This is a genomic window from Burkholderia sp. GbtcB21, from assembly GCF_019091065.1.
GTDB lineage: Bacteria > Pseudomonadota > Gammaproteobacteria > Burkholderiales > Burkholderiaceae > Burkholderia > Burkholderia pyrrocinia_C.
The window spans coordinates 398,572-454,429 of the sequence record NZ_JAGXKA010000003.1; the positions used below are offsets into that span (position 1 = coordinate 398,572).

Below are 55,858 nucleotides of genomic sequence, written 5' to 3' on the forward strand. Positions count from 1 at the left end.
TTCGGCCGGCCGAGCATGGCGGATTCCGTTCAGCCAGCGCCGAGGAATTGAGCAGGCAGCTCCAGGTTTATCGCGGCTATCCGGTCTATCTGTTCGATGGTCCCCACTATGTGTCGGACGACCTCATGCGCGAACTCAAAAACCGGACGGCCAAGCCGCACCCGGTCGGACCTGGCGGTACGGAGCGCTGAGTCTGCTTCACCCCGGTAAACAGCGGCGGGCAAGGGGCGCGCGCGCCGAAACAATCGGCCGGACTGGATCGCCGCGACAACCCCATTTGATGACCAAACCGCAAGACCTAGTGCATAGATATCGTTTGCCGCGGCCTTAATGACTATCGACAATCGTGGCTCGAATTCGCCGCCGTGGCGCCAGAAGCGCCCCGGCGGCAGGCACCTGGCGGCTATCCCGGCCGTCCGCGCCATCCTGCTCACGACGACATGTACGCGTTCACGCCCTCATTCCAGAATCCCTCCGGCTCGCCGATCCGCGAGTTGTTCAAGTACCTGTCCGAACCGGGCATGATTTCGTTCGCTGGCGGCTATCCGGCCAGCGACCTGTTCGACGTCGACGGCCTGAACAAGGCCGCCGAACGCGCATACGCGCAGCCCGTGCGCTGCCTGCAATACGGCCCGACCGACGGCCTCGCCGAGTTGAAGCAGCAACTGATCGCGTTGATGGCGCGTCGCGGCGTCGCGTGCACGCCGGCCGAACTGCTCGTCACGACCGGCTCGCAGCAGGGCCTCGACCTGCTGCTGCGCGTGATGGTGTCGCCCGGCGACGTCGTGCTGACCGAACAGCCGGCTTACCCGGCAACGCTGCAGGCGCTGCGTCTGCAGCAGGCGCGCATCGTGACGATTCCGGTCGATGGCGAAGGTGTCGACGTCGATCGTCTCGGCGAACAACTCGCGTCCGGCGCGATCGCGCAGCCGAAACTGCTCTATACCGTCCCGACCTTCGCGAACCCGACGGGCGCGACGCTCACGCGCGAACGCCGGCTGAAGCTGCTGCGTCTCGCGGTGCAATACCGTTTCCTGATCGTCGAAGACGATCCGTATGGCGACCTGCGCTTCGCGGGCGAAGCCGTGCCGTCGATGCTCGCGCTCGCCGGCGAAGTGGACGGCGCGCGCGACTGGATCGTGCATTTCGCGAGCCTGTCGAAGATCGTCGCGCCCGGGCTGCGCGTGGGCTGGACGATCGCGCCGGCCGAAATCGCGCGGCGCTGCGTGATCGCGAAGCAGACGGTCGATCTGTGCAGCTCGCCGTGGACGCAGGCGGCCGCCGCTGAATACCTGTCCGACGGCGCGCTCGAACGCCATCTGCCGCGCATCACGGCCGCGTACCAGCGCAAATGCGACGCGATGTGCGACGCGCTGCGCGACGGTTTCGGCGATGCGATCGAATTCCATCGCCCCGAAGGTGGGATGTTCGTGTGGGCGCGGATCGGCGCGGTGTCGTCGGACGTGCTGCTGCAACACGCAATTACAAACAAGATCGTGTTCGTACCCGGCAACGCGTTCTTCGCGGACAACGTCGACGCGGCATCGCTGCGCCTGTCGTTCGCCGCGCCGGACGTCGACGCGATCCGGGAAGGCGTCGCGCGCCTCGTGCGCGCGTATGGTGCGGCGCTGGCCGCGTGAGGAGACGTGAACGTGACTATCACCGTCAACGACACAATATCGATGGGCGCGGCGCCAGGTGCTGGCGATAACCGACCGGCAAAGCATCGCTCGTCGCAGATCAGTGCGGGACCGCAGTATGTGGCCGACGTGCTGGGCCGGTTCGGTGCGGAGCCGACGACCGATGCCGGCGATGCGGCGCCGGTCGTGCTCGGCTACAACTGAACGGCACGCAGGCGGCGGCCGCATCGCACGCGAGCCGTCACCGGAGCAAACGGTTAAGCTTGCGCGATCGAAACACGTGCGATCGCCGCTGCCCGTCATGTCCGACTCAACTTCCGAATCGCTCGCGCAAACGTACGACCGCCTGTGGTCCTGCCTCGAATCCGGCGTCGGCGTGCAGCGCTCGCCGTTCACGATGCTGCAGGCGGCAACGCTCGGCCTCGATGGCGCGCCGAAGGTGCGTACGATCGTGCTGCGCCAGGCGAGCCGCGCCGATCGCATGCTGTCGTTTCATACCGATGTGCGTTCGGAGAAGGTCGCGGAGCTGCGCCGCGATCCGCGCATCTCGATCGTCGCGAGCGATCTCGATGCGCTCGTGCAGATTCGCGCGGAAGGCGTTGCGTCGATCTGCGACGACGAAGCGCAGCGGCGCGCGATCTGGCAATCGAGCCGTCCGCATACGCTGCTGCTGTATCGCGCACCGTTGCCACCCGGCACGCCGGTCGAGTCGCCTGAAGCAGCGCATGTTTCGGCGAGGCAAGACACCGCGCCTTCCGGCGACGGCTATGAAAACTTCTGCGTGATCCACATGACCGTCACGCGCATCGACTGGCTCGAACTCGCACGCGCGGGCCATCGCCGAGCGGTATTCGATCTGCAAGAAAGCGGCTGCGAAGGCCGCTGGATCGTCCCCTGATCCGGACGAAGGCCGGTCAAGGCCGCTCGTCCGCCGCCGCCTGCCCGATCATCCAGTCGCGCATCATCACGATCGCATCGTCGTCGCGGCGCTCGGCCGGATACACGAGATAGAACCCCACCGACAGCGGAAACGCGAAATCGAACGGCTTGCACAGCCGGCCTGCCGCGATATCGCGCTCGACCAAGGGATCGGTTGCGAGCGCGATGCCCTGGCCGGCAACGGCCGCATCGATCGCGAGCGACGTCTGGTTGAAGCGCAGCCCCTTGTGCGGATCGATATCGACCGGCTCGGGCATCGCTTCGATGAACTCGGGCCACAGGTCGTGTGCGTCGTGCAGCAGCACGTGGCCCGCGAGCGCACGCGGCGACGCGGGCGCGGCCAGCAGCGCGGGGCTGCACACGGCGCATACATCGAGCGGAAACAGCGCATGCGCGGCGAGATGCTTGCCGAACGGCGGCTTGCCGTAGCGGATCGCGAGATCGACGCCATCGTGGCGGAACGTCGCGAGCTGCTGGTCGGCGATCACGCGCACGTCGTAGTCGGGATGCGCGTCGGTGAACCGCGCGAGCCGCGGGATCAGCCACTTCGACGCGAACGACGGCGTCGTGCTGATCGTCAGCGCCGCGCGCCGCTTCACGAGCTTGTCGGTTGCATCGGCGATCGCGTGCAGCGCGCGCTGCACGTCGGAGAAATACGCGGCGCCGTCGTGCGTCAGCGCGAGGCCGCGCGGCAGGCGCTCGAACAGCTTCAGGCCGAGCACGTCCTCGAGGTGGCGCACCTGTTGCGCGACCGCGCCTTGCGTGACGCCGATCTCGTCGGCCGCGGCGCGGAAATTGAGGTGCCGCGCGGACACTTCGAATGCACGAAGCGCATTCAGCGGCGGCAGGCGGGAAGGGCGGGGCGGCATTGTCAGGCTGTAGAAAAACTATCGTCTGGAGGCAGAAATACTGGTTCGACAGTCGTCTGCGATGCGCCTACATTACCACCATGGCGCGCCGAATGGCGGCTGCGCGGCGGCAGGTTTCGAGCGAGGGAGCAGATCGTGACTGTAGAAAAAGTGGCGTTGATCACGGCAGCAGGCAAGGGCATGGGCGCGGCGATCGCGCGCGAACTGGCGGCGACGGGTTACCGCGTCGCGCTGATGTCGCCGTCGGGCAGCGCGGTGGCGCTCGGCGAGGAGCTGGGCGGGTTCGGCATCCAGGGCTCGGTCACCGAAGAAGCCGATATCGACCGGCTCGTGCAGGAGACGGTCGCGCGCTACGGCCGGATCGACGCGGTCGTGAACAACACCGGGCATCCGCCGAAGGGCGAACTGCTGGAGATCACCGACGACAACTGGCACGCGGGGCTCGACCTGATCCTGCTGAACGTGGTGCGCGTGATGCGCCGCGTGACGCCGATTTTCCAGAAACAGGGCGGCGGCGCGGTGGTCAACATCTCGAGCTTCGCGGCGGACGCGCCCGAGCAGCCGATGCCGGTGTCGTCGGCGCTGCGTGCGGCGCTGAGCGCGTGGACGCGTCTTTACGCGGAACGCTACGCGGCCGAGAACATCCGGATGAACGCGGTGCTGCCGGGCTTCATCGACAGCTGGCCGGAAACGCCGGAGATCGTCGCGCGCATTCCGGCCGGCCGCTTCGGCAAGACCGGCGAGATCGCGAAGACGGTTGCGTTCCTGCTGTCCGACGGCGCGGGCTACATCACCGGGCAGAACATTCGCGTCGACGGCGCGATCGTCAACGCGCTCTGAGCGTCATGCGGGCGAGCGGCGGCGCGGGCCGCTCGCCGCGCCGCAAATACAAACGCGTACAAATCAGACAAATCACGGATACATCAGACCTTTCAAATGGGCGACGCCGCGTGACCGGGGCGCACCGGATTGAAAGCCAGGGCGCGAGCGGGCGCGCGGCATGTTCACTTTCCACTTCACGAAAGGAGATGCCGAACGATGTCTTCCACACCGTTTTCCCCGATGCGTCGCCACCTGCTGGCCACTTCCGTGGCCGCCGGGGTATCGGCGATGCTACCCACCGCGCTGCATGCCGCGACCGGCGGCAGCGGCATACGCCCGTTCACCGCGCACATTCCCGATGAAGCCGTGGCCGACCTGCGCCGCCGCATTGCGGCGACGCGCTGGCCGGGCCGCGAGACCGTCGCCGACGAATCGCAGGGCGTGCGGCTCGCGCGCATGCAGGCGCTGCTGCGCTACTGGGGCACCGACTACGACTGGCGCAAGGGCGAGGCGCGCCTGAACGGTTTCCCGATGTTCATCACGGAAATCGACGGGCTCGACATTCATTTCATCCACGTGCGCTCGCGGCACGCGAACGCGATGCCGATGATCATGACGCACGGCTGGCCCGGTTCGATCTTCGAGCTGCTGAAGGCGATCGGCCCGCTGACCGACCCGACCGCGCACGGCGCGAGCGCGGACGACGCGTTTCATGTGGTCGTGCCGTCGCTGCCGGGTTTCGGTTTTTCCGGCCGGCCGACGCAGACGGGCTGGGGTTCCGACCACATCGCGCGCGCGTGGGGCGAGCTGATGGCGCGGCTCGGCTATACGCGCTTCGTGTCGCAGGGCGGCGACTGCGGCTCGGTGATCTCGCACCGGATGGCGATGCAGCGCGTGCAGGGCCTGGCCGGGATTCACGTGAACATGCCGGCGACGGTGCCGCCGGATATCGCGACGCTGCTCGCGACCGATTCGCCCGCGCCGGCTTCGCTGTCGCCGAAGGAGAAGGCCGCGTACGAGAAGCTCGCGACGTTCTATCGCGACAACTGCGGCTACTCGGCGATGATGGTCACGCGTCCGCAGACGGTCGGTTATGCGCTCGCCGATTCGCCGTCCGGTCAGGCCGCGTGGATGTACGACAAGATCTCGCAGTGGACGTACAGCGGCGGCGTGCCCGAACGCTCGATCCCGCGCGACGAGATTCTCGACGACATCTCGCTGTACTGGCTGACGAACACCGCGACGTCGGCCGCGCAGATCTACTGGGAGGATCACTCGAACAACTTCAATGCGGTGGATATTTCGCTGCCGGCCGCGATCACGGTGTTTCCGGGCGAGATCTACCAGGCGCCGCGCAGCTGGGCCGAGCGCAGCTATCACAACCTGATCTACTTCAACGAAGTCGACAAGGGCGGGCATTTCGCGGCATGGGAGGAGCCGGAATTGTTCGCACGCGAAGTGCGTGCCGGGTTCCGGCCGCTGCGTCGCGGGTAAGCGTGGGTTGAGCGGCGACCGCGGGCCGGTTGCACTTCGGCCCGCGGTCGCTTCGTTTCTACGCAATCGCCTGCAACGCCTGCGCAAACCGCTTGTCCGCCAGATACGCGACGTTGAACCGGCAATACGCAGACGGACGATCGGCTTGCGGCGAGAACACGGCGCCCGGTGCGAGGATCACGCCGCGCTCCAGCATCGCCTGCGCGAGCTGCATCGAATCGGGCCAGCTGGGCAGCGCGGCCCACAGATACAGGCTCTGCTCGCACGGCCGGTAGACTTGCGCGCCGAGACGATCGAGCGCAGCGAGCGCAGTGCCGGTCGCACGCCGCAGCTTCTCCTGAAGATGATTCGTATGCCTGAGAAAGTGGCCGTCGCTGACGATCGCGTCGAGCGTGCGTTCGCAGTATTCGGAGCTGCTGACGTGGGTCAGCATCTTCACGTCGGCGAGATCGCTCGCGAGCGCCGCGTTGCACGCGAGGAAGCCGACGCGCAGCGCGGCCGACACCGATTTCGAGAAGCTGCCGATATAGATGGTCCGGCGCAGCTGGTCGAGCGTCGCGATGCGCGTGAGCGAGCGCGGCCGCAAGTCGGCCAGCGCGTCGTCCTCGACGACGATCAGGTCGTGCGCGTCGGCGAGCTGCAGGATGCGGTGCGCCTTGGCCGCGCTCGTATCGGTCGCCGTCGGGTTGTGGCCGACCGACTGCGTGAAGAACAGCTTCGGCCGGTACGCGGCGATGTGTTCGGCCAGCTTCGCGACGTCGGGGCCGTCGATCTCGCGCGGCACGCCGACGATGTTCGCGCCGCTCAGCTTCAGCTTGCCGAACAGCGGGTAGTAGCCGGGATCGTCGACGAGCACGGTGTCGCCGGGGCGCACGAAGTAGCGCAGCACGAGGTCCATCGCCTGGTTCGCGCCGTGCGTGAGCACGATCTGCGCGGGCGGCGCCTCGATTTCGTAGCCGGCGAGCTTCTGCTGCAGCGACTGGCGCAGCGGCAGGTAGCCGAAGCGGCTGCCGTAGCGGAACAGCGATGCGGCACTCGTGCGCATGATGCGCTGCTGGTACTGGTTCAGCCGGGTTTCCTCGAGCCACTCGATCGGCGGAAACCCTTCGCCGAGATTGAGCACATCGGGCTTCACGTGCAATTGCTCGCGCATCAGCCACACGATGTCCATCGCGCGGTCGAGCGAACTCGGCTCGTCGACCTCGGGCGTGGCCGCCGCGCGCCGCGTGACGAAGAAGCCCGAGCCGCGGCGCGGCTCGATCAGGCCGTCGGCCGCGAGCATCTCGAACGCGCTGATCACGGTGTTCTTCGAACAGCCGGACGCCTCGGCGTATTCCCTGATCGAAGGCAGCTTCGCGCCGGCCGGCAACACGCCTTCCTCGATCTGTCTGGCGAGATTGTCCGCCATCGCGCCAGACAGGCTGGCTTTCGCACGCTGTTTCATCGCAATGTTCCGTCGGGCCGGCCCACTGTCATGGGTACGGATAGGTGGCTGTCTGCTTCGTCTGTACCTTTTCAATGGGTACAGCGTGACTATTATTCGGCTATCCGCTGCCTGCCGCAAGCGCGGACGGAGACACAGCGCCACCCCCAAACAGAACGACATCATGCCCATCGATTCCGCCTTGCCGAACTTCCGCTCGCTCACGCCCGAGCAACGCCTGTCCTACCTGTCCCGTACCGCCGGGCTCGACGATGTCGAGCACGCGCTGCTCGCGAAGCCCGGCGCACTGCCGCTCGATACGGCAAACGGGATGATCGAGAACGTGATCGGCACGTTCGAGCTGCCGATGGCGGTGGCCGGCTACTTCCGGATCAACGGCCGCGACGTGATCGTGCCGATGGCCGTCGAGGAGCCGTCGATCGTTGCGGCCGCATCGTATATGGCGAAGCTTTCCCGCACGGCCGGCGGCTTCCGCACGTCGAGCAGCGGGCCGCTGATGCGCGCACAGGTACAGGTGATCGGCGTCGGCGACCCGTACGGCGCGCGGCTCGCGATCCTGCGGCACGCGGCCGAGCTGATCGAACTCGCGAACAGCCGCGACAAGGTGCTCGTCGGCCTCGGCGGCGGCTGCCGCGACATCGAGGTCCACGTGTTCCCCGATACGCCGCGCGGCGCGATGGTGGTCGCTCACCTGATCGTCGACGTACGCGACGCAATGGGCGCGAATACGGTCAACACGATGGCCGAAACCGTCGCGACGCGCATCGAGGCGATTACCGGCGGCCAGGTACGGTTGCGGATACTGTCCAACCTCGCGGATCTGCGGCTGGCACGCGCGGAGGTACGGTACGCGGCCGACACGCTCGCGACCGACGACTATCCGGGCGAGGCGGTGATCGATCGCGTGATCGATGCGTACGTGTTCGCGGCGACCGACCCGTACCGCGCGGCGACGCACAACAAGGGCATCATGAACGGCATCGATCCGGTCGTGGTCGCGACCGGCAACGACTGGCGCGCGGTCGAAGCCGGCGCGCACGCGTACGCGAGCCGCAGCGGCCGCTATACGTCGCTGACGACGTGGGAGAAGGCCGCCAACGGCGACCTCGTCGGCACGATCGAGATGCCGATGCCGGTGGGGCTCGTCGGCGGCGCGACGAAGACGCATCCGCTCGCGCGTCTCGCGCTGAAGATCATGAACGTGACCTCCGCGCAGGAACTCGGCGAAATTGCGGTCGCGGTCGGGCTTGCGCAGAATCTCGGTGCGCTGCGCGCGCTCGCGACCGAAGGCATCCAGCGCGGCCACATGGCGCTGCATGCACGGAACATCGCCGTTGCGGCCGGCGCGACCGGTGCGGAGATCGACCGGGTCGCGCAGCAGATGGTCGCGGCGAAAGACGTGCGCGCGGATTTCGCGGTCGAGCTGCTGGCGGGCGGCAGCGGCGGCTGATGCGGCTGAAGCGCGGTACGCGCGCCGTATGTGGCGTGCGTGGCGTGCCGCGCCGGCGCGGCCGGCGACATATCAATCAAGGAGGAGACACATGGAACAGACCGGTTCAAGCGCCGTCGCACCCGCGCCGCATCGCGTGCGGCCGTTCGCGGGCGCCGATGCGTCGGCCGCGACGCTCGTCGAGGTGTGGGGCGACACCGTAGCCACGAAGCACCTCGCGTGGTCGGTCCTGCTCGGCATCTCGATCAGCCTCGGCGCGTTCGAGACCGGCCGGCTCGTGCTCGCGTCGTTCGTGCACGACGTGGCGATCGCGCGGGCATACGCGATGCTGATCGGCCTCGGCGGCTGCCTGCTGGCGGGCACGATCTGCGCGGTGCTGTTCAAGCCGAAGCGCACGGTGATCGAACATGCGGCGGGCGGCGCCGAACGCGACGAAGCGCTCCGGCAGCTTGCCGAAGCATCGGGCGGGCTCGGGTCGGCGAGCGACCTGTCGGCCAGCGCACGCGCCGAGATGGAGGAGCTCGGCCTGCTCGACCTGTTTGCGTCATACGATGCGTCGCCCGATCGCGCACGCGCGGGAGGTCGCTGATGGATGCGCTGCTGCATGCATTGCCGGCCGCGTTCGCGATGGGACTGCTCGGCGCGATCGTGTTCTCCGGCATCGGGCTGATTTCCGGTACCGACGAAACGACGACGATCGCGCCGCTCACGCTGCTCGTCGCGCTGCTCGGCGTGCCGCCCGCCGGCGTGTTCACGTTCTTCCTCGCGGGCGCGGTGGCCAAGCACATCACGCATTCGATCCCGACCGCGCTGCTCGGCATTCCCGGCGACACGATGGCCGCGCCGCTGCTGCAGCAGGCAACGCTGCTGCGCGCGCTCGGCGTGCCGCACATCGCGCTGCGCAAGATGATCTCCGGCGCGATCGTCGCCGCGTTCGTCGCGCTGCCGCTCGCCGTGCTGTTTGCGTCGCTGCTCGCGCCGTTCGGCGCGGCGATCGCGAAGGCCGCGCCGTGGGTGTTCCTCGCGGCGGCCGTCGGCATCGCGTATTTCTCCGCCGGGCGCTGGGCGTCGGTGCTGCTGCTGGTGCCGTTCGTGATGCTGGTGGTCGGGCTGCAGGCGCTGACGGGCCATTACGGCGTGAAGCTGAGCGTCAGCTACTTCCTCGGGATCGCGATCGGGCCGCTGGTTGCCGACCTGTTCTCGATCCTGTCGCCGGCCGAGCGGCGGCGCATGCGGCGCGACGGGCCGTCGACGTTCGTGCTCGCGCCTGACGTGAAAAGCTGGCGCGGCTATTTCCCGAATCCGCTGAAGGTGCTCGACCGCGAGCAGGTCGCGTGGACGGTCGGGACGGCCGCGGTGTCGAGCGCGACGTTCGTGTTCAGCCCGGTCGCGATGACGGTGCTGATGGGCGAGATCGTCGGTGCGCGCGTGCGTCATGCGTACCAGCGCCTGACGACCGTGATCGCCGCGCGTAACGGCGTGACCGAGGCGACCTACATCGCCGAGGCGCTGATCCCGCTGATCGCGTTCGGTTTGCCGCTGAGCCCGGTCGCGGCCGGCCCGGCCGCGCCGTTGTTCAATGCGCCGACGCGCTTCACGGTCGACGCGGCGAGCGGGCAGATCCACAACCTCCATACGCTGATGAGCTGGCCCGAGTTCCTTGGCTACGGGCTGCTGTCGATCCTGCTGGCCGCGCTGATCGCGTATCCGCTCGCGATGCACCACGCGCACCGCGCGGCATCGTTCGTCGCGAGAAAGCTGAGCCACGAAGCGATCATCGCGACCTTCGCGGGGTTGATCGTCGTGATCGGCGTATGGGAAGGGCAGTTGCTGGGGCTCGCCGTGATCGTGACGATAGGCCTGTTCGGCGGGATGCTGTCGCGCCTGTTCGCGTTCAACACGGGCGTGCAGTTCATGGGGTACTACGTCGCGGTGCTCAGCGTGCCCGCGATCGCCAAGCTGTTCTGACCCACCGGCGCACGGGGGCCGCGTGTGCCGCGCGGCCCGCCGAAAGCGTCGTTTCTCGGGCGATTTTTGAATCGCTGTGTGTCGTGTTCGCACACAGATACGTTGGGATACAAAGCCTCCGGATGGTTCGGATATAAAACCGGTGAAGCGATTCACACGGCTGCGCGGTGTCATGCGCTGCTGCTGCGAACGGCGATACCGGAGTGCCCGCACGTGCCGCGGGCCCCTTCCTTAGCGATCGACAATGGAGAACGAGTCATGCCTGATACCGTGAACACCCGCCGCCGCCTGATCCTGGGTACGGCGCTTGCGGGCCTGAGCCTCGCCGACCTCGGGTTCGGCAACCTGGCGCGCGCGCAGTCGGCGCCCGATGAATCGGCCGCGAAGGGGGCGGCAGGCGTTGCGTCGCTGGGCACGATCCACCAGATCGATGCGGGCGTGCTCAACGTCGGGTATGCGGACCTCGGGCCGAAGAAGGGCCCCGTCGTGTTCCTGCTGCACGGCTGGCCGTACGACATCTACAGCTACGCGGAAGTCGCGCCGCTGCTGGTCGCGGCCGGCTATCGCGTGATCGTGCCGTACCTGCGCGGTTACGGGTCGACGACGTTCCGCTCGGCCGACACGGTGCGCAACGGCCAGCAGGCGGTGACGGCCGTCGACATCGTCGCGTTGATGGATGCGCTGAAGATCGACCGCGCGGTGTTCGGCGGTTACGACTGGGGCGCGCGCACGGCCGACGTCATCGCGGCGCTGTGGCCGCAGCGCGTGAAGGCGTTGGTGTCGGTGAGCGGCTACCTGATCGGCAGCCAGGAGGCGAACCGCAAGCCATTGCCGCCGCAGGCGGAACTGCAGTGGTGGTATCAGTTCTATTTCACGACCGAGCGCGGCGAGCTCGGTTACGCGGCGAACCGCGATGCGTTCAACAAGCTGATCTGGCAGCTCGCGTCCCCGAAGTGGCAGTTCTCCGACGAAACCTATGCGCGCACGGCCGCATCGTTCCAGAACCCCGATCACGTGGCCGTCGTGATCCACAACTATCGCTGGCGCCTCGGGCTCGCGAAGGGCGAAGCGCAATACGACGACATCGAGCGGCGTCTCGCCGCCGGGCCGGCAATCACCGTGCCGACGATCACGATGGAAGGCGACGCGAACGGCGCGCCGCATCCGGACCCGGCCGCGTACGCGAAGAAGTTCACGGGCAAGTACCAGCACCGGACGATCAACGGCGGCGTCGGCCACAACCTGCCGCAGGAAGCGCCACAGGCGTTTGCCGACGCGATCCTGCAAGTGGAGCATCTGTGATGACGGCACGCAGTGGCATCCTGCGTCGCGGCACGGGCCGCGCGCTCGTCGCGGGCGCGTTGCTGGCCGGCTCGCTGTCGGCCAGCGGCACGGCCGCGTTCGCGGAACAGCCGAAACCGGCAGCGTCGCCGATCTACGGCGTGACGATCCCGCCCGGCTACCGGAAGTGGGAAATGGTCGCGCCGGCCGAAGAGGCCGCGCCGCTCGACGAGCTGCGCGTGGTGCTCGGCAACCCCGTCGCGATCCGTGCGCTCGAACAGGCGACGCTGCCGTTTCCGGACGGCACGATCCTCGTGAAGCTCGCATACAAGCGCAAGCAGTCCGACGAGTTCGCGTCGGCGACGGTGCCGGGCCAGGCGACGACGGTGCAGGTGATGGTGAAGGACTCGCGTCGTTATGCGTCGACGGGCGGCTGGGGCTTCGGGCGCTTCATCAACGGTGTGCCGGCCGATATCGGTCAGCATCAGACGTGCTTCGCGTGTCACCAGGCGCTTGTGAAGAATCGTGACTACGTGTTCACGCGGCTTGCGCCGTGACGTGACACGAAGCGACGGGTTTGACGAAAAGGCGTGCCGCGAGGCACGCCTTTTCTCGTGGTGCGTGTGTGTCGGGGACCACTTCGGCAGGCGGGTTTGTATCGCACTGTATCTGCGGCCGTTCCGGAAAAACTGGCATGCAGAAAGCACCGGTTTCGGAAACATGCCGGATACGTGGGCGGGTTCTACTGTCGACATGCAGGAAGCGTTCGATGCCAGACGTTTGCATCGGATGCCAAGTGATCGACACCCCAACTTCCGTCCAGGAGAACACTCATGAAAGCCGCCCGAATCCTCGCTGTTGCCGTCCTCGCCGCCATCCCCGCATTGTCGTTCGCCGATACCGGCCACGGCCTGACGCGTGCCGACGTGCGCGCCGAACTCATCCGGCTGGAACAAGCCGGCTACAACCCGGCCCGCAGCGATCCGCATTACCCGGAAGATGTCGCCGCCGCGCTGCAGGTCGCGCGTTCCGACCAGAACGGCCCGTCGAAGTCGCAGGACGACAACATGGCCGATGCGTCGACGCCCGCCAGCCATCGCGACGCGGCACCGGCGCGCGCCGCGCGGAACGCGGCCGACGACCTGTACGCACATTCGTGATCCGTTGCCGCGCCTGCCGCATGCAGGCGCGGCCGCCACTGCAGCACTTCACTTCATGTCGCAACACAACAGAGAAAGGAGCATGACGATGGCCGGTTCGATGAAACGGGTTCTGGTATCCGCCGCGGTGATCGGCGGACTGTTCGGTGCGGTCGCGGCGCAGGCCGCGCCGAAGGACGACCTGAAGGGCACGAATGTCGTGCTCGTGCACGGTGCGTTTGCCGACGGGTCGAGCTGGAACCGCGTGATTCCGCTGCTCGAGGCGCGCGGGCTGCACGTGGTGTCGGTGCAGAATCCGCTGAGCTCGCTCGCCGACGATGCGGCCGCGACGAAGCGCACGATCGACGAGCAGAAGGGGCCGGTCGTGCTGGTCGGCCATTCGTGGGCCGGCGTCGTGATCAGCGATGCGGGTAACGACGACAAGGTGAAGTCGCTCGTCTACGTCGCGGCATTCGCGCCCGACAACGGCCAGTCGATTGCCGACGTCACGCAAGGGCTGCCGGCACCGGCATGGGCCGGTGAACTGCGCAAGGACGCAGGCGGCTTCGCGCGGCTGTCGGACAAGGCGATCGCGCAGGATTTCGCGCCGGACCTGCCGCCCGCGCAGCAGCGCATCGTTGCGGCGACGCAGGGGCCGTGGTACGGCGGTTGCATTTCGGAGAAAGTCGCGCAGGCCGCGTGGCATGCAAAGCCGTCGACATTCGTCGTCGCGACGCAGGACCGGATGATCGATTCGAAGCTGCAGGAAGCGATGGCGAAGCGGATCGGCGCGACGGTCACGCGCGTGAACGGCAGCCATGTCGCGATGCTGAGCCAGCCGAAGGCCGTGGCCGACGCGATCATCGCGGCCGCGGAACGTGCAAAGCACGACGCACAGTAAGCGGATGAGGCGCCACGTTATCGCTGAAGCGTGGCGCCGCGAGTGATTGTGATGTCCTTCCACAAGGAGAAGTGATGACGCATCTCTGGCAACTGTCGGCAACCGCACTCGCGAAACTTGTGCGGCAACGAGAAGTGTCCGCGCGCGAAGTGGCGGACGCCGTGCTCGATCGTTTCGACGCGGTGAATCCGGCGATCAACGCGGTGATCGAACACCGGCCCGACGACGTGCGGCGGCAGGCCGACGAAGTCGACCGAGCGATCGCACGCGGCGACGATCCGGGCCCGCTCGCAGGCGTGCCCGTGACCGTGAAGATCAACATCGACCAGGCGGATTTCGCGACGACCAACGGCACGCGCCTGCAGGAGAACCTGATCGCGCGCGCCGACAGCCCGGTGGTCGGCAACATCAGGAAGGCCGGCGCGATCCTGCTCGGCCGCACCAATTCGCCGACGTTCGCGTTGCGCTGGTTCACGTCGAATCTCGTACACGGCCACACGCGCAATCCGCGCAATCCGTCGCTGACGCCGGGCGGGTCGAGCGGCGGCGCGGCAGCGGCCGTTGCCGCCGGGATCGGCCCGCTCGCACTCGGCACCGACATCGGTGGTTCGGTCCGTTACCCGGCCTATGCGTGCGGCGTGCACGGAATCCGGCCGTCGCTCGGGCGCGTGCCGGCGTTCAACGCGTCGTCGCCCGAACGTGCGATCGGCGCGCAACTGATGTCATCGGCGGGGCCGATCGCACGCACGATCGACGATCTCGCGCTCGCGCTGCGTGTGTTTGCCGCGCCGGACCCGCGCGATCCGTGGCACGTACACGTGCCGTTCGACGGGCGCGAAGTGCCGAAGCGTGCGGCGCTGTGCGTGCGCCCGGGCGGCTTGCAGGTCGTGCCCGAAGTCGAGGCCGCGTTGCGCGATGCCGCGCGCCGGCTCGTCGATGCGGGCTGGACCGTCGACGAGATCGACGATACGCCGCCGATGCGCGAGGCCGCGCTGCTGCAGGAACAGCTTTGGCTCGGCGACGGTTTCGATGCATTGTCGAACGCGGCCGCGAACGACGGCGATCCGGGTGCGGCCGCGGTGATCGCCGCGGTGCGCGGCAAGGTGCGCGACCTGCCGGCCGACGTGATCGGCCGCGCGCTGGTCCGGCGCACCACGCTGACACGGCAGTGGCGGCTGTTTCTCGACGCGTATGCGGTCGTGCTGCTGCCCGTTTCGTCGGAACTGCCGTTCCCCGACGATCTCGACCGGCAGGGACCGGACGGGTTCGAGCGTGTGTGGGAGGCGCAGCTCACGCTGCGCGCACTGCCCGCGATGGGGCTGCCGGGGCTGGCGGTGACGACGGCGCTCGTGGATGGCGTGCCGGTAGGCGTGCAGGTGGTCGCCGCGCATCATCGCGAGGATCTGTGTTTGCTCGCGGGGCGCGACATCGAAGCGCGCGGCGTACCGGTCGCGCCGGTCGATCCGGTGCAGTGATGGACTGACGGGCAAGCGAGTGCATCGGCGATGCCGTTCGGCATCACGCCGATGCGTGTCGCCTGCCGGTTGCATCCCTTCGAATCATCCACGCATGCGCGGCGCCGCATGCGCTCCATTTCGGATTCCATGACAACGCGCTGCACGCCGCGTTGCTCGCTTCCCGCCGTTCCTTTCAAAGCCCTTCGATGCATGACATCGAACGGTCATCGTCCCGCATTTCCCGCACGAATCCGAATCCGCGCCGATAGCGCGCGTCTGCTATTGCATTTCGCGCGCCGCTGATTAGGAAATGAATTTTTATTGGTTCTGCTTGCCCGGCCGCACTCGCATAGTGGCGCTGACGGCTATAGACAGCACGCAAGCTGCAACGGCCGCATTCCCGGTGTTTTTTGATCATACGAATCTGCGAAAACGAGGAAGTGTCATGACGGTTGCATTGGAAGAACGAACCGCTGCGCAGCAGGCGCTCGAAGACGCCCGTGCGGCGGCCGCGGCGGCCGGCACGCCCTACGCGGGCGGCGTCGCACCGCAAGCTGCATGGGCACTGTTCTCGGCCGGCGACGCGTTGCTGGTGGACGTGCGCACCGCCGAAGAACGGAAATTCGTCGGCCACGTGCCGGAGTCGCTGCATGTGCCGTGGGCGACCGGCACGAGCCTGACGCGCAACCCGCGTTTCGTGCGCGAACTGGAAGCGAAGACCGGCAAGGACGCGGTGGTGCTGCTCCTGTGCCGCAGCGGCAACCGTTCCGCACAAGCGGCCGAAGCCGCGACGAAGGGCGGCTTCACGCAGGTATTCAACGTGCTCGAAGGGTTCGAGGGCGACCTCGACGAAGGGCAGCATCGCGGCGGCCGCAACGGCTGGCGCTTTCGCGGCCTGCCGTGGGCGCAGGATTGATTCACGGCCGACAAGGGGAGAAGTCAGCATGGCCGCATTCGATATCGACGACATCGTTCAATCGCTGCAGACCGTTCGCCGCGCATGGCGCGAGAAGCAGCGTCGCTCGCTAGAACCGGGCGGGCGCGACCTGCCGGCACGCGAGGCGCTCGCGCAGATCGTCGGCGCGCTGAAGGGCGTGCTGTTCCCGATGCGGCTCGGGCCGCCCGACCTGCGCCAGGAGAGCGAGAACTTCCATGTGGCCCACGCGCTCGACGCGGCGCTGAACGCGCTGCTCGCGCAGGTGACGCTCGAATTGCGCTACGCGGCGCGGCAGCGCAACGCCGACGGGCCGCTCGACAACGTCGAAGGAGTCGCTTCGACGGCGGTGCAGGCGTTCGCCGCGCGGCTGCCCGAGATTCGCCGGCTGCTCGACAGCGACGTGCTCGCTGCCTTTCACGGCGATCCGGCGGCCGGCAGCGTCGACGAAGTGCTGCTGTGCTACCCGGGCATCCTCGCGATGATCCACCACCGGCTCGCGCATGAGTTGTACGGGCTCGGCCTGCCGCTGCTCGCACGGATCATCGCCGAGCAGGCGCATGCGGAAACGGGCATCGACATTCATCCGGGCGCGCGCATCGGCGCGGGTTTCTTCATCGACCACGGCACGGGTGTCGTGATCGGCGAGACGGCAATCATCGGCGAGCGCGTACGCGTGTACCAGGCCGTCACGCTCGGCGCGAAGCGCTTTCCGCGCGATGCGGCCGGCCATCTGGAGAAAGGGCTTGCACGCCATCCGATCGTCGAGGACGACGTGGTGATCTACGCGGGTGCGACGATCCTCGGCCGCGTGACGATCGGGCGCGGCGCGGTGATCGGCGGCAACGTGTGGCTCACGCAGGACGTGCCGGCCGGCGCGAACGTCACGCAGGCCGTGCTGCGCAGCGAAGCGAACGCCGCGCCGCGCGCGGCGGCGCGTGTCGCCTAGGAGGCGCGATGAGCGACCTCATTCATCACTTCGGCGCCAACGTGCGCAGGCTGCGCGAAGCGCGCACGTGGTCGCAGGAGCAGCTCGCCGAGCATGCGGGGCTGAACCGCTCGTATGTCGGTGAGATCGAGCGCGGCGAGGCGATCGCGTCGATCGTCACGGCCGACAAGATCGCGCGCGCGTTCGACGTGTCGATCTCGATGCTGCTGCCGGGCGCGTACGTCACCTGAGGCCGCCCCGTTTCCCTTTCGGTTGCACGACATGACGGCTATAGCATGTTGAGCCGGCAGGTGCGTGCTTCCGATAATCACCCAGCGTCATAAGCAATCCCGTTTTCCATCTTAAGAACCCGGAGCCACACATGTCGACCGTTGCAAGCGGCACGGCCGCGCTGAGCGATCACGCCGCCCGCCAACTAGCGAACGCTACCAAGACCGTCCCCCAGCTTTCCACGATCACGCCGCGCTGGCTGACCCATCTGCTGCAGTGGGTGCCGGTCGAGGCCGGCATCTACCGCCTGAACCAGGTGAAGAACCCGGAAGCCGTGCGTGCCGCATGCACGCAGCTCGAGGACGAAAGCGTGCTGCCGCAGACCTTCGTGCCCTACGAAGAGCAACCGCGCGAATACTTCCTGAACGCGGTGAGCACGGTGCTCGACGTGCATACGCGGATCTCCGATCTTTACAGCAGTCCTCACGACCAGATCAAGGAACAGCTGCGCCTGACGATCGAGACGATCAAGGAGCTGCAGGAAAGCCAGCTGATCAACAACCCCGACTACGGGCTGCTGGCAAACGTGACCGACGAACAGCGGATCTTCCCGCTGACGGGCGCGCCGACGCCGGACGATCTCGACGAGCTGCTGACCAAGGTGTGGAAGGAGCCCGCGTTCTTCCTCACGCACCCGCTCGCGATCGCCGCGTTCGGCCGCGAATGCACGCGGCGCGGCGTGCCGCCGCCGACGGTCAGCCTGTTCGGCTCGCAGTTCCTCACGTGGCGCGGCATTCCGCTGATCCCGTCGGACAAGGTGCCGGTCGCGGACGGCAAGACCAAGATCCTGCTGCTGCGCGTCGGCGACAAGCGGCAGGGCGTCGTCGGCCTCTATCAGCCGGGCGTCGCGGGCGAGCAGGGGCCGGGCCTGTCGGTGCGTTTCATGGGGATCAACAACCAGGCGATCGCGTCGTACCTGATCTCGCTGTATTGCTCGCTCGCGGTCCATTCGCCGGATGCGCTGGCTGTCCTCGATGACGTCGAAATCGCCAAGTTCCATGACTATCCCGACACCTACCGTTAATCCCGGCCTGGCCGGCGGCGACGCGCACGCGCTGCCGCACGCGCCGCTGCCGGCCGGCTTGCCCGATCCCGCGACACTGGCGCGGCTCGCGTCCGAATTCTTCTCGACGCCGCCCGGGCAGGCCGCCGCGCCCGGGCTGTCGGCGGGCAGCGGCGCGGTCGGCGGCGTGCCGTCGGCGTTGCCGGCCGCCGCGCCGATCCTCGCGTCGGTGAGCAACCCGGCGCCGGCCGGCTCGCCGCTCGCGGGGCCCGGCGGCACCGGCACCGGCATGCCGGGTTTCGCGTTGCCGCAGGGCAAGGTGCCCGGCACGAACCTCGCGCCGTCCGCGCCGACGCACGTGCTGTCGCTCGGCAACCGCGTGCCCGCGCTCGCGCCGCATGCGGCCGCGCAGAACGGGCTGCCCGACAACGCCGTGTCGATCGCGCCCGCGCTCGAGCCGCGCATCGGCGGCGCGGCGCTCGGCGTGCCGCAGGGGAATGCGGCGTCGTCGGAGGGCGCGGTGAAGGCAGCGCCGGCAGCGTCGCCGTACTACTTCACCGACGGCTCGCTGCAAGGCTGGCAGGCGACGCCGCAGGACATCGTCGTGCCGTCGAACGGCCTCGCGTCGCCGGAAGCGTTCGGGCTGCCGGGCGACGCTGCGCTGCGTGACCTGCTCGCCGTGCAGCGCGACGTGCCGGTGTCGCGCGCATCGGGCGCGGACGTGCCGCGCTACTTCATCGAGGATACGCATGCAGCCGAGCCGCAAGGCCAGTTGCATCGCGGCGCGCACCCGCCGTTCGACGTGAACGCGATCCGCCGCGATTTCCCGATCCTGCAGGAGCGCGTGAACGGCAAGCAGTTGATCTGGTTCGACAATGCGGCGACGACGCACAAGCCGCAGGCCGTAATCGACCGCCTCGCGTATTTCTACGCGCACGAGAACTCGAACATCCACCGCGCCGCGCATGCGCTGGCCGGTCGCGCGACGGATGCTTACGAGCATGCGCGGGAAACGGTGCAGCGCTTCATCGGCGCATCGTCGCCCGACGAGATCGTGTTCGTGCGCGGCACGACCGAGGCGATCAACCTGATCGCGAAGACGTGGGGCGTGCAGAACGTCGGCGAAGGCGACGAGATCGTCGTGTCGCATCTCGAGCATCACGCGAACATCGTGCCGTGGCAGCAGCTTGCCGCGCAAAAGGGCGCGAAGCTCCGCGTGATTCCGGTCGACGATTCGGGGCAGGTGCTGCTCGACGAATACCGGAAGCTGCTCAACGACCGCACGAAGATCGTGTCCGTCACGCAGGTGTCGAATGCGCTAGGCACGGTCGTGCCGGTGAAGGAGATCGTCGAGCTCGCGCATCGCGCGGGCGCGAAGGCGCTCGTCGACGGCGCGCAGTCGATCTCGCACATGCGCGTCGACGTGCAGGCGCTCGATGCGGATTTCTTCGTGTTCTCCGGGCACAAGATCTACGGGCCGACCGGGATCGGCGTCGTGTACGGCAAGCGCGCGATCCTCGACGACATGCCGCCGTGGCAGGGCGGCGGCAACATGATTGCTGACGTGACGTTCGAGCGTACGGTGTTCCAGCCGCCGCCGAACCGCTTCGAGGCCGGCACCGGCAACATCGCGGATGCGGTCGGGCTCGGCGCGGCGCTCGACTATGTGAACCGTGTCGGCATCGAGAACATCGCTCGCTACGAGCACGACCTGCTCGCGTATGCGACGAGCGTGCTCGCGCCGGTGCCGGGCGTGCGGCTCGTCGGCACCGCGCGCGACAAGGCGAGCGTGCTGTCGTTCGTGCTGAAGGGCTATGAGACCGAGGAAGTCGGACAGGCGTTGAATGAAGAGGGCATCGCGGTGCGCTCGGGGCATCACTGCGCGCAGCCGATCCTGCGGCGTTTCGGGCTCGAGGCAACGGTGCGGCCGTCGCTCGCGTTCTACAACACGTGCGACGAGGTCGATGCGCTGGTGCGTGTGGTGCGGCGTCTCGCGACACGGCGCTGATCGCTGACGTCGTTCGCTTGCGGCGGCCCTCATGGGTCGCCGCAAGCGATTTCCCGCTACCCGATCAGAACCGCACGACCTGCTTCTGCTCGACGCTGAAGCCGTCGCGCAGCACGCACGCCGAATCGGCGAAGTAGCGGCGCGTTTCCGACAGCAGGTCGGTATTGCCGCGACGGCAGAACACCACGCCCGACCCTTCCTCGGTCAGCAATTCGTCGATCAGCGATTCGGGTTGCCCGATATCGGCGAGATGGACGTTCTGCACGCCGTGCGCGAGCGCATCGAGCGCCTCACGTACGCAGGGCGCCGCATCGGCGGCCGGATGCTCGGCGAGCCATTGCTCGAGTTCCGTGATGCCGTACAGCCCCGCGAGTTCGCCGAGTTCGCGCAGCAGCGCGCTTTCGACCATCATCACCAGCGTGACGGCGCCGGTGCGCTGCGCGAAGAGGCTGCCGACCCGTTCCGGGCGCAGCAGGCGATCCCGGCCTGCGTCGTCCGGCGCGACGGGCATCACCACGGGCACCAGCCCGTTCCCGAGAAACGCATTCAACGCGGTGCCGTCGAATTGCGCGACCGGGCTCGTGTTCGCGCGGTCGGATTCGGCACCGGCGACCAGCAGGCCGCCGTCGTGACCTTCGATGCCGATCGCCTTGACGCCGTGACTGCCGATCGCGCGCACCAGCTCGTGGTTGACGTCGGCCATCGCGGCGCGTGCGGCCTGAACGGACTGCGCGCCGGACGAGGCCGGCCCGCCCTGGACGACGACCGGACGAATGCCGGTGAGCGCAAGCAGCGCGACATCCTGCGCGAACGCGTGGCGAAAGCGCGCATCGCGCGCGGCGCCGCCATCGACGATGACGACGGTCTGCCCGTGCAGGGCCTGCATGAACGGCAGCGAGCGCGCCAGGCCGGCCACGCGCCTTGACGTAAGGGTGGGACTTTCAGGGTCTGGGAACATGGGAATCCGAAATAATGAGTGAAGTGCCGGTCACCGCAAGATGCCGCGTCAGCGCGTGCATTGCATGAGCCGGTGAATCTCGTCGGGCGTTTGCGCGTCGCGCGACGCCTGTCGGAACGGGCGTTCGCTGAAGCACCGTGCCGCGTCGGCGAGCAGTTCGAGGTGTGCGCGGTCGTCCTCTTTCGGCAGGACCAGCACGATGAATTCGCGCACGGGCTTGCGGTCCGGCGCATTGAACGTAAACGGGTACAACGCGCGAACGAACAGCGCGACGGCAGAGCCGAGCCCGTCGACCCGCGCATGCGGAATCGCGACGCCCTGGCCGAGGCCGGTCGAACCGAGCTGTTCGCGCTTCGTCAGTTCGGTCCGGATCACTTCCGCAGGAACCCCGCTGTTGCGCGCGACGTATCGCGCGGCGAGGTCGAACAACTGGATCGCGCTTTCGACCGGCACGTCGAGCAGGATGTTGTCAGGCGGACAGGCGTCTGCCAGCCGGGCCGCGAGCGGCAAGCCGCCGCGTCGGCGGGGAAGGTCGGGTTGGCCGCCGACGGCGGCCTGCTGCGTTTGCATGCGGATCTCTCCGTGTCGTGATGACAGGGAAATCCTAGACACATCCGCGTAAAGACGGTGTCAGATACGCGGGGGCCCGGTATTAAAATTTCGTATCGATTGCGGCGCGGCTCGCACCGCACGCCCGATACGGACGTCTTCACGTGCCCGACAGCACGAACGGCAGCGTCGTCAGCAGAAAGACCGAAATGCCGACGACCGGCGCGCCGAACGCGATCGCCGCGAACGCCACCGCGGCGCTGGTCAGCACGAGCGTTCTCGACCTGCGGCGGTGCCGGTCGTGCGCAGTTGCCTTGTCTTCGCGGACGGCATCGGCCCGCGCGCCGATCACGTGTTTCCAGAACGTCAAGCCAAGCATGATTGCTCCTGTATGAAAGACGACCGAGACGCGGCGCGCGATGCGCCGTGCAAACGTGTCAGCAGCGCCTGAGCTTCAGCACGCGCGAGATCTGCCCGGACGTGAAGCCGCTGTTGCGTACGTAAGGCGCGCAGTCGAGCGGCGCGGTGAGCGATTCGCTGACGACGTACCGGCCGACGAAGCGGAACGCATCCGTTTCCATCTTGATGAACACCGGAATCGCATCGCGCTGCGCGGCGAGCGTCCTGCCGGCCGCACGCGCGGACGCGCTGCCGTCGCAGAGGATCACGTCGGGGGCGTGCGGGTTGAGGTCCGTGCGCAGGCACGCGGCCACGACCTTGCCGTTCTTCGTCGGCAGGAATGCCTGTTTGCTGCCGCCGCATGCGGTGTGGATGAATTCGCGGGTGTACTGCTTGTCGATCTCGAACATGCTCGGGCTCCGGTATCGGAAATTTCCGTGAATGAACTCAGGTATGCAAAATTGTTTGACCGGATCGGCATGCGGGACGCGGGCAAGCGATCGGTCGTCGCTTTGGCGGCGGATCGTTGGCGCGTCGTTGCAGGGAATTTGCCGCGAGCACGCGCTTGAGCACACGATGCGCGATTACCGCATCGACGTCGTATTCAAGCGTGCACGGGTGTGACTACGGCGCGCACCGTCCGCCTGTCGGCAGGACGGTGGCTCGGGAAAGAGAGACGCAGGCGTCCTGCCTGTCAGGCAGAAAAGCAACTCGGGGGACGAGGACTTCGGATGCGCATGTCGCGTGCTCGGTGGTGGATTGCGAACACATTCTAGTGAACGCACACGCAGCCGCAAGTAAAAAGGTCGTAAAGGTGGCGCCCTCTACGTGCATTGCCGGAGGGGTGCACGGGCGCGGCACGGCGCACACCGGAACGTGTCGTTCGCGCCGCCGCTCCATGGCCATTCGCCGCCGGCCGCTTGCGGCAGGCCGGAATCGAGCTGCATCACGAAGCGCATCTTGCAGCCTCGATCCGGTGCGGACTCGACCGGTCGATGCAACACGATGGAAGCCGCGCGGCCGCGACCGCCATTGTTGACGATATTGGAAAGGTCCAATCCAGAACCGGCAATAGGTTCCGGGAAAATGACCGATTATTCTCCCGATCGCAGTACCGGCCTCCGGATGCGAGTGCTATCGGACTGCTTACAAAATCAATCGCTCAGGGGAGGCCTTTCATGAAACGCATCGTCGTATCCGGTGGTATCGGCGCGGTATTCGCCGTAACAGCAACGTCGTCGGCATTTGCCCAGAGTTCCGTCACGTTGTATGGCCTTGTCGATACGGCGATCCGGTATCAGACCAATGCCGGCCCGGACGGCAAGGACCTGATCGGGATGACGGTCGGCCCGGAAACGCACAGCCGCTGGGGCTTGCGCGGCAGCGAGGATCTCGGCGGCGGGCTGTCGGCGATCTTCCGCCTCGAGAACGGCTTCGAGCTCGGCGACGGCAAGCTGCACGTCGCGAATACGCTGTTCAGCCGCCAGGCGTACGTCGGCCTGTCGAGCAACCGCTACGGCTCGCTGACGTTCGGCAACCAGTACGCGCCGCTGTACGACACGATGGGCGACATCTTCGACCCGATGACCGTCGGCGACTACTGGCAGGACAGCTGGGCGTACAACGGCATCGGCAACTACCTGACGGTGCCGAACTCGGTGAAGTACAAGTTTTCCTACAGCGGCCTGAGCGTCGACGCGATCTACGGCTTCGGCAACCATGCCGGCGCGATGGGGCTCGACAGCACGTACGGTGTGGAACTGACCTATGCACAGGGGCCCGCGTCGATCAACGCGGGCTATCAGCAGACTTCCGTGTCGTCCGTGAACGGCAGTTCGGTCAACGGCGCGAAGGTGAGCTTCTTGCACGTGAGCGGCGCGTATCAGGTCACGCCGACCGTGCGGCTGCTGGCCGGCTGGCTGCACGGCCAGGACAAGACGGGCACGACGGACTTCAACATGCAGCAGGCCGGTGCGCCGGCGCTGAGCGGCGGCAGCCCGAACCGCATCGACGATACGTTCTACGTCGGCGCGAACTGGCAGGCCACCGCGCCGCTGCTGATCACGGTGGCCGGCTATTACGGCCACGCGCGCAACGCGGCGCGGCTCGACGGCACGCTCGGCTCGGGGATCAACTACTCGGCGACCGTGCTGGCCGAATATGCGCTGTCGAAGCACACCGAGGTTTACGGCACGGTGGACTTCGCGCGCGGCAACGGCACGTTCGCCGCCGACTATCCGGGCGCCACCAACCGGCTCACGGGCAAGGTCGACCAGATCGGCCGGACCAACAACGTCGGGGCGGCGATCGGTCTGCGGCAGATGTTCTGACGACGGTTCGCACGTTGCGGTGCGGCCGGAGGCGGGCGGCGCGTCCGCAACTGTGGTGCGCACTAAAAAAAACGCGCGGTGACCGAGGCCGCCACGCGTTGCATGCCGAGCGTATCGCCGCCCGGTTCGGGCGGCACGCTGCGTCTATCGTCAGAAGTCGAACCCCGGCCCGCCCGCGCCCGGGCCGCCCGGCGCCGCGGCCGGCGCTGCATCCTTCGGCGCTTCGAACACGGTTGCATCGGTCGTCAGCAGTAGCCCGGCGACCGATGCCGCGTTCTGCAGCGCCGTGCGCGTGACCTTGGTCGGATCGAGCACGCCCGATTCGACGAGGTCGCCGTACTCGCCCGTCTGCGCGTTGTAGCCGAAGTTGCCCGAGCCTTCCGCGACCTTCGCGACGACGACGCTCGCTTCCTCGCCCGCATTCGCGACGATCTGGCGCAGCGGTTCCTCGAGCGCGCGCAGCACGATCTTGATGCCCGCATCCTGATCGGCGTTTACGCCCTTCAGTTCGCGGATCGCCTGCCGCACGCGGATCAGCGCGACACCGCCGCCCGGCACGATGCCTTCCTCGACGGCCGCGCGCGTCGCGTGCAGCGCGTCGTCGACGCGATCCTTCTTCTCCTTCACCTCGATCTCGGTCGCACCGCCGACCTTGATCACCGCGACGCCGCCCGCGAGCTTCGCGACGCGTTCCTGCAGTTTTTCGCGGTCGTAGTCCGACGTCGCTTCTTCGATCTGCACGCGGATCTGCTTCACGCGTGCTTCGATGTTCTTCGCATCGCCCGCGCCGTCGATCACGGTCGTGTTTTCCTTGCCGACCTCGATGCGCTTCGCCTGGCCGAGTTCGGCGAGCGTCGCCTTCTCGAGCGTCAGGCCCGTTTCCTCGGCGACGACCTGCCCGCCGGTGAGGATCGCGATGTCCTCGAGCAGCGCCTTGCGGCGATCGCCGAAGCCCGGCGCCTTGACCGCGACCGTCTTGAGGATTCCGCGGATGTTGTTCACGACGAGCGTCGCGAGCGCTTCGCCTTCGACGTCCTCCGCGATGATCAGCAGCGGCCGGCCCGACTTCGCGACCTGTTCGAGCACCGGCAGCAGGTCGCGGATGTTCGAGATCTTCTTGTCGTGCAGCAGGATGTACGGGTTCTCGATCTCGGCGATCTGCTTGTCGGGATTGTTGATGAAGTACGGCGACAGGTAGCCGCGATCGAACTGCAGCCCCTCGACGACGTCGAGCTCGTCGGCGAGCGACTTGCCGTCCTCGACGGTGATCACGCCTTCCTTGCCGACGCGGTCGATCGCTTCGGCGATGCGCTGGCCGATCGATTCCTCGCCGTTCGCGGAGATCGTCGCGACCTGCGCGATTTCCTTGCTGGTGGTGGTCGGCCTGCTGATCTTCTTCAGCTCGTCGACGGCCGCTGCGACGGCCTTGTCGATACCGCGCTTCAGGTCGAGCGGGTTGAGCCCGGCCGCGACGTATTTCTGGCCTTCGCGCACGATCGCCTGTGCGAGCACGGTGGCCGTCGTCGTGCCGTCGCCGGCTGCGTCGCTGGTGCGCGACGCGACTTCCTTCACGAGCTGCGCGCCGATGTTCTGCAGCTTGTCCGCGAGTTCGATTTCCTTCGCGACCGACACGCCGTCCTTCGTGACGACCGGCGCGCCGAAGCTGCGTTCGAGCACCACGTTGCGGCCCTTCGGCCCGAGCGTGACCTTCACCGCGTTCGCGAGAATGTTCACGCCTTCGGTCAGCTTCGCACGTGCGACGTCGCTGAAAATGATTTCCTTCGCTGCCATGATTGCGCTCCGTTATTGATTGACGACCGCGACGATGTCTTCCTCGCGCAGCACGAGGAACTCATTGCCGTCCACCTTGACGGCCTGGCCCGCGTACTTGCCGAACAGCACGCGTTCGCCGACCTGCAGGTCGGGCACGATGCGCTGGCCGTCCGTGTCCTTGCGGCCGGGGCCGACGGCGATCACTTCGCCCTGGTCGGGTTTCTCTGCGGCGCTGTCGGGGATCACGATGCCCGACGCGGTGGTGGTTTCCTGATCGAGTCGCTTCACGATGACGCGGTCGTGCAAGGGGCGTAGGCTCATCTTTTCGTCCTGTGCTGTTCTGTCGAAATTGGCTGGCACTCTTCATCAGAGAGTGCTGACGAGTATAAAAACGCACGACGGCGCGATCCAATAACGGATTCGGAAAAGCATTTGCGCGGATGCGCTATGGACGCGTTTGCCATGCCGATTCGGCAAACCCGGCGATTGCGGGAAAGCATTCGCGCCGTCGTGCAAAGCACGTGCAGCCGGTTATTGCGGCACGGCCTGCTGCGCGGCAGGCGTGCAGACCGGGCGGATCGTCTCGCCGGCGAGCACGCGCTTCACGAACGGAATCGAATCGGCGAGCGATGCGTTCACGGTGCCGTTGTGTTCACGGCCCGCATACAGGTGCGCCTCGACCGTCGTGCCCGCCGCGCACGCATCTTTCGCGAGCGCGAGTTCGAGCGGCGCGAGCCCGTCGTCCGCGCCCGCGCCGATGAAGACGGGCGTGGCGATCCTCAGTGTCGGATACTTCAGGTATTCGTCCCACCATGCCCTTAGCCGCGCATCGGCGCCCGGCTTCACGGTGTTCGCGTGCGTGAGGTGCGCGAGCGCTGCATCGTCCTCGAGCGACGCGAGGCAACCGATGCGTGCCTGTTCGAGGATCGGCAGCGCGTTGTCGGTCAGCACTTCGTCCGCGCGCAGCGACGGGGCGATCTGCTGCGCGGACAGCACCGAGTAGAACTGGTACGCAAGCGTCGGATCGACGCGGTCGGGATCGCGCCGGTAGGTGGTCTCGAACTTCGGCAGCGACGCGAGCGTGGCGCGCGACGCGTTGTAGATCGTCCCGGTCGCGACGGTCGCGCGGATCGCGAGTTCCGGCGCGTAGGCGGGCGCGTAGCCGGCCGCCGCGAATACGGCCGAGCCGCCTTGCGACTGACCGACGAGCACGACCTCGTTCGCGAGGCCCGGCACGCCGCCCAGCACCGCGCGCACGCTGTCGAGCAGCGTGTAGCTGTTCGAGCGGTTGTTGAGCTGCGGATTCGGGCCGGGCGTGCCGAGCCCTTGATAGTCGGTCGCGACGACCGCGAATCCCTGTTGAAGCCATGCGTTCAGGTAACGCACGTCGCGATACGAGCGGCCGAACCACGACGGCGCGCAGATGTCGGCCATCCCGAACGTGCCGTGCGCCCACGCGACGATCGGCCAGCCGCCGGCCGGCGGCGTGCCGCGCGGCACGAACAGCGCACCCGACACGGCGATCGGCGTGCGGCCGCCTACGCCGTCGGTCGATGCATACAGGATGCGCAGTTGCCGTGCGGCGCTCGCGAGCCCGAGCGTCGCGGGCAGCGCTTCGGAACGTAGCAGCACGCCGGGCGTCGCCGGAATGTCGCGGTCCCACGTGTAGAACGCGGACACGCGACCGTCGCCCTGCAACGGATCGGGCGCTGGAGTGCGGCCGGGCGAAGCCGCGTGCGAAACGAGAGATGGCGCGGCGAGCGCCGAAACCAGCAGCGTGCGCGCAGCGAAGCCGCGCAGGGGGAAGAGCGTCATGGTCGGATGGATGTCGGTGAGATCGGATCGGACGCGCCGGGTTGTGTCCGGCGCGGGCCGACCACGACGCAAGTTTTGAACCAGCGCGGGTGCAGCGCGGGTGGGGCACGCGCTGCGCGCGGCATGACGGGCAATGCCTGCGCGCGGCGTGCAGCACGCGCATGCGCCGGCTGCGTCTCGCGCAGCAATCCGGGCCGGTTTGCTGTTGCTCCCGCAACAGACGCAAGCACATGAATCGCGCCGAGCGAATCGCGCACGGTGCGTACACGCGGTGGTGCAGGCATGCGATGCACGCGTACCCGGCTGGCACGATTGCTGCTGATCCGGTTGCCGTGCGTCGCGGCGTTGCGACGCGAGCCCATCCGTTCACCCGATCAAGGAAACCGAACTCATGTCAGTCACCCAAGCCATCGACAGCGGCGAACTCGTGGCATTCGTCGAGCGCGCCACGCGCGAATTCGCGCAAGCCGCGCGCGTGCTGAAGGAAACGCGCACGCTGTCCGCGACCAACACGTTCCAGGCGTTCCAGCGCGTGCCAGGCACGGAACTCGTCGTCGCGCTGTCGGCGCCGAGCCCGTGGGCCGCGTCGCAGGAGATCCAGCCCGTCGTCGTTACGCTCGACGGCGACGTGCTGCACGGAGACGCGCGCGCGGGCGGCAACGGGCCGCGCTACGCGGGTGTATTCCGCGAAGTGCCGGAAGTCGACGTCGTGATTCACGTGCACGGCCCGTATCTCGGCGCATGGGCGAGTGCGCATCGTCCGCTGCCGATCCGCTACGCGCCGGCCGCGCGCTACACGCGGGCCCGCGAGATCCCGGTCTATGTCGATCGCCGTCCGGGCGAGCCGCGCTTCATCGTCGACACGATCCGGCGCGCCCCCGAGGTGCCGGCGATCATCGAGGCGAACGGCGGCGCGACGTTCTGGGGCAAGTCGATCCTCGACGTGTCGAAGTACATCCTGATCCTCGAGGAAGCCGCGTATTTCCAGGCGCTCGCGGAGCCGCTCGGCGGCTCGCTCGAATTCGGGCCGGGCGCGCTCGAGCAGCAATGGAAGATGACCGGCCTCGCGTGACGCTGCGCAGCGGGCGGCGCAATCCGGCCGCCGTCATACCGATAGCTCGATGAATTGGTTCGTGGCCGGCGCGCGCCTTGCTATCGTCGAACCTTCCCCGTTCAACACGCCGGTCGTGCCATGGCCATCTTCAGCTTGCCGGACCCGACTTCGCACGCGATCACGATTCGTGCGAAGGCGCTGACGTTCGACGATCCCAAATCGCGGGTGCTGCTCGAACGCATCCAGCTCGTCGCGCCGAGCGATGCGACGGTGCTCGTCACCGGCGAGAGCGGCACCGGCAAGGAGCTGATCGCGCGCCTCGTGCATTCGCTGAGCGAGCGCCATGAAGGCCCGTTCGTCGCAGTCAACTGCGGCGCGTTTTCGGAGACGCTGATCGAAAGCGAGCTGTTCGGCCACGAGCGCGGCGCGTTTACCGGCGCCATCAACAGCCAGCCGGGCTGGTTCGAATCCGCGAATCGCGGCACGCTCTTTCTCGACGAGGTCGGCGACCTGCCGCTATCCGCGCAGGTCAAGCTACTGCGCGTGCTGCAGGAGCGCGAGGTGACGCCAGTCGGCTCGCGCAAGACCGTCAAGATCGACGTGCGGCTCGTTGCGGCGACCAACGTGAATCTCGAAGCCGCGGTGCGTGCGGGAAATTTCCGCGAAGACCTGTACTACCGGCTCAACGTCGTGAAGCTGAGCCTGCTGCCGCTGCGTGAGCGGCCCGGCGACATTGCGCCGCTGATCGAACACTTCATCGACATCTATGCGAAGCGGCTGCGCGTGACCGCGCCGACGCTGACGGACGCCGCGCGTGCGCGCCTGCATGCGCACGCGTGGCCGGGCAACATCCGCGAACTCGAGAACGTGATCCACCATGCGGTGCTGATCTGCGCGGGCGGCGCGATCGACGTCGGCGACCTGCAGTTCTCCGCGCTGTCGCTTGCACCCGATACAGCCGACGCGCACGGCGCGGCTGCCGCGCCGCCGCGCCGCGCACGCGACGTGGCCGAAGCGACCGATGCGCTGCGCCATGCAGTGGTCGAACTGCTGGATCTCGGCACGCCGGCGCTGTGGCAGCACATCGAGGACACCGTGTACCGCAGCGTGTTCGACTACAGCGAGCACAACCAGCTGCGCATGTCGCGCCTGCTCGACCAGTCGCGCAACATCGTCCGCGCACGGCTCGCGCAGCTCGGCATCCTGAAGCCGCGCGACGCGGGCGACGCCGACGCGCGGCTGCGCCGTCAGGCGTGATCGCGCCAGCGCAGCGCGCGCTGCGCGATCCGCTCGCATAACGCACTCATACCGACGGCCAGCGCCGTTACGCCCAGCACGCACACGAGCAGCACGTCGGCACGCGCGCCGGCCTGCGCGTTCTGCATCAGGCTGCCGACGCCCGCACCCGCGTTGAACAGCAGCTCGCTGCTGGTCGCCGTGATCCACGCGAACGGCACGGCCTGCAGCACGCCGGCGAACAGGTCGGGCAGCGCGCCCGGAATCAGCACGTCGCGCCACAGGCCGATGCGCGTCAGGCGATACGACTGCGCCAGTTCGACATAGCGCGGATCGACGCGGCGCAGCCCGTCGAAGCTGGCGGTAGTCATCGGGTAGAACGCGGCGAGCGCGATGATGAACACCTTCGCGAATTCGCCGGTGCCGGCCCACAGGCTCAGCAACGGTATCAGCCCGAGCAGCGGCACGTAGCGCAGCGCCTGGAACGCCGGTTCGCCCAGCTTGCGCGCGAGCGTCGAGCGCGCCATTGCCGCACCGAACAGGAGCCCAAACGCGACGCCGAACCCCAGCCCGAGCGTCGTGCGGCGCAGGCTCGCACCGAGATCGGTCGCGAGTTCGCCGCTGCGGGCGAGTTCGACCAGCGCGGCGCCGACTTGCTGCAACGGCACGAACGCATATTGATGGGCCGCATCGCCGGACGACGCGAACTGCCAGGCGGCAACCAGCAGGGCCGGCACGACGAGGCCGCGCGCGCGGCGGCGCAGCGGGGCGAGCGAGAGGGCGCGTGTAGCGAGGGGCATGCCGAAGCGTATCCAGTCAGGGTCAGCGCGCCGGCGTCTGCCAGCGCAATGCGTAGCGTTGCGCGAGGGCGATCGAGCGGTCGAGCGCGAAGCCGATCAACCCGATCGCGGCGACGTCGACGAGCACCACGTCGAGCCGCAGCATCTGCCGGGCCAGTTCCATCATCTGGCCGATCCCGCTGTCCGCGGCGAGCAGCTCGACCGCGACGAGTGCGAGCCACGCGCGCGCGAGCGCGATCCGGATGCCGGTCAGCAGCGGCGGCAATGCGGCCGGCAGCAGCACGTCGCGCAGCAGCGCGAAGCGGCCGAGCCCGTAGTGGCGCGCCATCTCGACGAGATCGCGCGGTGCGTCGTGCACGCCCGTGTATGCGGCCAACGCGACCGGGAAGAACACGGCCTTGCCGACGACGACGAGCTTCAGCGGTTCGTCGACGCCGATCAGCAGGATCAGCAGCGGGATCAGCGTGAGCGTCGGCACTTGCCGCAGCAGGTCGAACGTCGGCCGCAGGTAGTCGGAGAACAGCCGGCTGCGCGCGAGCAGGATGCCGAACGCGGCGCCGCCCGTCGCACCGATCGCGAAGCCGAGTGCGAGGCGATGCAGCGTGATCAGCAGGTTGTCCCGCAGTTCGCCGGTGTCGATCAGCGTGCGCAGCGTCGCCGCGAGACGGCCGGGTGGCACGACGAGCTGCGGCGGGAACCAGCGCTGCACGCTCGCGAGCCACCACAACGCGGCGAACGCGGCGGGCGTGACCCACCACATCGCCTGCCCGCCGAGCCGTGCGATGCCGGGCAGGCGGACCGCGTGCGGGCCGTTCGACGCGAGCGCGCGCATCGGCATCAGCGGCTCGCGACGCGCGATGCGTCGGCGCGCCAGTAGCCGTCGAGGCCGAGCTGCTTGAGCGCGGTCGACACGAAGGTCGGCGCGAGCAGCGCGTTCACGTCGACCGGCGTGGACGTCAGGCCGGCCTGCCGGCTGTACGCGATGACGTCGCGGTAGTGACCGGTCAGCGCCGGCGTGAAGAGCGGCGTCCATTGCTCCTTCCACGGCGTCGATTCGTCCGCGTACTCGCGGCGCACGATGCTTTCCGGCTGGCCGGATGCGCTCAGGATCTTCACGTACGCGTCGCGATTCTGCGGCTGCGAGATCCAGTGCGCGGCGCGCACATAGGCCGTCGCGACGAGCTGCGTGATGTCGGGGTAGCGCTTCACGAAATCGTCGGACGCCCACAGTTCCGCGCGCATCTTCCAGTCGTCGGGCGCGGTCTTGGTCGACCAGATGATCTTGCCGACGTTCTTGTCGACGAGCGAATACGCGTCGGACAGCGTGAAGAAGCCGTCGACGCGGCCGGCCGCGACGGCCGCCGCACCGGCCTGCGGATCGAGGTTGTAGATCCTGAAGTCGGACAGCTTCAGCCCGTTCTCGGCGAGCAGCTTGCTGAACGTGACTTCCCACGGCCGGCCGCGATTGAGCGCGATGCGCTTGCCCTTGAGATCGACGATCGACTTTGCGGTCGAGCCGGCCGGCACGACCAGATACGTGTTGCTGCCGACGCCGCCCGGCACGATCAGGCGCGTATGCGTGCCCGATGCATTGACGACGACCGACGGCAGATCGCCGTAGCCCGCGAAATCGATGCTGCCGTTCGTGAACGCTTCGTTGACGAGCGTGCCGACCGCCGCGGTCGACACGGGCACCCATTGCAGCTTCACGTGCCGCGCGGCGAGCGCCTTCTCGAGCGACTTGTCGGCGTCGATCAGCGCGGACGCGCCAGCATATTGCGTCTTGCCGCCGCTCGAATAGGCCACGACGGCGATCCGCACGACCTTGGGCGCGTCTTCCGCGTGTGCGGCCGGTGCGGCAAGCGAGGCCGCGGCAAGCGGCAGCGCGGCGAGCAGCGCGCGCAGCGGGCGGCGCAGCGAGGCGAGGGAGAGCGTGTGCTTCATGATGATCCGGATGAGTTGGCGGAAGAAGGGCTCACGCACGTTTCTGCAGCGATGGCCGCAACACGTCGGCGAGCGGACGCGGGTCGATCCAGTCGGCGACATCGAAGTCGGCTTCCAGAAAACCCCAGTCGTGCAGGAACGTCTTGAACTCGTCGAGCGCGGCGACCGATTCGTCGTCGAGGTTGACGCCGAGGTGCCGGTGCAACTGGTTACCGTACGCGGCGCGGACCCAGTCGACCGACGACGCGGTTTCGCCGGCCACGTAGTGCGTGGTTTCGTCGGGATGCGTGCTCGCCCAGTCGCCGGCGGCGACGACGAGCTTCAGGAAGCCGGCGACGATGTCCGGGTGGTTCGCGAGCACGTCCGCGTTTACGGTCAGCGGACGCGGCGTGCCGTTGTTGTTGCGGATCGAACGTTCCGGATGAAAGCCGATGTCGATCACGACGTGCGCGCCGATCAGTTGCGCGATCTCGAGGCCCGTCGAGCCCTTCACGTAGATCGCGTCGACCTCGCCGCGCAGCAGCGCGCCGGCTTCGGCCGCGTACAGCGCGCGGCTCGAAAAGCCGTGCGGCGATGCGAACAGGCTCGCCGCGCGCGGGGGCCCGACGGTCTGCAGCGTGCGCGCGCGCACGTCGACGAGTTCGACGTCGCGCGTGGTCAGCCCGTCGAGGCTCAGCGCGTTGACGAAGCCGCGCAGCGCCGACGCGCGAAAGATGTCGATGCGATCGTCGGGGCGGCTCGGGATCGCGATCCGGCGCCCGCGCAGCGCTTTCACGGAACGGATGCCCGACTCGGGCCGCGCTAGGATCAGTTGCGATTCGTCGACCCACGACAGCCCGATCACGCGCGTGTTCGCGTCGTTCGAGCGCGCCCACATCGCGGGGATGCTGCCGCCCTGGCGAAACGACTGCGCCAGCGTGTGGTCGCTGATCGACGACACGTCGTGACGCGTGGCGCCGCGCGACGAGCGGATCGCGACGCCGTCGGCCGACGTCTCGCCGTTGAGCCAGCCGAGATGCACGGCGATGCCGAGCGGGGTCGGCACGGGCGATCGCGCGTACCAGAACGTCTGCTGCTTGTCCGATGACGAATCGGGCCTGTCTGTCATGTGTGAGATTCCCTGTCTGGGTAAGCGTGGTCGATGCACGGTCGCGCATGGTGGTGTCGCCCGCGCGGGCCGGTCAACGTTGCAAGTTCCGGGCCAGCGATTGGAAACGGCGAGGTCGCAGACGGCGCGGGCATCGCGTGCGATGCGCGGTGCGCGAGCCGGCGCATCGCCTGTTGCGTCAGCAACAGTCGCGTCGGCCGCTGTTGCGCATGCAGCACCGGTGCGGCCGATGCAGCAGCGCGGCACGGGCCTGCTTCGGCGTGACCGGCGACGATCGGCGCGCGCCGCCCGATTGCCGTGGACGCCCGACCCGTAAGGCGCCGTGTGCATTGATCGGCGGCCACGCACGCGCAGTGGCGAGCGCGTTGGCACACCGCGTGCTTTACAGCGCAGCACACGCGCGGCACGCAGGTGCCGCACGCAATCCGAACGGGCCGACAAGGAGAATCCCGATGGCTGTTGAATTTCTGTGGCGCCTGCCGATGCACGGCGACGGCCGGCGCGCGCACGACCTGCATACGCGCGGCGAATGGAACCGCCAGCGCGCATCGCGCGTCGCGCCGAAAGTTGGCGACGACGATTTCGGCTACATCGACTATCTGTCGCAGGTCGCGCGCGCGGCCGACATCGCCGGCTTCCACGGCGCGCTGATTCCGATTTTCCGCTTTACCGAGGAGCCTTGGGTCGTCGCGGCCGCGCTGGCGCGCGAGACGCGCCGGCTGCGGCTGCTGATCGCGCTGCAGCCGCACTTCGTGCATCCCGTCTATGCGGCGCAGATGGCCGCGAGCCTGCAGCGGATCAGCCGCGGCCGCGTCGAGTGGAACGTCGTCACGGGCGGCGGCGGCCCCGACCAGCGCGCGTACGGCGACTTCATCGATCACGACAGTCGTTATGCGCGCACCGACGAATTCCTCGATGTCGTGAAGGGCGTGGCGGCCGGCGAGCCGTTCACGTTCGACGGCCGCTTCTACCGCGTCGAAGCCGGCGGCCTGCTGCCGCCGCTGAGCGGCCAGAAGCCGCCGCGTCTCTATCTGGCCGGCGCGAGCGATGCCGCGCTCGCGGTCGCCGCGAAACACGGCGACGTGCACCTGAGCTGGGGCGAGCCGCTCGCGAAACAGAAGGAGGTGATCGATGCGGCGCGCCGCGCGCTCGACCGGCAGAACGCCGAGCGCGACCTACGCTTCGGCATGCGCATCGACGTTCTGGCGCGCGAGACCGAGGAACAGGCGTGGGCCGAGCTGCGGCAGATGTTCGCGACGGTGGGTGCGTCGACGCGCAACGGCTTCGGCGGGCGCGGCGAATCGTCGGAATCGGTCGGCGCGAAACGCCAGTTCGCGCTGCACCAGGGCAATACGCAGCACTTCGACGACCTGATCGTCGGCCCGAACCTGTGGGCCGGGATGTCGCAGATCCGCGGCGGCCCCGGTTGCGTGATCGTCGGCAGCCACGAACAGGTGGCCGAACGGCTCGCGGAATACGTGGACATCGGCGTATCGACGTTCATTCTCGCCAGCAACCCGCATCTCGAGGAGGCGTACCGCGTGGGCGAGGAAGTGCTGCCGCTCGTCGACGGCGCGCTGAACGCGCGCGGCACGCATGCGGCGCTGCGCGTGGCCGGCGCCTGAGCGCGGCGGCAATCCTCCGCATTCCAACGACAAGGACACTCACCATGACGACACTCGCTGCGCAGGCCACGGCCTGCGACGCACTCTGGTACACGCGCTGCCCGGTGCCGACCGCGCTCGGCATCGCCGTGCATCGCGGCTGGTTCGACGAGGAGTTCGGGCCGGACGGCATCGCGCTTCATTCGCTGCAGGAGACGGCCGACGCCAACAAGCGCGAATCGCATTTCGATCACAGCCTGCCGCACTCGTTCCGGCAGGGCGGCAACATTCCCGCGCTATGGGCGCGGGCACGCGGCGCGGATACGTGCGTGATCGGCCTGTCGTGGACCAACGAATTCCAGGCGATCGTCACGCTGCCCGAGCGCGGCATCCGCACCGCGCGTGATCTGCGCGGCCGGCGGCTCGGGCTGCCGCGCCATCCGATCAGCATCGACTTCTGGCGCGCGGCCGCGTTGAAGGGCTTCCTGAGTGCGCTCGAACTGGAAGGGCTCGGCCATGGCGACGCCGAATGGGTCGACTTGCCAGACACACGCGAGCGCCGCACCGGGCCAGCATCGTTTGCGCGCGGCCCGCACGAGTACGGGCTCGAGATCGCGGCGCTCGTGCGCGGCGACGTCGACGCGGTGTTCGTGAAAGGCGTCGCGGGTCTCGAAACCGTGCACCTGATCGACGCACAGGTCGTCATCGATCTCGGCGCGCACCCCGATCCGCTCGTGCGGATCGGCAACGGCACGCCGCGCACGCTGACCGTCGATCGCGCACTGATCGACGCGCGCCCCGATCTCGTGAGCCGCTTCCTGTCGGTCGTGGTCGGCGCGGGCGACTGGGCCACGCGCCATCCGGCAGAGACGGTGGCCTACATCGGCCGCGAAACGCGCGCGTCCGACGAGTGGGTGCGCTACGCATACGGCGCGGACGTGCACCGGCATCTGGAAACCGGGCTCGCGCCGACGTCGATCGACGGACTGGTCGCGTTCAAGGATTTCCTCGTCGAGTGGGGGTTTCTCGAGCGCGATTTCGATGCGCGCGCATGGGTCGATCCGGCGCCGTTCACGCAGATCGACCGGCATCGTCATGCGTGGGTCGCGTAGCGTGCCGCGGCGCGTCATTGCAAGGAGTCGAACATGACAGGGCTGACGATCGAATACGGCGTGCCGCCCGCGCGCCGGCACGCGGCGCGCGCCGCGCCGCGTGCGGCTGCCGCGGTTGCGGTGGCTGCGGCACGACCGCCGTCGGCGGTGCCGTCTGCGCGCACGGACGCGCGGCCCGCGCAGACGAACGGGTGGCGTGGCGCGGGCGCAGTGGCACTCGCCGTCGCGACGCTGCATGCAGGTATCGCCTTATTGGCGGCGCGTGCGCCCGCCGAACCGCCCGTGCAACCGCCGAGGCCGTTGCCGATGACGGTCGAGCTGACGCGACCGCCTGAACCGTTGCCGCAGGCCGCGCATCCGCCACCGCCGACCGTGCAGCCGAAGCCGCTGCAGCAGGCGCCGACCCCGCCGAAGCCACGCGCGGCCGTTCCGCATCAGGCGGTCGCGCCGGCTGCCGTGCCACGGGTGGCGCGAGAAGCAGCGGCCGCGGCGCCCGCACCGGCACCGACCGCTGCCGCGCCGACCACCCCAGCGCAGGTCCCCGCGCCTGCCGCACCGGTGCGCGAAATCGCGCCGATCGGCGACGCGGCTTACCTGCGCAACCCGGCACCCGACTATCCGGCGTTCGCGCAGGACCAGGGCTGGGAAGGGCGCGTCGTGCTGCGCGTGCATGTGCTCGCGAACGGCACGCCCGATTCCGTCGACGTTCGTACGAGCAGCGGCCGCCGCATGCTCGACAACGCGGCGGTGAACGCCGTGAAGCGCTGGACGTTCGTGCCCGCGAAGCGCGGCGACGAGGCTGTCGACGGCTGGGTCAACGTGCCGATCGATTTCAAGCTGGGCTGACCCGCCGGGCAGCCTGCCACATTTTTCAAGGAACTCACATCATGAACGGTATTCCGACCACCTTCATCGTTCAGGGCGCGCTCTGGCTGCTCGCCGTCTTTTCCGTCGTCACGTGGACGCTGATCGTTGTGAAGGCGATCCAGAGCCTGCGGGCGAGCGCGCGCAACCGGCGTTACGTCAGCGCGTTCTGGGCCGCGAACAGCTTCCACGAGGCGGCCGCGCTCGACGGCGCGAACAGCCCGGTAGGCGAACTCGCCGCGACCGGCTTCGACGCGTTGCGTCGCGCCGACGAGAGCAGCGCGCACGATCTCGAACACAGCTGGAGCCGCCACGACCTGCTCGAACGCCATCTGCGGCAGCAGATCCACAACGCGCGCCGGCGCGAGGAGGCGGGACTCGCGGTGCTCGCGTCGATCGGCAGCACCGCGCCGTTCGTCGGGCTGTTCGGCACCGTGTTCGGCATCATCCACGCGCTGACCGCGATCACGCACAGCGCGTCGGCGAGCATCGACGTCGTCGCCGGGCCGATCGGCGAGGCGCTCGTCGCGACCGGGATCGGCATCGCGGTCGCCGTGCCGGCCGTGCTCGCGTACAACTTCTTCGTGCGCCGCGTGAAGGCCGCGTCGGCCGATCTCGATGCGTTCGCAACCGACTTCGTCACGCTCGCGCAGAAGGCCGGCTTCCGCGTGCCGGCCGCCGCACCTGCCGCCACGCCGGTATACCGTGCCGGCGAAACCCGTCAGGAGGCGTTCGCATAATGGCTTTCTCGTCCTCTTCCGACAACGACGACGTGCTTAGCGAAATCAACATCACGCCGCTCGTCGACGTGATGCTCGTACTGCTCGTCGCGTTCATCGTCACGGCGCCGCTGCTCAACAACGCGGTGCACGTGAATCTCCCGAACACCGTCGCTACTTCGCCGGCCGACCGCAAGCCGAACGTCACCGTGAGCGTCGACGACAAGGGTGTCGTGTATCTCGACAAGCGCGTGGTCGCGCTCGCCGCGGTACCCGCCGAGCTGGCCGCGCTGAAGGCCGGCCGGCCCGACGTCGCGCTCGACCTGCAGGCCGACGAGCACGTGCCGTACGGCACCGTCGCGAAGCTGATGGCCGCGATCGAGCATGCGGGGATCACGCGGCTGTCGGTGCTTACCGCGCCGCGCGGCTGATGGGCCTTTCACGACTCTTTTTCCGAACGCATCCATGAGCACCACGGCTTCACACAACGTCCGTTCGATCTGGTACACGCGCTGTCCGGTGCCGACGCCGCTCGGCATCGCCGCGCATCTAGGCTGGCTCGACAGCGAATTCGCCGGCGACGGCATCACCGTGCGCGCGCTGCAGGAGAACCAGCACGCGGCGCTGCATCATGCGCATGTCGATCATTCGCTCGACAACGCGTTCCGGCAGGGCGGCAGCATTCCCGCGCTGTGGGCACGCGCGGCCGGCGCGGACACGCGCGTGGTCGCGCTGACCTGGGTCGACGAGGCGCAGGCGATCGTCGCGCTGCCGGAAACCGGCCTGAAGCAGCCGAAGGACCTGCGCGGACGCCGCATCGGCCTGCCGCGCCGCGACGGCGAGCGCATCGACATCTTCCGCGCGGCGGCGCTGCGCGGCTTCGTCAGCGCACTGTCGCTCGACGGGCTTGGCCCCGGCGACGTCGAATGGGTCGACGTGCCCGCGTCGAACCTGCGCGTGCCCGTATCGACACCGGTCAGCCGCGACGCGGCATTCAACCATCCCGCGAGCCTGTCGAGCCGGCGGCTCTATGCGGCCGAGGCGGCGGCGCTCGTGCGCGGCGACGTCGACGCGATCTACGTGAAGGGTTCGCTCGGGCTGGAAACCGCGCACCTGATCGGCGCACAAGCGGTCGTCGACATCGGTTTTCATCCCGATCCGCAGATCCGCATCAACAACGGCTCGCCGCGGCCGCTGACCGTCAATGCGTCGACGCTCGAGCGCCATCCCGACATCGTCAGCCGCTTCCTTGCGCGCGTGACCGATGTCGAAGACTGGGCGCGCGAGCATGAGCAGGAAGTGCTCGGCTATCTCGGCCGCGAGACGGGGTCGGGTCACGACTGGCTGCGGCTTGCCTACGGCGCAGACGTCCATCGGCGGCTGCGCACGGATCTCGACGACGCGTCGATCGCCGCGATCGACGCTTTCAAGCGCTTCCTGGTCGACTGGCAGTTCCTGCCTGCCGACTTCGACGTGCACGCATGGATCGACCGGCGCGCACTCGACGGCATCGCGACGCTGTCTCGCGACGCCGCGCGGTGAGCGTGCCGGCACGCGTCGTCGACGCATGGCGGCGCGAGCGTTTCACCGGCGGCTTCATGCTGCTGGCGCTCGCGAGCGGCACGACGATCAGCATGGCGCAGCTCGCGACGACGCTGTACGCGTTGGCGCTCGGCGTCGACAGCACGCGGCTCGGCGTCATCGCCGCGATGGAGCCGCTCGGCATCGCGTTGATGACGTTGCCGGCCGGGCTGCTCGTCGCACGCTACGGTGCGCGGCGCGTGTACTTCGCCGCGAGCTTGGGGCCGATGCTGCTCAATCTCGTCGTGCCGTTCACCGGCGCGTGGTCGCTGATCGCACTCACGCAAGGGTTGATCGGGCTGTGCATCCCGTTCCGGATCGTGTCGATCAACGGCGTGTTCCTCGCGCGTCTCGCGCAGATCGGCCTGGCGCGCGCGGGCTGGTATCGCGCGGCCATGTCGGTCGGGACGGGCATGGTTGGGCCGTGGCTCGCGAGCTGGCTAACCGGCGCGCACGGCGCGGTCGCGACGTTTTGCGCGGCGTCGGCGAGCTTCGCGGGCATGGCGCTGTTCAGCCGAATGCTGCTCGGCGACGCGGAGCAGCCGCCGCGCCGTGCGCGGCACGAAACTGGCGGGCTGCGCAAGTTGCTTGCGCTTGCCTGGAGCCACGATGTACGCGAGCAGCTTGTGCTGGAGGCCGTGAACAGCGCGACACGCTCGCTCGCCGGCACGTATACGGTGGTGCTCGCGATTCAGTCACTCGGACTGTCGCAGACGCGCGCCGTCGCGCTGCTGACATTGCAGGGTGCCGTTGCGGTGATTGCCCTGTTCGGGCTCGGACATGTCGCGCAACGGATGACGGAGCGTCGTTGCCATGCCCTCAGTCTCGCGGGCGGCATCGCCGGGCTGCTCGCACTCGGCCTCGCGCGCGACGCGTGGATCGTCGGCGCGGGGCTCGCCGCGCTGTGCGCCGGTTCGTCGATGCTGCATCTCGTCAACATGCAGCATCTGGGCCGCCATCCTGCCGACAAGAGCCAGGTGTCGAGCCTCTACAACCTCGCGTCGATGACCGGCGCGTTCTGCGGCCCGCTGGCCGGTAGCGCGCTCGCGCCGTTCGTCGGATTGCCGGTCGTGTTTCTGTGCTGGCTGCCCGTGGTCGTGCTGGTTGCGTTCGCGCTGCGGCTTGCGCACGTGCGTCGCGGCGCGCTGCGACCGTTGCCCGCGAAACTGTCCTGATCGCCTTCGGGGCGGATGTCGCGCGCTGCGGCGGTGTTGCGTGGCAAACAGTTCGCCGCTCCTCACAGATGCGTATGCAGCAACACGCGAGCCGCACGGGCGCCGGAAGCCCCGCGGGACGGTCTTTTCGATGCTGGCATCCGAATTGCAATACAGAACCCGTGCGTCGCGCACGCACGTGCGTTCAACCGATCAAACAGGATGACTCATCGATGTTCAGGAAAAAACTAATCGTCACCGCGCTGGGGGGACTGCTGACGGGCGGCACCGTATCGTTGCCCGCGTGGGCAGAGGACGGCGTGGCGGCAGCGGAGGTGCCGGACGCGAAGCCGGCACCACAGGCGTCGGATGATGCAACTGCGGCCGCGCCGAAGGCGACCCATGCGAATCGCGGCGCGGCCGCACGCGAAACGAATCTCGGCACGGTGACCGTGACCGCGCGCCGGCGCAAGGAAAGCATCCAGGACGTGCCGGTCGCGGTGAGCGCGCTGAGTGGCGACGCGATCAAGAACAACGAGTTGCGCGTGATCAACGACGTGACGAAGTACGTGCCGAACTTCACCGGGCAATCGACCGAGGGCCGCGAGCGGCCGCGCTGGTTCCTGCGCGGTGTCGGCAGCAACGATCCGTCGGACCTGTCGCTGAGCCCGATCGGTGTGTACTTCGACGACGTGTACATCAACAGCGTGTTCGGGCAGGGCTTTCCGCTGTTCGACCTCGATCGCATCGAGGTGCTGCGCGGGCCGCAGGGCACGCTGTGGGGCAAGAATACCGTCGGCGGCGCGCTCAGCATCACGTCGCAGAAGCCGACCTTCGACGTGAGCGGCTACGGCAAGCTCGGCCTCGGCCAGTACAACAGCCGGCTTGCGGAAGCCGCGGTCGGCGGGCCGATCGGCAAGAACGACGTGCTGGCCGCGCGCGTGTCGGTGTATCACGAGAATGCCGACAGCTTCTACACGAACACCGCGCAGCAGGGGCGCTTCGGCGGCTTTCACGACAACGCGGTGCGTTTCCAGGTGCTGGCCGTGCCGACTCCGGACACCGATTTCCTGTTCAACATCCACGGCCGCAACTACACGGGCGGCGGCAATGCGTGGCACGCGGAAGGCGCGGGGCGGGGCGGCGCGAACCAGTTCGGCTTCGTCGGATCGACCGATCCGTACACGGTGTCGCTCAATGCGCCGTCGAGCGATCACATCTCGTCGTGGGGCACGTCGCTCACCGCGCACTGGCGCATCAACCCGGCGGTGTCGCTGACGTCGATCACCGCGTTCGAAGGGCTGCACCGCTGGTACCAGGACGACGAGGACTATTCGCCGTTCGATGCGGCACGTTCGCATGACCGCCTGTCGAGCCGCCAGTTCTCGCAGGAGTTCCGGCTCGAATCGCCGCAGAACGACCGGCTGAGCTGGCTCGTCGGCACGCATCTGTTCACCGAGCAACTGGCCGAGCAGGGCGCCGGCGGCGGCCTGCCGGGCTCGCCGTCGCCCGCGTTCTACCATCTGACCGACCTCACGCAGCACACGCAGAGCGTGGCGATCTTCGGCAGCATCAAGTACCGGTTCACCGACCGCTTCAACGTGACGGGCGGGCTGCGTTACACGATCGAGCGCAAGACCATCAACCTGACGGGGCTGCAGGGAGCGGGCAATGTGACGTTCAGCGATCCGAACAGCTGGTGGTCGCCGTCGTCGGTGTCGTCGCCGCTCGCGGTCAGCGCGCAGCAGAACCAGACGAACACGTGGCGCGCGCCGACCTGGGATCTTACGCCCGAATACGCGCTCAGCAACAACGTGCGCGCGTATTTCCGCTATGCGCGCGGCTTCCGCTCGGGCGGTTACAACGGCAACGCATATACGCAGAGCACGGTGTCGACCGTTTCGCCCGAGTACCTGACCGACTACGAGGTCGGCATCAAGAGCGAGTGGTTCGACAAGCGGCTGATCGTCAACGCGAGCGTGTTCCACTACGACTATCGCGACATCCAGGTGTTCGCGCTCGCGCCGAACCCGTTCGGCGGGCCGCCGGTGTCGACGCTGTCGAACGCGGGGCAGGGTCGCGCGGACGGCTTCGAGCTGGAGCTGAAGGCACAGCCGGTCAACAGCCTCTACCTGTTCGCGAACCTCGGGATGCTGAACACGCGCTTCACGGAGTTCCGCTACGTGCCGACCGCCGTCGGCAACTCGTTCGCGCGCTCGCCGCATACGACGCTGAACGCGGGCTTCGACTATCGCGTTCCGGTGCCATTCGGCACGTTGACGGCAGGTGGCGACGTGAACTACCGCAGCCGCGAATACTTCAGCGCGACGCGGCAGACGATGCCGCAGCTCTGGCAGGGCGGTTATACGGTGCTGAATGCGCATGTGTCGTACACGACGCCGAACCAGAAGTACATCGTGACGGGCTACATGACGAACCTTACGAACAAGGTTTACAAGAAGCTCGAGCTGCTGCCGTCGTATGGCGCGTATCCGGTGCTGTACGGCGATCCGCGCACGGTCGGGATCACGCTGACCGCGAAGATCTGACGCGCGACGCATGCCGCGGCGCGGGCGCATGGTGCGCCGGGCCGCGGCAGGTCGCGCAATCGGCCGTTGCGGCGCTGGCCGTCAGATCAGCGGCGAAACCGTCCTGAACATCGCAAGATCCTCCTTGCGCGCAGATCGCGCATGCTTGCGGATTACTTGCAGCAAACAGTCGATGAAGCAGCGCGCGGCGTCGCTCAGCGTGCTGCTGCGGCGTGTGACGATCCCGAGGTCGTGCGGCTCGAACGTCTCCTTCAGTTGCAACGGTCGCATCCGTTCGCCGAACGGTGGCACGGCCGCGAGAATCGTCGGGCACCACGTGCACATGTCGGCCTGCTCGAGCATCGTCTGCAACATCGCGACCGACTGCGCCCGCACGATGCGCCGTTCGTCGATCCGTGCGCCGTGGCGCGTGAACAGGTAGTCGACGAGCGCGGCCTGCCCGTCGGCCGCTAAATTCAGCACCCAGTCGTGGTCGAGCAGGCCGGCCATCACGACGCGACGCGAATCACGACCTTGCCGAAATGCTGCCCCGACTGCAGGTACGCATACGCTTGCGGCGCCTCGTCGAAGCCGAACACGCGATCGACTACCGGCTTGATCCGCTTCGCATCGACGAACCGCGCGACGTCGTCGAGCATCGCGCGGCTGCCGACCATGATCCCGTGCAATTGCCGAATGCCGCCGATCAGCGAAAGCAGCCCGAGTTCGGGGCCGCCGAAGCCGCTGACGCCGCCGATCACCGACACGACGCCGCCCAGCTTGGTCGCGGCGACCGAACGCGGCAGCGTGTCGTGTCCACCGACTTCCAGGACGAGATCCGCGCCCGCGCCGCCGGTGAGCCGCAGCACTTCGTTCTGCCACTCGGGCGTCACCCGATAGTTGATCGTTGCGTCCGCACCGAGTGCGCGGGCGCGTTCGAGCTTCGCGTCGCTCGACGACGTGACGATCGTGCGCAACCCTGCCGCGTGCGCAAGCTGCAGCGCGACGATCGAGACGCCGCCCGTGCCGAGCAGCACGACGGTCGAGCCAGGCCCCGCGCCGCCGTCGGCGAACAGCGCATTCCACGCGGTGATGCCCGCGCACGACAGCGTCGCCGCTTCGTCGTAGTCGAGATGCGCGGGGATCGCGACCAGCGCTGCTTCGTCGGACACGAAGTGCTCGGCCAGCACGCCGTCGAATTGCGCGCCGGGCGAACCGGAAACTTTCTGCGGCGTGGGCGGCCCGTCGATCCAGCGCGGGAAATACGTGTTGATCACGCGATCGCCCGGCTTGAAGCGCGTGACGTCGCGGCCGGTTTCGACGACTTCGCCGGCGCCGTCGGCGACAGGAATCAGCGCGTCCTTGCCGATGCCGAGATAGTCGCCGCGCGCGAACATCAGGTCGCGGTAGTTCAGTCCTGCCGAGTGGATCTTCACGACGACGTCGGTCGGCCCGACGGGCCGGCGTGTCGCGTCGATGCGCCGGAGCCCGGCCGCGCCGTCGCCGGGTTTGACTTGCCATGCGTGCATGTCGACTCCTTTTTCGAGATAGGTCGAACTATCATAGTGTTGCGCACGGGGACGCATTGGCGAGAATTTGGCCACTGACTGTCGCCGTCATGGACACAAATCTGTCATCCAACCGGAGCGGAATCGTATGGACGAGCGTCTGAGAGGCGTCGCCGAATTCGTCGACGTCGTGGAGTCGGGCAGCTTCGCGGCGGCGGCGCTGCGCATCGGCGTCACGCGTTCGGCCGTCGCGAAGGTCGTCGCGCGGCTCGAACGCCGTCTCGGCGCGCGGCTGCTGCAGCGCACGACGCGCCAGCTCAGCCTGACCGACGAAGGGCTCGTCTATTACGAGCAGTGCCGGCGGCTGCTGGCCGATCTCGGCGAAACGGAGGCCGCGCTCGACGCGGGCCGGCGCGAGCCGTCGGGGCGGCTGCGCATCAGCGTACCCGTGCTGTTCGGGCGGCAATGCGTGGCACCCGTCATGCGGCGCCTCGTCGAGCGTCATCCGCGGCTCGAGATCGACGTGTCGTTCAGCGATCGCCTGGCCGACCTGATCAACGACGGTTTCGACGTCGCGGTGCGCATCGGCGAGCTTGCGGATACGAGCACGCTCGTCGGGCGGCGGCTTGGCGTACAGACGATGGGCATTTGCGCATCGCCCGCGTATCTCGAACGTCACGGCCGGCCGACGGGGCTCGACGAACTCGCGTCGCACGTCGGCATCGCGTATTCGCGCGGCGGGCAGCCGGCACCATGGCGGATCATCGGTGCGGACGGCGCGGTGCACGACCATCGCGCGGCCGGCCGCCTGCGGTTCGACGACCTGCAGGCGATCGCCGATGCGGCCGCTGCCGGCGCGGGCCTCGCGTGGCTGCCATGCTGGCTGATGGCGCCTTACCTGCGCGACGGCCGCCTCGCGCTCGTGATGGACAGCAACAGCGTGTCGGGCGCCGAGGTGTTCGCGGTGCGGCCGTCGTCGCGCCACGTGCCGTCGAAGGTGCGTGTCGTCATCGATGCGTTGGTCGACGAGATTCCGCGGATGCTGGCGTCGGAGGACTGAGGCGGGCAGGCGACCGTACGCGTTTTTCCGGCCCGATGCACAATCGCCCGGAACACGCATGCGCCGCGTGGCTGCGTACGCATCGCGACTTCTTCGATTCCTTCCACACAGGCACGAATCATGTCATCCCGCACCTATCTCGTCACCGGCGCGTCACGCGGCATCGGCCTCGCGATCAGCGCAACACTTGCGCAGCGCGGCCATCGCGTCATCGGCCTCGCGCGGCATGCGCAGGGCATCGACTTCCCCGGCGAATTGCTCGCATGCGATCTTGCCGACATCGAACAGACGGCGGCAACCCTTGCGCACATCAGCGAGCGGCACGACGTCGACGGCATCGTCAACAACGCCGGTATCGTGTTGCCGCAACCGCTCGGGCAGATCGATTTCGGGTCGCTGCAGGCCGTGTTCGATCTGAACGTGCGGGCCGCGATCCAGGTCACTCAGCACTTCGCGGACGCGATGAAGGCGCGCGGCCACGGGCGCATCGTCAACATATGCAGCCGCGCGATTTTCGGCAGCCTCGATCGCACCGCCTATTCGGCCGCGAAAAACGCGCTCGTCGGCTGCACGCGGACGTGGGCGCTCGAACTTGCCGAGCATGGCGTGACCGTCAATGCAGTTGCGCCGGGCCCGATCGAGACCGAACTGTTCCGCCAGACGCGGCCGGTCGGAAGCGAAGCCGAGCGCAAGGTGCTCGCGACGATCCCCGCGCGCCGGCTCGGTACGCCCGACGACGTGGCGGCCGCGATCGCGTTCTTCCTGTCCGACGAAGCCGGTTTCGTCACGGGGCAGGTGCTGGCCGTGGACGGCGGCGGCAGCCTCGGCGGGCGCAGCTGACGCATCGCGGCGCGGGTCGCGAAAAACGACCTGCATCGGGCCCGCATCGCATATTCCCGCACCCCGTTAGCATGTGACGAATCCGACTTTGGGCGCCGCGTGCGCGACGCTAAGATCGCCGATCCCGTAGATCGAGCGTTCACGCTAATGAAAAAGTCCGCGTCGCCGTTGCATGCTTTCCGTTTCCGTGTCGTCTGCGCCGCGATCGCCGGCGCGTTGTCGCTCGCATCGTGCGGCGGCGTCGACAGCGATTCGCCGCCTCCGCCGGCTAATACAACACCGCCGCAGGCCGCGAAACGCCCGAACATCCTGTACATCATGGCCGACGATCTCGGCTATTCCGACATCCATGCATTCGGCGGCGAGATCAACACGCCGAACCTCGATGCGCTCGTCGCATCGGGCCGCATCCTGTCGAACCATCACACCGGCACCGTCTGCGCGATCACGCGTGCGATGCTGGTGTCCGGCACCGATCACCATCTCGTCGGCGAAGGCACGATGGGCGTGCCGACCGACGAGCGGCGCGGGCTGCCCGGCTACGAGGGCTACCTGAACGACCGCGCGCTGTCGTTCGCACAACTGCTGAAGGACGCCGGCTACCACACGTATATCGCGGGCAAGTGGCACATCGGCTCGGGGATCGTCGGCAGTGCGACGGGCAGCGGGCAGACGCCCGACCAGTGGGGCTTCGAGCGCAGCTACGTGCTGCTCGGCGGTGCGGCGACCAACCACTTCGCGCACGAGCCGGCAGGCTCGTCGAACTACACGGAGGACGGCCGCTACGTGCAGCCTGGCCAGCCCGGGCAGCCTGGCGGCACGGGCGGCAGCCCGGCCGTGTTCTATTCGACCGATTTCTATACGCAGAAGCTGATCTCGTACATCGATTCGAACCAGCGCGACGGCAAGCCGTTCTTCGCGTACGCGGCGTACACGTCGCCGCACTGGCCGCTGCAGGTGCCCGAACCGTGGCTGCACAAGTACGCGGGCGTCTATGACGCCGGCTACGACGCGATCCGCAACGCGCGGATCGCGCGGCAGAAAGCGCTCGGCCTGATTCCCGCCGACTTCAAGCCGTTCGACGGCGTGCCTGAAACGACGGCGGCGTCGCCCGCGACCGCGAACAACGGCACCGCGAGCGCGAAATACATCAGCGCGGTGCATTCGGCCGCGGACGGCTACAGCGACTACGGCACCGGCAAGGTCGACAAGCTGTGGTCGAGCCTGTCGCCGGCCGAGCGCCGTGCGCAGGCGCGCTACATGGAGATCTACGCGGGGATGGTCGAGAACCTCGACTACAACATCGGCCTGCTGATCCAGCACCTGAAGGACATCGGCGAATACGACAACACGTTCATCATGTTCCAGTCGGACAACGGCGCGGAAGGCTGGCCGATCGATTCCGGCGCGGACCCGACGGCGACCGATACCGCGAACGCGCAGGAGCCGACCTATTCGGCGCTCGGCACCGACAACGGCAAGCAGAACGCGCAACGCCTGCAGTACGGGCTGCGCTGGGCCGAAGTGAGCGCGTCGCCGTTCCGGCACACGAAGGGCTACTCGGCCGAAGGCGGCGTATCGACGCCGACGATCGTGCGCCTGCCCGGCCAGTCGCAGCAACTGCCGACGTTGCGCGCGTTCACGCATGTGACCGACAACACGGCGACCTTCCTCGCGGTCGCGGGCGTCACGCCGCCGTCGCAGCCGGCGCCGCCGCTCGTCAACACGCTGACGGGCGTCGACCAGAACAAGGGCAAGGTGATCTACAACAACCGCTACGTGTATCCGGTTACGGGCCAGTCGCTGCTGCCGGTGCTCACCGGCTCGGCGACGGGCGAGGTGCATACGGCGCCGTTCGGCGACGAAGCGTACGGCCGCGCGTACCTGCGCAGCGCCGACGGCCGCTGGAAGGCGCTGTGGACCGAGCCGCCGCTCGGGCCGCTCGACGGCCATTGGCAGCTTTACGACCTCGCGTCGGATCGCGGCGAGACGACCGACGTGTCGGCGCAGAACCCGTCGGTGATCGGCACGCTCGTCGACCAGTGGAAGACCTATATGAGCAACGTCGGCGGCGTCGAGCCGCTGCGTCCGCGTGGATATTACTGAGCGCCCCCAGACCTGTCGCTTCGCTCCAGGCCTCACGAGGAATTTCCTTCGGGGCGGAAAACCTGGAGCGGGCAGGCGTTTTCTTGAAAGGACGACACGATGCGGTTTCGGTTCCGGTTCTGGACGATCGGCACGGCGCTCGTCGCCACACTGTTCGCCACTGCATTCGCGGCGGGCTATGCGAATCCCGTAGCGCCGGCGGGCGGTGCATTCGACGACGCGAATCGCGGCCGCGCGCTCGCGCCGCTCGGCTCCGAGCGACAGTGCGAGCGCTATTCGGGGCTGCCGGCCAAGTGGCGCGACGACCCGAAGGCCGGGATGGTGCATCTGCGCGGCGGCGCGTTCGTGTTCGGCAGCACGCGCGGTTATGCGGACGAGCGTCCGGTCGGTGATGGCCGCACGCGCGTCGGCGGTTTCTGGATCGACCAGACCGACGTGACGATCGCGCAGTTCGCCGCCTTCGTGCAGGCGACCGGCTACGTGACCGAGGCCGAGCAGCAGGGCGGCGCGGCGGTGTTCAACGTGCCGACGCGCGACGAGATGAATGCGCGCGACCTCGCATGGTGGTCGTGGGTGAAGGGGGCGTCGTGGCGTCATCCGCGCGGGCCCGGCAGCGGCGTCGACGGGCTCGGCAACCTGCCCGTCACGCTCGTCACGCAGCGCGATGCGCTGGCCTATGCGCGCTGGCTCGGCCGCGATTTGCCGACCGAGGCCGAATGGGAATACGCGGGCAAGGCCGGCCGCGACGATGCGTCGCTCGATGCGGCGCCGCGCGATGCACAGGGCAAGCCGGCCGCGAACTACTGGCAGGGCGCGTTCCCGGTGCTCGATACGGCCGAGGACGGTCACGCGGGTCTCGCGCCCGTCGGTTGTTATGCGGCGAACGGCTTTCGCCTCTACGACATGATCGGCAATGCCTGGGAATGGACGAAGGACGCGTACGCGGGCCCGCACCAGCCGCACGCCAACGGCGACACGGCGGCCGTCGCACCGCCGACGCGCCGGCACGATACGCCGATGGTCATCAAGGGCGGGTCGTTCCTGTGTTCGCGCGATTACTGCGTGCGCTATCGCGCGTCGTCGCGCGAACAGCAGGAAGCCGATCTCGGCGCATCGCACATCGGCTTTCGCACGATCCTGAGGGATGTATCGTGAGGAACGGCATCGTGCGATTCGTTTCCGTGTGGCTGCTGGCCGCGTGCGGTGTCGTCCATCAGGGATCGGCCGTTGCGGCCGAATCGGCTGCCCCGGCCGTGCGCGTCGGCGTGACGCGTGGCGTGCATGCGCAGATCCTGGACGAAGTGAAGCGGGTCGCCGCTGCACGCGGGTTGGGCGTCGACGTCGTCGAATTCGACGACGCGTCGCGCATCGACGCGGCGCTCGCCGACGGCCGGATCGACGCGGCCAGCTTCGAGGATGCGCAACAGCTTGCCGCGACGCGCGCGCGGAAACGCTACGCGCTGACCGAAGTCGCGCCGACCGTCACGCTGCCGATGGCGCTTTATTCGCGCAAGCTGAAAAACCTGAACGAACTGCAGCCCGGCGCGACGGTCGCGATTCCCGCCGATCCGCGCGGGATGGCGCGCGCGCTCGTGCTGCTGCAGAACGACACGCTGGTGACGCTGCGCGAGCAGGCCGGCCTCCATGCGACGCTGCGCGACGTGACCGGCAACCGGCTCGGGCTGAAATTCGTCGCGCTGCGCCGCGACCGTCTTTACGCCGCGCTCGACACGGCCGCGTTCGTTGCGATCGACAGCGACGATGCCGCCCGCGTCGGGCTGCAACCCGCACGCGACAGCGTCAGCCTCGAAGATGCGCGTTCGCCGTACGCGAACGTGCTGACGGTGCGCAACGCCGATCGCGCGAAACCGTGGGTCGCGCAGCTCGTCGCCGCATATCACTCGGACGACGTCGCGCGCTTCATCCTCACGCGTTACCAGGATTCGGTGCGGCGGCCGTGGTAGACACGTACCTGCTCGCGTGCAATGCATGCGGACGCTGCTGCAACAGCGCGCCGACGCTGTCGCTGCGCGAACTGTTCCGGCATCGGCACCGCTTCGTCGGCGCGCTGACGATCCGTCGCGTGCCGAAGCGGCGAATCGGCGAACGCTGGCGTGCGGGCGGGCGCGAGCATGCATTCGACGCGGACGATGTTGCGGCGTCCGAAGTGCTGGCGGAGCGGTTGTTCCATCGCATCGGCGGCGAGAATGGCGAATGGGTCGTGCTGACGCTGCAGGGTTACGACTATCCGTCGCTCGGCCGTTGCGCGGCGCTTGCCGACGACGGCCGCTGCAGCGTGCATGCGGAGAAGCCGTCGATCTGCGGTGCTGTGCCGCTCGATCCGATGCTGCCGGACCGGTTGCAGTCTCGCGTGCTCGCTGCGCGTCGAGACGAAACGGCATGGTTTGGCGCGAACTGCATTGTCGAGGTGGAGGGCGAGCAGCCTGCCGTCGAACCCTCGTTTCCGGTTCCGCTGGTGACGGCCGGACAGGTCGCAGATCGAGCGGCGCTCGATACGTATCGCGACGCACTCGCGTTCGAGCGTGCGGTGTGGCGCGATGCCGTGTTCACGTCGCTGGTCGGTGGCGGGCAGCACGTACGCGATGCGTTGTCGCGGGTCGCGCCGGGCGGCTACCTGACCGTGTCGATCGTGCCCGTCCTGCTGGCCGTCGCGCCGGTCTCCGCGCATTGCCGTGCGCGGTGCCTCGACTTCATCGACGCGCAACTCGCGTTGATCGGCGCGGACGTCGAAGCAGCGCTCGCGCGCCGGCGTGCCGACGACCGGCCCGCGACACGCGAGTTGCGCGGCTTCGCACAGGCGCTCGAACGTGCACGGCATGCGCTTGCTGCGATGCCGGCGCCCGCGGCCGGAGCGCGTGAAGACGCGCCACGCATCGACGCGTGGCTCGACGCCGATCCGCTCGCCGCGTAACGATCGCGGCGCCGCCGCGCGTGCCTTACACTTGGCGCTCTTTCAATCGTTTCCGACGGAGCGGGCATGTACGCGTCGACCTTCATTTTTCGTGCCGGGCAATACGACGACGAATTCCACCGGCTCGACCGGCAGATCGCCGACATGGCGCGCGCGACGCCCGGTTATCTCGGCGAGGAGACGTGGGAGAACGCCGAAGCGGGGCTGATCCAGAACGTCTACTACTGGGAATCGGAAGCGGCGCTGCAGCAATTGATGCAGCATCCGGCGCACCTCGAAGCGAAGGCGAAGCAGGCGCGCTGGCTCGACGGCTATCGCGTCGTGATCTCGAAGGTGCTCCGCGAGTACGGCGACGGCAAGCTGACGCAGCCGCACGCGGGGCAGTCCGCGTGACTGTCTGTCTGATTCATTTCTTTCGTATTACGGATAAGTGAACAGAAACCGCACCCGCCGGTCCGCCTCAGGTCAAAGCGCCTCGACCAACCGCCGCGTACTCTTCTCGCAATACTCATGACACGCAGCCCGCGCTGCAATCGACGCGCCGTGCACGAACCGCGGCGCATCCGCGCGCCGCGACATCGACACGACGATCGACGGCGGCGACGGCTGCAGCGGCAGCTCGACAACCTCACCACTCTCGATCAGCGCATCCACGAACAGCACCGGAATCGCGGCGACGCCGAAGCCGTCGCGCACGAGCTGCACGATCACCGAGATCGACGGCGATCCGGTGATGCGCGTGTCCGACAGCGGCACGCCATGCGCATGCGCAAGCGTACGGACGATGTCTTCCAGCGCGCGGTGGGGCGCGGTGCCGCGCCCGTAGGTCAGGATCGGCTGGCGCAGCACCTGCCGCGCAAGGCCCGTGCGCGTGTTCGGCAGCAGCCCCGCGCGCGCGATCCAGCGCACCGGATAGTTCGCTAGCGCGTCGCAGACGACCGACGTCTCGTCGCTGCCCTCGACGCGGATGATCAGGTCGAGCTCGCCGGCCATCAGCCGGCGCTGCAGCACGACGCTCACGTCGACGGTCAGGTCGATCTCGAGCTGCGGATAGTCGGCCGCGAGGCGGCGCATATAGTGCGGCAGCCAGCTATGCACGACCGTCTCGATCACACCGAGCCGCAGCTTGCCGCGCAGCGCGCTCTCGCCGGACGCGGCGGCCTGCAGCTCCTGCGTCGCCTCGACCACGGCTTTCGCATAGCCGAGCAGGTACTCGCCGTTCGGCGTGAGCCGGAATTCGCGGCTGTCGCGGTCGACGAGTACCGTCTGCAATTCGTCCTCGAGCGCCTTCAGGCGCTGCGAGATCGCGGCCGGCGTCGCGTGCAGCGCGGCGGCCGTCGTGCGGAAGTTGCGCAGCTTCGCGAGCGTGACGAAGGTTTCGAGAAAACGCGTGTTCATGGCGGTCGGCAAGGCATTGGGCGCGCAGCTTGCCCCGCTGAAAAAATGAACGGGACCGGGGAAAACCCGAAGATGCGTTAAGAAATTCTATACACGCAGCGCAAAAAAACTCGTTGGCGACAAAATTTTTTCTTTCCTATTCTTCGCCGTATCCGATGACGCGACACCGTCATCCCGACCACATCCCGATCTGCCATTGAATCTCATGACGCCTTCCGAATTTCGCCAGTCCGTGCGCCGCGGCGCGTTCCGAGGCCCGACCGCAGGCCACTGCGGCCCGTTCGCGCAAGCGAATCTCGCGATCCTGCCCGATGCGTACGCGCACGATTTCCTGCGCTTTTGTCAGGCGAACCCGAAAGCGTGCCCGCTGCTCGGCGTCGGCGAACCGGGCGCGTTCCGGATCGACGCGCTCGGCGAGGATCTCGACATCCGCACCGACGTGCCGAGCTACAACGTGTACCGCGACGGCCGCCTGACCGAACGCGTCGAGTCGCTGGAAGCGCTGTGGCGCGACGATTTCGTCGTATTCGCGATCGGCTGCTCGTTCTCGTTCGAGGAGATGCTCGCCCGCGAAGGGATCGGGCTGCGCCACGTCGAGGAGGGCCGCAACGTGCCGATGTACCGCACGTCGATTCCGAACCGCCGCGCAGGCATCTTCGGCGGCCGGCTCGTCGTGTCGATGCGGCCGATGCGCGGCGCCGATGCGATCCGCGCGGTGCAGATCACGAGCCGGTTCCCGGGCGTGCACGGCGCGCCGATCCATATCGGCCACCCGCAGGAACTGGGCATCGCGGATCTGAACGCACCCGAATTCGGCGACGCGGTGACGATCCGCGACGGCGAGCTGCCGGTGTTCTGGGCGTGCGGCGTGACGCCGCAAACCGCGCTGATGGACGCGAAGCTGCCGATCGCGATCGCGCATACGCCCGGCCACATGCTGATGACCGACATCACGAACGCGTCGCTGGCCGTGTTCTGATCCGGCCTCGCGGCGACGCACACACGACACACGCACACGCACACATTTGACGGCGCATAACGACAGGAGCACCACCATGGAAAGCAAGACCCTCACGGCACCCGCCGCCGAGCCCGCGAGCTCCGAGCGCAGCGGCCTGTTCTCGTGGTACGCGTACGCGCAGCCGCGCGAGCGCCGCGCCTTCTGGAGCTGCAAGGTCGGCTACATGCTCGACGGGATGGACACGCAGATGCTGTCGTTCGTGATCCCGACGCTCGTCGCGACCTGGGGCATCTCGCTCGCGGATGCCGGCTTCATCGGCACGGTCACGCTGCTCGCATCGGCGCTCGGCGGCTGGATCGCCGGCATCCTGTCCGACCGGATCGGCCGCGTGCGCACGCTGCAGCTCACGGTGCTGTGGTTCGCGGTGTTCACCGCGCTGTGCGGGCTCGCGCAGAACTATCACCAGTTGCTCGCGGCGCGCGCGCTGATGGGCTTCGGCTTCGGCGGCGAATGGACGGCCGGCGCGGTGCTGATCGGCGAGGTGATCCGTGCGCGCGATCGCGGCAGGGCGGTCGGCCTGGTGCAGTCGGGCTGGGCGATCGGCTGGGGGCTGTGCGCGCTGCTGTATGCGCTGCTGTTCTCGGTGCTGCCGGCCGAGCAGGCGTGGCGCGCGCTGTTCCTCGTCGGGCTGGCGCCCGCGCTGCTGGTCGTCGCGATCCGCCGTTACGTGAAGGAGCCGGACGTCTACGAGAAGGAGAAGGCCGCGCAGGCGAAGGTGGCCGACGCGCCGCGCCTCACCGAGATCTTCGCGCCGAAGCTGATCACGACGACGCTGCGCGCGGCGCTGCTGACGACCGGTGCGCAGGGCGGCTACTACGCGATCACGACGTGGCTGCCGACCTTCCTGAAGACCGAGCGGCACCTGACCGTGATGGGCACCGGCGGTTATCTCGCGAT

The 55,858-nt window shown here is 68.1% G+C and carries 54 protein-coding genes and 1 pseudogene (2 of these 55 running past the window's edge); 39 read left to right on the forward strand and 16 right to left on the reverse strand.

The window, feature by feature from the left end; all coding sequences use genetic code 11:
• The 4 genes from KVT39_RS09825 to KVT39_RS09840 form a co-directional block, all read left to right on the forward strand.
• Positions 1-191, forward strand: partial view of a hypothetical protein gene (locus KVT39_RS09825; protein WP_217588807.1) — the end only. The gene continues 778 nt to the left of window position 1, outside the view; the window shows 191 of its 969 coding nt (coding positions 779-969); its start codon lies off the left edge, out of view; the stop codon is at positions 189-191.
• Positions 192-440: 249 nt separating this feature from the next.
• Positions 441-1,640: a PLP-dependent aminotransferase family protein gene (locus KVT39_RS09830; protein ID WP_217588808.1), complete on the forward strand. Its 1,200-nt coding sequence runs from the start codon at positions 441-443 to the stop codon at positions 1,638-1,640.
• Positions 1,641-1,652: 12 nt separating this feature from the next.
• On the forward strand, positions 1,653-1,844 hold the full coding sequence (locus KVT39_RS09835; protein ID WP_217588809.1) for a hypothetical protein: 192 nt from the start codon (positions 1,653-1,655) through the stop codon (positions 1,842-1,844).
• A gap of 97 nt (positions 1,845-1,941) precedes the next feature.
• Positions 1,942-2,538: a pyridoxamine 5'-phosphate oxidase family protein gene (locus tag KVT39_RS09840; protein WP_217588810.1), complete on the forward strand. Its 597-nt coding sequence runs from the start codon at positions 1,942-1,944 to the stop codon at positions 2,536-2,538.
• A 16-nt stretch (positions 2,539-2,554) separates the two neighbouring features.
• Here the strand turns inward: KVT39_RS09840 and gcvA are convergent, their stop codons facing one another.
• Complete coding sequence (gcvA, locus tag KVT39_RS09845; protein WP_034182006.1) at positions 2,555-3,448, reverse strand: transcriptional regulator GcvA; 894 nt, start codon at positions 3,446-3,448, stop codon at positions 2,555-2,557.
• Between the two features lie 135 nt (positions 3,449-3,583).
• Here gcvA and KVT39_RS09850 point away from each other — a divergent pair, with 135 nt between their 5' ends.
• A complete protein-coding gene (locus tag KVT39_RS09850; RefSeq protein WP_105389760.1) occupies positions 3,584-4,288 on the forward strand; it encodes an SDR family oxidoreductase in 705 nt (234 codons plus the stop codon).
• Positions 4,289-4,486: 198 nt separating this feature from the next.
• Positions 4,487-5,764: an epoxide hydrolase family protein gene (locus KVT39_RS09855; protein WP_034182008.1), complete on the forward strand. Its 1,278-nt coding sequence runs from the start codon at positions 4,487-4,489 to the stop codon at positions 5,762-5,764.
• A 58-nt stretch (positions 5,765-5,822) separates the two neighbouring features.
• On the opposite strand, the gene KVT39_RS09860 is transcribed toward KVT39_RS09855, so the two are convergent.
• Entirely contained in the window at positions 5,823-7,208 is a 1,386-nt protein-coding gene (locus KVT39_RS09860) for a PLP-dependent aminotransferase family protein (protein ID WP_217588812.1), read from the reverse strand.
• A gap of 163 nt (positions 7,209-7,371) precedes the next feature.
• Here KVT39_RS09860 and KVT39_RS09865 point away from each other — a divergent pair, with 163 nt between their 5' ends.
• The 13 genes from KVT39_RS09865 to KVT39_RS09925 all read left to right on the forward strand — a co-directional run bounded on the left by KVT39_RS09865 (position 7,372) and on the right by KVT39_RS09925 (position 20,568).
• The gene (locus KVT39_RS09865; protein WP_217588813.1) at positions 7,372-8,658 is read left to right on the forward strand and encodes a hydroxymethylglutaryl-CoA reductase, degradative; all 1,287 of its coding nucleotides are present in this window, start codon (positions 7,372-7,374) and stop codon (positions 8,656-8,658) included.
• Positions 8,659-8,749: 91 nt separating this feature from the next.
• Entirely contained in the window at positions 8,750-9,247 is a 498-nt protein-coding gene (locus KVT39_RS09870; RefSeq protein ID WP_217588815.1) for a hypothetical protein, read from the forward strand.
• A complete protein-coding gene (locus KVT39_RS09875; RefSeq protein ID WP_217588818.1) occupies positions 9,247-10,626 on the forward strand; it encodes a tripartite tricarboxylate transporter permease in 1,380 nt (459 codons plus the stop codon). Before KVT39_RS09870 ends, KVT39_RS09875 begins: the two co-directional genes overlap by 1 nt.
• Before the next feature lie 258 nt (positions 10,627-10,884).
• Positions 10,885-11,928 carry an alpha/beta fold hydrolase gene (locus KVT39_RS09880; RefSeq protein WP_217588820.1) on the forward strand — a complete coding sequence of 348 codons (1,044 nt, stop codon included), beginning with the start codon at positions 10,885-10,887 and terminating at the stop codon, positions 11,926-11,928.
• Positions 11,928-12,464, forward strand: coding sequence for a cytochrome P460 family protein (locus KVT39_RS09885; RefSeq protein ID WP_217588822.1), 537 nt, complete (start codon positions 11,928-11,930; stop codon positions 12,462-12,464). The genes KVT39_RS09880 and KVT39_RS09885 overlap by 1 nt, the downstream gene beginning before the upstream one ends.
• A gap of 276 nt (positions 12,465-12,740) precedes the next feature.
• Positions 12,741-13,067, forward strand: a complete 327-nt coding sequence (locus tag KVT39_RS09890; protein ID WP_217588824.1) for a DUF4148 domain-containing protein — start codon at positions 12,741-12,743, stop codon at positions 13,065-13,067.
• 88 nt (positions 13,068-13,155) lie between these two features.
• Positions 13,156-13,947 (forward strand): alpha/beta fold hydrolase, encoded by a 792-nt coding sequence (locus KVT39_RS09895; protein WP_217588826.1) that lies wholly within the window; start codon positions 13,156-13,158, stop codon positions 13,945-13,947.
• Positions 13,948-14,021: 74 nt separating this feature from the next.
• The gene (locus tag KVT39_RS09900; protein ID WP_217588828.1) at positions 14,022-15,422 is read left to right on the forward strand and encodes an amidase family protein; all 1,401 of its coding nucleotides are present in this window, start codon (positions 14,022-14,024) and stop codon (positions 15,420-15,422) included.
• 427 nt (positions 15,423-15,849) lie between these two features.
• Positions 15,850-16,320 carry a rhodanese-like domain-containing protein gene (locus tag KVT39_RS09905; RefSeq protein ID WP_034182017.1) on the forward strand — a complete coding sequence of 157 codons (471 nt, stop codon included), beginning with the start codon at positions 15,850-15,852 and terminating at the stop codon, positions 16,318-16,320.
• Between the two features lie 28 nt (positions 16,321-16,348).
• Complete coding sequence (gene epsC, locus KVT39_RS09910) at positions 16,349-17,287, forward strand: serine O-acetyltransferase EpsC (RefSeq protein WP_034182018.1); 939 nt, start codon at positions 16,349-16,351, stop codon at positions 17,285-17,287.
• An 8-nt stretch (positions 17,288-17,295) separates the two neighbouring features.
• Positions 17,296-17,517: a helix-turn-helix domain-containing protein gene (locus tag KVT39_RS09915; protein ID WP_034182019.1), complete on the forward strand. Its 222-nt coding sequence runs from the start codon at positions 17,296-17,298 to the stop codon at positions 17,515-17,517.
• A 131-nt stretch (positions 17,518-17,648) separates the two neighbouring features.
• Positions 17,649-18,581 (forward strand): family 2A encapsulin nanocompartment shell protein, encoded by a 933-nt coding sequence (locus KVT39_RS09920; RefSeq protein ID WP_006479760.1) that lies wholly within the window; start codon positions 17,649-17,651, stop codon positions 18,579-18,581.
• A complete protein-coding gene (locus KVT39_RS09925; RefSeq protein ID WP_034182020.1) occupies positions 18,556-20,568 on the forward strand; it encodes a family 2A encapsulin nanocompartment cargo protein cysteine desulfurase in 2,013 nt (670 codons plus the stop codon). Before KVT39_RS09920 ends, KVT39_RS09925 begins: the two co-directional genes overlap by 26 nt.
• A gap of 64 nt (positions 20,569-20,632) precedes the next feature.
• Here KVT39_RS09925 and KVT39_RS09930 read toward each other — a convergent pair whose 3' ends face one another.
• From KVT39_RS09930 to KVT39_RS09945, 4 genes are all read right to left on the reverse strand, one after another.
• Positions 20,633-21,526: an acetylglutamate kinase gene (locus KVT39_RS09930; protein ID WP_217588830.1), complete on the reverse strand. Its 894-nt coding sequence runs from the start codon at positions 21,524-21,526 to the stop codon at positions 20,633-20,635.
• 48 nt (positions 21,527-21,574) lie between these two features.
• A complete protein-coding gene (locus KVT39_RS09935; protein WP_217588831.1) occupies positions 21,575-22,096 on the reverse strand; it encodes a PTS sugar transporter subunit IIA in 522 nt (173 codons plus the stop codon).
• Positions 22,097-22,235: 139 nt separating this feature from the next.
• A complete protein-coding gene (locus KVT39_RS09940; RefSeq protein WP_235212515.1) occupies positions 22,236-22,454 on the reverse strand; it encodes a hypothetical protein in 219 nt (72 codons plus the stop codon).
• Between the two features lie 58 nt (positions 22,455-22,512).
• Positions 22,513-22,884 carry a DUF6697 family protein gene (locus KVT39_RS09945; RefSeq protein ID WP_034182023.1) on the reverse strand — a complete coding sequence of 124 codons (372 nt, stop codon included), beginning with the start codon at positions 22,882-22,884 and terminating at the stop codon, positions 22,513-22,515.
• Between the two features lie 768 nt (positions 22,885-23,652).
• Between KVT39_RS09945 and KVT39_RS09950 the strand changes: the two genes are divergently transcribed.
• Positions 23,653-24,804, forward strand: a complete 1,152-nt coding sequence (locus tag KVT39_RS09950; RefSeq protein WP_217588833.1) for a porin — start codon at positions 23,653-23,655, stop codon at positions 24,802-24,804.
• 150 nt (positions 24,805-24,954) lie between these two features.
• On the opposite strand, the gene groL is transcribed toward KVT39_RS09950, so the two are convergent.
• The 3 genes from groL to KVT39_RS09965 form a co-directional block, all read right to left on the reverse strand.
• Positions 24,955-26,595, reverse strand: a complete 1,641-nt coding sequence (gene groL, locus KVT39_RS09955) for a chaperonin GroEL (RefSeq protein ID WP_034182026.1) — start codon at positions 26,593-26,595, stop codon at positions 24,955-24,957.
• A 12-nt stretch (positions 26,596-26,607) separates the two neighbouring features.
• Complete coding sequence (locus tag KVT39_RS09960) at positions 26,608-26,898, reverse strand: co-chaperone GroES (protein WP_011694564.1); 291 nt, start codon at positions 26,896-26,898, stop codon at positions 26,608-26,610.
• Between the two features lie 210 nt (positions 26,899-27,108).
• The gene (locus KVT39_RS09965; protein WP_217588834.1) at positions 27,109-28,392 is read right to left on the reverse strand and encodes an alpha/beta fold hydrolase; all 1,284 of its coding nucleotides are present in this window, start codon (positions 28,390-28,392) and stop codon (positions 27,109-27,111) included.
• Positions 28,393-28,783: 391 nt separating this feature from the next.
• Here KVT39_RS09965 and KVT39_RS09970 point away from each other — a divergent pair, with 391 nt between their 5' ends.
• Both KVT39_RS09970 and KVT39_RS09975 read left to right on the forward strand, forming a co-directional pair.
• Entirely contained in the window at positions 28,784-29,464 is a 681-nt protein-coding gene (locus tag KVT39_RS09970) for a class II aldolase/adducin family protein (protein WP_217588835.1), read from the forward strand.
• Between the two features lie 120 nt (positions 29,465-29,584).
• Positions 29,585-30,703 carry a sigma-54-dependent Fis family transcriptional regulator gene (locus tag KVT39_RS09975; protein WP_217588836.1) on the forward strand — a complete coding sequence of 373 codons (1,119 nt, stop codon included), beginning with the start codon at positions 29,585-29,587 and terminating at the stop codon, positions 30,701-30,703.
• Here KVT39_RS09975 and KVT39_RS09980 read toward each other — a convergent pair.
• The 4 genes from KVT39_RS09980 to KVT39_RS09995 are packed head-to-tail and all read right to left on the reverse strand — an operon-like array spanning position 30,694 to position 34,534.
• Complete coding sequence (locus tag KVT39_RS09980; RefSeq protein ID WP_217588837.1) at positions 30,694-31,482, reverse strand: ABC transporter permease; 789 nt, start codon at positions 31,480-31,482, stop codon at positions 30,694-30,696. The genes KVT39_RS09975 and KVT39_RS09980 overlap by 10 nt on opposite strands.
• 22 nt (positions 31,483-31,504) lie before the next feature.
• On the reverse strand, positions 31,505-32,320 hold the full coding sequence (locus tag KVT39_RS09985; RefSeq protein ID WP_217588838.1) for an ABC transporter permease: 816 nt from the start codon (positions 32,318-32,320) through the stop codon (positions 31,505-31,507).
• Entirely contained in the window at positions 32,320-33,426 is a 1,107-nt protein-coding gene (locus KVT39_RS09990; RefSeq protein WP_217588839.1) for a PhnD/SsuA/transferrin family substrate-binding protein, read from the reverse strand. The genes KVT39_RS09985 and KVT39_RS09990 overlap by 1 nt, the downstream gene beginning before the upstream one ends.
• Positions 33,427-33,457: 31 nt before the next feature.
• Positions 33,458-34,534 (reverse strand): ABC transporter substrate-binding protein, encoded by a 1,077-nt coding sequence (locus KVT39_RS09995; RefSeq protein ID WP_217588841.1) that lies wholly within the window; start codon positions 34,532-34,534, stop codon positions 33,458-33,460.
• A gap of 452 nt (positions 34,535-34,986) precedes the next feature.
• On the opposite strand from KVT39_RS09995, the gene KVT39_RS10000 reads away from it, so the two are divergent.
• From KVT39_RS10000 to KVT39_RS10035, 8 genes are all read left to right on the forward strand, one after another.
• The gene (locus tag KVT39_RS10000) at positions 34,987-36,159 is read left to right on the forward strand and encodes an LLM class flavin-dependent oxidoreductase (RefSeq protein WP_217588842.1); all 1,173 of its coding nucleotides are present in this window, start codon (positions 34,987-34,989) and stop codon (positions 36,157-36,159) included.
• A gap of 44 nt (positions 36,160-36,203) precedes the next feature.
• Complete coding sequence (locus tag KVT39_RS10005; RefSeq protein WP_217588844.1) at positions 36,204-37,250, forward strand: ABC transporter substrate-binding protein; 1,047 nt, start codon at positions 36,204-36,206, stop codon at positions 37,248-37,250.
• 33 nt (positions 37,251-37,283) lie between these two features.
• Complete coding sequence (locus KVT39_RS10010; protein WP_217588847.1) at positions 37,284-38,096, forward strand: energy transducer TonB; 813 nt, start codon at positions 37,284-37,286, stop codon at positions 38,094-38,096.
• Between the two features lie 41 nt (positions 38,097-38,137).
• Entirely contained in the window at positions 38,138-38,854 is a 717-nt protein-coding gene (locus tag KVT39_RS10015) for a MotA/TolQ/ExbB proton channel family protein (protein ID WP_217588849.1), read from the forward strand.
• The gene (locus tag KVT39_RS10020; RefSeq protein WP_217588851.1) at positions 38,854-39,264 is read left to right on the forward strand and encodes a biopolymer transporter ExbD; all 411 of its coding nucleotides are present in this window, start codon (positions 38,854-38,856) and stop codon (positions 39,262-39,264) included. Before KVT39_RS10015 ends, KVT39_RS10020 begins: the two co-directional genes overlap by 1 nt.
• Before the next feature lie 34 nt (positions 39,265-39,298).
• Positions 39,299-40,375: an ABC transporter substrate-binding protein gene (locus KVT39_RS10025; RefSeq protein WP_217588853.1), complete on the forward strand. Its 1,077-nt coding sequence runs from the start codon at positions 39,299-39,301 to the stop codon at positions 40,373-40,375.
• Positions 40,372-41,589, forward strand: a complete 1,218-nt coding sequence (locus KVT39_RS10030; RefSeq protein WP_217588854.1) for an MFS transporter — start codon at positions 40,372-40,374, stop codon at positions 41,587-41,589. The genes KVT39_RS10025 and KVT39_RS10030 overlap by 4 nt, the downstream gene beginning before the upstream one ends.
• A 212-nt stretch (positions 41,590-41,801) precedes the next feature.
• Positions 41,802-44,117, forward strand: a complete 2,316-nt coding sequence (locus tag KVT39_RS10035) for a TonB-dependent receptor (RefSeq protein ID WP_217588855.1) — start codon at positions 41,802-41,804, stop codon at positions 44,115-44,117.
• Between the two features lie 81 nt (positions 44,118-44,198).
• Here the strand turns inward: KVT39_RS10035 and KVT39_RS10040 are convergent.
• A pseudogene (locus KVT39_RS10040) lies at positions 44,199-44,597 on the reverse strand (LysR substrate-binding domain-containing protein); the annotation flags it as partial.
• Between the two features lie 8 nt (positions 44,598-44,605).
• A complete protein-coding gene (locus KVT39_RS10045) occupies positions 44,606-45,625 on the reverse strand; it encodes an NAD(P)-dependent alcohol dehydrogenase (protein WP_217588856.1) in 1,020 nt (339 codons plus the stop codon).
• 127 nt (positions 45,626-45,752) lie between these two features.
• On the opposite strand from KVT39_RS10045, the gene KVT39_RS10050 reads away from it, so the two are divergent.
• The 7 genes from KVT39_RS10050 to KVT39_RS10080 all read left to right on the forward strand — a co-directional run bounded on the left by KVT39_RS10050 (position 45,753) and on the right by KVT39_RS10080 (position 52,935).
• Positions 45,753-46,664, forward strand: coding sequence for a LysR family transcriptional regulator (locus KVT39_RS10050; protein WP_217588857.1), 912 nt, complete (start codon positions 45,753-45,755; stop codon positions 46,662-46,664).
• A gap of 120 nt (positions 46,665-46,784) precedes the next feature.
• A complete protein-coding gene (locus KVT39_RS10055; protein ID WP_175746653.1) occupies positions 46,785-47,504 on the forward strand; it encodes an SDR family oxidoreductase in 720 nt (239 codons plus the stop codon).
• 147 nt (positions 47,505-47,651) lie between these two features.
• Positions 47,652-49,610, forward strand: a complete 1,959-nt coding sequence (locus KVT39_RS10060) for an arylsulfatase (protein ID WP_105389743.1) — start codon at positions 47,652-47,654, stop codon at positions 49,608-49,610.
• Between the two features lie 99 nt (positions 49,611-49,709).
• On the forward strand, positions 49,710-50,765 hold the full coding sequence (locus KVT39_RS10065) for a formylglycine-generating enzyme family protein (protein ID WP_175746650.1): 1,056 nt from the start codon (positions 49,710-49,712) through the stop codon (positions 50,763-50,765).
• The gene (locus KVT39_RS10070; protein ID WP_105389795.1) at positions 50,759-51,574 is read left to right on the forward strand and encodes a MetQ/NlpA family lipoprotein; all 816 of its coding nucleotides are present in this window, start codon (positions 50,759-50,761) and stop codon (positions 51,572-51,574) included. Before KVT39_RS10065 ends, KVT39_RS10070 begins: the two co-directional genes overlap by 7 nt.
• Positions 51,568-52,542 (forward strand): YkgJ family cysteine cluster protein, encoded by a 975-nt coding sequence (locus KVT39_RS10075; protein ID WP_175746648.1) that lies wholly within the window; start codon positions 51,568-51,570, stop codon positions 52,540-52,542. Before KVT39_RS10070 ends, KVT39_RS10075 begins: the two co-directional genes overlap by 7 nt.
• Before the next feature lie 66 nt (positions 52,543-52,608).
• Positions 52,609-52,935: an antibiotic biosynthesis monooxygenase gene (locus KVT39_RS10080; RefSeq protein ID WP_034182033.1), complete on the forward strand. Its 327-nt coding sequence runs from the start codon at positions 52,609-52,611 to the stop codon at positions 52,933-52,935.
• A gap of 72 nt (positions 52,936-53,007) precedes the next feature.
• Here the strand turns inward: KVT39_RS10080 and KVT39_RS10085 are convergent, their stop codons facing one another.
• Positions 53,008-53,940, reverse strand: a complete 933-nt coding sequence (locus tag KVT39_RS10085) for a LysR family transcriptional regulator (protein WP_034182220.1) — start codon at positions 53,938-53,940, stop codon at positions 53,008-53,010.
• 205 nt (positions 53,941-54,145) lie between these two features.
• On the opposite strand from KVT39_RS10085, the gene KVT39_RS10090 reads away from it, so the two are divergent.
• Together KVT39_RS10090 and KVT39_RS10095 are read left to right on the forward strand one after the other, a co-directional pair.
• Positions 54,146-54,919 carry a putative hydro-lyase gene (locus KVT39_RS10090; protein WP_034182034.1) on the forward strand — a complete coding sequence of 258 codons (774 nt, stop codon included), beginning with the start codon at positions 54,146-54,148 and terminating at the stop codon, positions 54,917-54,919.
• Between the two features lie 76 nt (positions 54,920-54,995).
• Positions 54,996-55,858 carry the 5' portion of an MFS transporter gene (locus KVT39_RS10095; RefSeq protein ID WP_131947784.1) on the forward strand. 436 nt of this gene lie beyond the right edge of the window, so the window shows 863 of its 1,299 coding nt (coding positions 1-863); the start codon lies at positions 54,996-54,998; its stop codon lies beyond the right edge, outside the window.

Excerpts from the sequence above, each read along its gene's own strand:
- KVT39_RS09830 (WP_217588808.1), top strand. The coding sequence starts at position 441 with ATGTACGCGTTCACGCCCTCATTCCAGAATCCCTCCGGCTCGCCGATC.
- KVT39_RS09840 (WP_217588810.1), top strand. The coding sequence starts at position 1,942 with ATGTCCGACTCAACTTCCGAATCGCTCGCGCAAACGTACGACCGCCTG.
- gcvA (WP_034182006.1), bottom strand. The coding sequence starts at position 3,448 with ATGCCGCCCCGCCCTTCCCGCCTGCCGCCGCTGAATGCGCTTCGTGCA.
- KVT39_RS09855 (WP_034182008.1), top strand. The coding sequence starts at position 4,487 with ATGTCTTCCACACCGTTTTCCCCGATGCGTCGCCACCTGCTGGCCACT.
- KVT39_RS09860 (WP_217588812.1), bottom strand. The coding sequence starts at position 7,208 with ATGAAACAGCGTGCGAAAGCCAGCCTGTCTGGCGCGATGGCGGACAAT.
- KVT39_RS09865 (WP_217588813.1), top strand. The coding sequence starts at position 7,372 with ATGCCCATCGATTCCGCCTTGCCGAACTTCCGCTCGCTCACGCCCGAG.
- KVT39_RS09870 (WP_217588815.1), top strand. The coding sequence starts at position 8,750 with ATGGAACAGACCGGTTCAAGCGCCGTCGCACCCGCGCCGCATCGCGTG.
- KVT39_RS09875 (WP_217588818.1), top strand. The coding sequence starts at position 9,247 with ATGGATGCGCTGCTGCATGCATTGCCGGCCGCGTTCGCGATGGGACTG.
- KVT39_RS09880 (WP_217588820.1), top strand. The coding sequence starts at position 10,885 with ATGCCTGATACCGTGAACACCCGCCGCCGCCTGATCCTGGGTACGGCG.
- KVT39_RS09885 (WP_217588822.1), top strand. The coding sequence starts at position 11,928 with ATGACGGCACGCAGTGGCATCCTGCGTCGCGGCACGGGCCGCGCGCTC.
- KVT39_RS09890 (WP_217588824.1), top strand. The coding sequence starts at position 12,741 with ATGAAAGCCGCCCGAATCCTCGCTGTTGCCGTCCTCGCCGCCATCCCC.
- KVT39_RS09895 (WP_217588826.1), top strand. The coding sequence starts at position 13,156 with ATGGCCGGTTCGATGAAACGGGTTCTGGTATCCGCCGCGGTGATCGGC.
- KVT39_RS09900 (WP_217588828.1), top strand. The coding sequence starts at position 14,022 with ATGACGCATCTCTGGCAACTGTCGGCAACCGCACTCGCGAAACTTGTG.
- KVT39_RS09905 (WP_034182017.1), top strand. The coding sequence starts at position 15,850 with ATGACGGTTGCATTGGAAGAACGAACCGCTGCGCAGCAGGCGCTCGAA.
- epsC (WP_034182018.1), top strand. The coding sequence starts at position 16,349 with ATGGCCGCATTCGATATCGACGACATCGTTCAATCGCTGCAGACCGTT.
- KVT39_RS09915 (WP_034182019.1), top strand. The coding sequence starts at position 17,296 with ATGAGCGACCTCATTCATCACTTCGGCGCCAACGTGCGCAGGCTGCGC.
- KVT39_RS09920 (WP_006479760.1), top strand. The coding sequence starts at position 17,649 with ATGTCGACCGTTGCAAGCGGCACGGCCGCGCTGAGCGATCACGCCGCC.
- KVT39_RS09925 (WP_034182020.1), top strand. The coding sequence starts at position 18,556 with ATGACTATCCCGACACCTACCGTTAATCCCGGCCTGGCCGGCGGCGAC.
- KVT39_RS09930 (WP_217588830.1), bottom strand. The coding sequence starts at position 21,526 with ATGTTCCCAGACCCTGAAAGTCCCACCCTTACGTCAAGGCGCGTGGCC.
- KVT39_RS09935 (WP_217588831.1), bottom strand. The coding sequence starts at position 22,096 with ATGCAAACGCAGCAGGCCGCCGTCGGCGGCCAACCCGACCTTCCCCGC.
- KVT39_RS09940 (WP_235212515.1), bottom strand. The coding sequence starts at position 22,454 with ATGCTTGGCTTGACGTTCTGGAAACACGTGATCGGCGCGCGGGCCGAT.
- KVT39_RS09945 (WP_034182023.1), bottom strand. The coding sequence starts at position 22,884 with ATGTTCGAGATCGACAAGCAGTACACCCGCGAATTCATCCACACCGCA.
- KVT39_RS09950 (WP_217588833.1), top strand. The coding sequence starts at position 23,653 with ATGAAACGCATCGTCGTATCCGGTGGTATCGGCGCGGTATTCGCCGTA.
- groL (WP_034182026.1), bottom strand. The coding sequence starts at position 26,595 with ATGGCAGCGAAGGAAATCATTTTCAGCGACGTCGCACGTGCGAAGCTG.
- KVT39_RS09960 (WP_011694564.1), bottom strand. The coding sequence starts at position 26,898 with ATGAGCCTACGCCCCTTGCACGACCGCGTCATCGTGAAGCGACTCGAT.
- KVT39_RS09965 (WP_217588834.1), bottom strand. The coding sequence starts at position 28,392 with ATGACGCTCTTCCCCCTGCGCGGCTTCGCTGCGCGCACGCTGCTGGTT.
- KVT39_RS09970 (WP_217588835.1), top strand. The coding sequence starts at position 28,784 with ATGTCAGTCACCCAAGCCATCGACAGCGGCGAACTCGTGGCATTCGTC.
- KVT39_RS09975 (WP_217588836.1), top strand. The coding sequence starts at position 29,585 with ATGGCCATCTTCAGCTTGCCGGACCCGACTTCGCACGCGATCACGATT.
- KVT39_RS09980 (WP_217588837.1), bottom strand. The coding sequence starts at position 31,482 with ATGCCCCTCGCTACACGCGCCCTCTCGCTCGCCCCGCTGCGCCGCCGC.
- KVT39_RS09985 (WP_217588838.1), bottom strand. The coding sequence starts at position 32,320 with ATGCCGATGCGCGCGCTCGCGTCGAACGGCCCGCACGCGGTCCGCCTG.
- KVT39_RS09990 (WP_217588839.1), bottom strand. The coding sequence starts at position 33,426 with ATGAAGCACACGCTCTCCCTCGCCTCGCTGCGCCGCCCGCTGCGCGCG.
- KVT39_RS09995 (WP_217588841.1), bottom strand. The coding sequence starts at position 34,534 with ATGACAGACAGGCCCGATTCGTCATCGGACAAGCAGCAGACGTTCTGG.
- KVT39_RS10000 (WP_217588842.1), top strand. The coding sequence starts at position 34,987 with ATGGCTGTTGAATTTCTGTGGCGCCTGCCGATGCACGGCGACGGCCGG.
- KVT39_RS10005 (WP_217588844.1), top strand. The coding sequence starts at position 36,204 with ATGACGACACTCGCTGCGCAGGCCACGGCCTGCGACGCACTCTGGTAC.
- KVT39_RS10010 (WP_217588847.1), top strand. The coding sequence starts at position 37,284 with ATGACAGGGCTGACGATCGAATACGGCGTGCCGCCCGCGCGCCGGCAC.
- KVT39_RS10015 (WP_217588849.1), top strand. The coding sequence starts at position 38,138 with ATGAACGGTATTCCGACCACCTTCATCGTTCAGGGCGCGCTCTGGCTG.
- KVT39_RS10020 (WP_217588851.1), top strand. The coding sequence starts at position 38,854 with ATGGCTTTCTCGTCCTCTTCCGACAACGACGACGTGCTTAGCGAAATC.
- KVT39_RS10025 (WP_217588853.1), top strand. The coding sequence starts at position 39,299 with ATGAGCACCACGGCTTCACACAACGTCCGTTCGATCTGGTACACGCGC.
- KVT39_RS10035 (WP_217588855.1), top strand. The coding sequence starts at position 41,802 with ATGTTCAGGAAAAAACTAATCGTCACCGCGCTGGGGGGACTGCTGACG.
- KVT39_RS10045 (WP_217588856.1), bottom strand. The coding sequence starts at position 45,625 with ATGCACGCATGGCAAGTCAAACCCGGCGACGGCGCGGCCGGGCTCCGG.
- KVT39_RS10050 (WP_217588857.1), top strand. The coding sequence starts at position 45,753 with ATGGACGAGCGTCTGAGAGGCGTCGCCGAATTCGTCGACGTCGTGGAG.
- KVT39_RS10055 (WP_175746653.1), top strand. The coding sequence starts at position 46,785 with ATGTCATCCCGCACCTATCTCGTCACCGGCGCGTCACGCGGCATCGGC.
- KVT39_RS10060 (WP_105389743.1), top strand. The coding sequence starts at position 47,652 with ATGAAAAAGTCCGCGTCGCCGTTGCATGCTTTCCGTTTCCGTGTCGTC.
- KVT39_RS10065 (WP_175746650.1), top strand. The coding sequence starts at position 49,710 with ATGCGGTTTCGGTTCCGGTTCTGGACGATCGGCACGGCGCTCGTCGCC.
- KVT39_RS10080 (WP_034182033.1), top strand. The coding sequence starts at position 52,609 with ATGTACGCGTCGACCTTCATTTTTCGTGCCGGGCAATACGACGACGAA.
- KVT39_RS10085 (WP_034182220.1), bottom strand. The coding sequence starts at position 53,940 with ATGAACACGCGTTTTCTCGAAACCTTCGTCACGCTCGCGAAGCTGCGC.
- KVT39_RS10090 (WP_034182034.1), top strand. The coding sequence starts at position 54,146 with ATGACGCCTTCCGAATTTCGCCAGTCCGTGCGCCGCGGCGCGTTCCGA.